This window comes from Limobrevibacterium gyesilva (genome assembly GCF_025989185.1).
Lineage (GTDB): Bacteria > Pseudomonadota > Alphaproteobacteria > Acetobacterales > Acetobacteraceae > Limobrevibacterium > Limobrevibacterium gyesilva.
Window position 1 is genome coordinate 1 of the sequence record NZ_JAPDNT010000023.1, and the last position, 56088, is coordinate 56088.

Genomic DNA, 56088 nt, shown 5'->3' on the forward strand with positions numbered 1-56088 from the left:
GGCTTCGACGACCAGCTCCGCCCCTTCCAGCGCCGCCGCCACCGTCGGGCAGCGCGTGACCGCCGCGGCCAGGCGTTCGCTGGTCCAGGACGCATCGACCTCGCCGGCGTCGCGCAGCGTGGCCCAGGCCGAGCACGCCGCCCTGCTCGCCGCGCCGGATGCGATCGCCGCCCGCCACGCCCAGGCGCTGGACGCGCTGGAAACCACCGAGGCGACGCATCGCCGCGCCGCCGAGGCCCTGCAACAGGCCGAGAGCGAAGCTAGCTCTGCCGACCATGCTGCCCGCGCCATCGAGTCCACGCTGGCCGCCGCGCGCGAGCGGGCCGTGCGCCTGGAAGGCGAGCTGACGCAGGCCGACCAGGCCTGGGGAACCGTGGCCGAGCGCATCCTGGAGCGCCTGGGCGCCGATCCCGCCTTGCCCGACCCGCCCGCCGGCCACGGCCCGGAGCTGGAGGAGAAGGCGCGCCGGCGCATGGAGCGGCTGCAGCGCGAGCGCGAGGAGATGGGCCCGGTGAACCTGCGCGCCGAGGTGGAAGCCGAGGAGATCGGCAAGCAGATCGACACCATCGTGCGCGAGCGCGAGGAATTGACCACCGCCATCGCCAAGCTGCGCGGCTCCATCGGCAACCTCAACCGCGAGGGCCGCGAGCGGCTGGCGGCGGTGTTCGAGCAGGTGGACAAGCACTTCCAGGCGCTGTTCGCGCGCATGTTCGGCGGCGGGCGGGCGCATCTGGCACTGGTGGGCTCGGACGATCCGCTGCAGGCGGGGCTGGAGATCTATGCGCAGCCGCCAGGCAAGAAGCTCGCCACCCTGTCGCTGCTGTCGGGCGGCGAGCAGGCGCTGACCGCGCTGTCGCTGATCTTCGCGGTGTTCCGCTGCAACCCGGCGCCGGTCTGCGTGCTGGACGAGGTGGACGCGCCGCTGGACGACGCCAACGTGGACCGTTTCTGCACGCTGCTGGAAGACATGGTGCGCGAGACCGGCACCCGCTTCCTGGTGGTGACGCATCATCACCTGACCATGGCTCGGATGGACCGGCTGTACGGGGTGACGATGCAGGAACGCGGCGTGTCGCGGCTGCTGTCCGTGGATCTGCAACGCGCGGCCGAGATGGTGGACGCGCCGCGCATGGCGGCGGAGTAGCGCGGCACCGGGCGGGCGGTTCCGTCCTGCCCCGCGGCATCGCTCGCCAACGCCGGGTCCGGGCGCGACCTCCCTTTCCCGAAACTTTGCACGGGACCGTGGCACGTGCGGCTTGTCTTGGCGGGTGCGCGGGATCACGGTAACCCGCATGCAGATCGTCGCGGTCGAGACGTTTGCCTTCCGGCGCCTGATGGACGGGCGGCACTTCAACCCCTCGACACGCTGGCACGAGCGGCGGGCGCCGCTGGTACGCATCACCACGCGTGACGGGCTGCGCGGGCTGGGCGAAGGCTGGTGCGAGCAGGAGGCGATCGAGGCATTCCATGCCCAGATACGGCAGGCCGCGCCGCTGCTGCTGGGTGCCGATGCCCGCGAGACCGACGATATCTGGCAGTCGCTGCGCGCGCTCCCGGCGGACCCGCCGTGGGCGGGGGCGGCCGCGGCAGCCGCGGTGGACATGGCGCTGTGGGACCTGCGGGCGCAGCGCGAGGAAGCGCCGCTGTTTCGCCTGCTGTGCGCCAACCAGGGGCGGGGCAACCATGCCCGTGCCAGCTACGTGCCCGTCTATGCCAGCGGCGGGCTGTATGCCGACGGCAAGACCGAAGAGCACCTGGCCGCGGAGATGCGCGGCTATGCCGAGCGCGGCTTCACGGCGATGAAGATGAAGATCGGGGCGCTGTCGCTGGAGGCCGACATGGCGCGCGTCGCCGCCGTGCGCAACGCGCTGGGCGACGACGCCACGATCATCGTGGACGCGCTCGGGCGGCTCGATCGCGACTGCGCGCCGGCCTGGGCGCGGCGGCTCGCCGCGCTGGGCGTGCGGCACATCCAGACGCCCTTACCCGCCACTGACGTCGAGGGTTTGGCGGCGCTGAACCAAGCCGGCCCGTTGCGGGTGATCGCCGGCGAGGCCGCATTCCGCCCCACGGTGTTCCAGGCGCTGGCCGGCGCGGTGGACTGGCTGCAGTTCAACCCCGGCCTGACCGGCATCGCCGGCGCCCTGTGCCTGCCGCAGGGCCCGCATCTGTCGCCGCAATGCCATGCCACCGCCGTGCTGCAGGCGGCTTGCCTGCACATCGGTGCGGGCTGCGGCGCCGTCGCCTGCGAGTTCCATATGTTCCACAACCACATGCACGACATCCTGCCGGCCCCCATGCGGCAGGTCACGGGTGGGTGCATCGCGCTGGACGACCGGCCGGGGCTGGGCATCGACGCCGAACTGCTGGACAGCCAGCCGGGGATCAGCCGGGTCTGGTCCGCTTCCGTCTGAGACGAGACGGCATGGCCGGTGTCAGGCCGTGACGCCGGGGTAGCGGATGGCAAGGATCTCGACCTCCTCCAGCCCCGCGGGGGTCTGCATCTTCACCACGTCGCCGACCCGCCCGCGCAGCAGGGCCCGCGCGATCGGCGAATGCAGGCTGACCTCGCCGCGCCGTATGTCGGCCTCGTCCACGCCCAGGATCGTGACCGTGCGTTCCTCGTCGCGCTCGTTGGCATAGGTGACGGTGGCGCCGAAGAACACCTGCCCGCGGTTGGTCTGGCGGGCGGGATCGACCACCTCGGCGTTCTCCAGCCGCTTGCCCAGGAAGCGCGCGCGGCGGTCGATCTCGCGCAGGCGCTTCTTGCCGTAGATGTAATCGCCGTTCTCCGAGCGGTCGCCGTTCCCCGCGGCCCAGGAGACGATCTCGACCACTTTCGGGCGTTCCACCCGCATCAGTTCGTGCAGTTCCGCACGCAGGCGCGCATGGCCCGTGGGGGTCATGTAGTTCTTCGTGCCGGGCGGCAGCGCCGGGGCGGCGTCATCGTCGTCGAGATCGGTTGCCATGGCGCAGATATAAGGCGAACCTCGGGGCCGTGCAGCCCGCCCGCCGGGCAGGACGGCATGGATCCTGATGGCGCGGTGCGAAGGTACACAATGTTCACGTTCTTCGAGAATCTGCTGCGCCCCACGGAGATCTCGCCCGAGGCGCCGCCGCCGGCGCTGGACGAGAAGCGCGGCCTGCTGCGGTTCTACTGGCATTTCGCCCGCCAGGTGCGCGGCCTGATCGTGGCCCTGTTCGCCGCCGGACTCGCGGTAGCCCTGCTGGATGCCACGATCCCGGTATTCATCGGGCACGTTGTCACGCTGGTTTCGACGCATCGGCCGGAGACGCTGCTGGCCGAGCAATGGAAGCAGCTTCTGGGCATGGCGGCCCTGCTGCTGGTCGCCCGCCCGGCGGCGCTGCTGCTGCAGAACCTGATCACCAACCAGGCCATCGCCGCCGGCATGACCAACATGGTGCGCTGGCAGAGCCACTGGCACGTGGTGCGGCAGAGCTGGACGTTCTTCCAGAACGACTTCGCCGGGCGCATCGCCAACCGGGTGATGCAGACCGGCCCGTCGCTGCGGGAGAGCATCGTCAGCGGCACCAATGCCGTGTGGTACATCCTGGTCTACGGCACCAGCGCGGTGACGCTGCTGGCCCACGTGGACTGGCGGCTCGCGGCGCCGATGCTGTGCTGGTTCTGCGCCTATGGCGGCATGCTGCGCTTCTTCGTGCCGCGCCTGCGCGACCGCTCGCGCGCCATGTCGAACGTGCGCTCGGCGCTGACCGGGCGGATCGTGGACAGCTACACCAACATCCTGACGGTGAAGCTGTTCGCCCGCGCCCGCGACGAGGACGATTTCGTGCGCGAGACGGTGGAGGAACACACCGACGCCTTCCGCGACCAGCTGCGCCTGAGCACGCGCTTCGTGCTGACGCTCACGCTGATGAATGCGAGCCTGCTGGTCGGCACCGGCGCCATGTCGATCTGGCTGTGGACGGCGGGGCATATCGAGGTCGGCGCCGTCGCCATGGCGCTGCCGCTGGCTTGGCAGATCGCCAACATGGCCGGCTGGGTGGCGCAGAATATCACCGCGATCTTCGAGAACGTGGGCGTGGTGCAGGAAGGCATGCGCTCCATCGCCGTGCCGCGGCAGATGCCGGACGCGCCCGGCGCCGCCAAGTTGCAGGTGACGCAGGGCGGCATCACCTTCCAGCATGTGCGCTTCGGCTACGGCACCGCGCGCGGGGTGCTGCACGACCTGTCGCTGGACATCCGGCCGGGCGAGCGGGTGGGGCTGGTCGGGCATTCCGGCGCCGGCAAGTCGACGCTGGTGAACCTGCTGCTGCATTTCCATGCGCCCGAATCCGGCCGCATCCTGATCGACGGACAGGACATCGCCACCGTCACGCAGGAGAGCCTGCGCACGCAGATCGCCATGGTGACGCAGGACACCTCGCTGCTGCACCGTTCGATCCGCGACAACATCCGCTATGGCCGCCCGTGGGCCAGTGAGGCGGAGATCGTCGCCGCCGCCCGCCAGGCCGAGGCGCTGGACTTCATCGAGACGCTGGAAGACTGGGACGGCCGGCGCGGGTTCGACGCGCATGTGGGCGAGCGCGGCGTGAAGCTGTCGGGGGGCCAGCGCCAGCGTATCGCCATCGCCCGCGTGATCCTGAAGGACGCGCCCATTCTGGTGCTGGACGAAGCCACCTCTGCGCTCGACTCGGAAGTGGAGGCGGCGATCCAGTCGCAGCTGGAGACGCTGATGCGCGGGCGCACGGTGATCGCCATCGCCCATCGCCTGTCCACCATCGCGCGCATGGACCGGCTGGTGGTGCTGGACCACGGCCGCATCGCCGAACACGGCGACCACGCTGCCCTGCTGGCGGCCGGCGGGCCGTACGCGCGCATGTGGCTGCGGCAGTCCGGCGGGTTTGCGCAGGCGGCGCAGTAATATCGGCGGCTCTACCCCGCGGCCCTGCCGCCGGCGCGGGGCACCGCATTGACGAGCCAGCATCCGGCGGACGCCACGACCAGCCCCGCGACGGCGAGCGGACTCAGCCGCTCGCCCAGCAGCCCCCACGCAAGCAAAGCCGCCGTGCCGGGAACGAGATAGAAGTTCGCGGTCGTGCGTGCGGCGGTGCCGCGGGCAAGCATGGCGAAGTAGAGCCCCATCCCGCCCATGGAAACCATGACGGTGTTCCAAGCAATGGACGCAATGGCGCCGCCCGTCCAGTCGGCGCGCGGCGCCTCCAGCAGCCACGCCCCAAGGGCCGCGACGACCGAAGCGGACAGGAACTGCGCCGTGGCGCTGGGCAGCAGCGGCACGCCACGGCAGAACCGCCCGAAATAGAGCGTCCCCGCGACCAGGCCGATCACCCCGACAAAGGCCAGCACGAGCCCCTGGAACCGGGTGGCGCTTTCCAGCGCCGCCTGCCCCACCACCAGACCGACACCCGCCAGGCCCAGAGCCAGCCCCAGCCATTGGCCCGTGCGCAGCCGCTCGCGCAGAAGCACCAGGCCGAAGGCTGCCGTCAGCAGCGGGGTCAGGGATTGCACGAGCGCGATCTGGGCAGCCGGCGCCATCAACAGGCCGACATGCGGCGCCATCAGCCCGACGGCATTCAGCAGCGCCCCGGCAACCGCGCAATGCAGCCCTTGCCGTCCGGCAATCGGTTGCCAGGACCGGCGCAGCACCAGCATCAGCGCCACCAACGCGATTGCGCATGCCGCCAGCCGGATGGCGACGAACAGCAGCGGCGAGAGATACCGCAAGCCGGTCTTGGCGGCGATGAAGGACGAGCTCCAGAGCAGGACGAAGATCAGTGGCGCGAGCCGGGCCAGCATCGCCACTCCTCTCTGAAGGCGTACTCCTCCTGGCCTGCTTCCCGGACGGAGAGAGCCCTGCCCGTGCCTATCGTCCCTGGAACGACGGCGGCCGCTTCTCCAGGAACGCGGACACCGCTTCCAGGTGGTCTTCGGTGTTGTGGCAGATGCCCTGCATGACCGCGCAGAGCTCCAGGTATTCCGGCATCTCCATCTTCTGCGCCGCCTTCAGCAGCCGCTTGGTCAGGCGCACGGAGCGGGGCGGCTTGGCGGCGAAGGTGGCGGCCAGTTCGCGGGCGCGGGGGATCAGCGTGTCCGGCTCGGTCAGTTCCAGGAAGATGCCGACGGAAAGCGCCTCGCCCGCGTCCAGGATGCGGCCGGAGAAGGTCATCTCCGCCGCCCGCTGGTAGCCCACCAGGCGTTGCAGCAGCCAGCCGCCGCCGTCGCCGGGGATGATGCCCAGGTTCACGAAGGTCTCGCCCACCTTGGCCTCGGTCGAGCCCAGGCGGATGTCGCACATGCAGGCGAGGTCGAAGCCGGCGCCGACGGCGGGGCCGTTCACCGCGGCGATGGCCGGCACTTCCAGCCGGTGCATTGCCAGGGCCATCCGCTGGATGCCCTGGCGGTAGCGGTTCTGCACCGTGTAGACGTCGCCAGCGAAGCTGCCCTGCTCGCGGTTGAGCATGTGCTTGACGTTGCCGCCGGCCGAGAACGACGAGCCTTCCCCGGTGATGATGAGGGCCGACACCCCCTCCTCCCGGTTGATCCAGTCCGCCACCTCGACGATCTCGGCCGCCAGCTTCGTGCCCGTCAGCTCGTTGCGCACGTCGTGGCGGCCGAGCGTCAGCGTGGCGACCCGGCCTTCCAGATCGAGGCGCGAATCGATCAGCTCCGGTGGCGGTTGCGGCATGCCCTGTCCTCCCCCGTTCAGAGGGAGGCTACCGCGTCGTCCACCGCGTCGCCCAGCCGTTCCACGATGGCGTCGATATCGGCCGCGGTGGCGATATAGGGCGGCGCGATGCAGATATGGTCGCCGTGCTTGCCGTCGATGGTGCCGCCCATCGGGTAGATGGCGAGCCCCCGGTCGAACGCCGCCTGCTTGATCCGTTCGTTGAGCTTCAGCGCGGGGTCGAACGTGGCCTTGGTGGCGCGGTCGGTGACCAGCTCGATCGCCTGGAACAGCCCGCGGCCGCGGATGTCGCCGACATGGCGGTGGTTGCCGAGACGCTCGGTCAGGCCGGCGGCCAGGCGCTCGCCCATGGCGCGCACATTGGCGACCAGGTTGTCCTCGCGGATCACCTTCTGCACCGCCAGCGCCGCCGCGCAGGCGACGGGATGCGCCTGGTAGGTGTGGCCGTGCATGAAGCTGCCGGAGCCGGCGCGGAAGGCGTCGATGATGCGCTTGCCGATCAGGATGCCGCCGATCGGCTGGTAGCCGCCGCCCAGGCCCTTGGCGACGATCTGGATGTCCGGGGTGATGCCTTCCTGCTCCCAGGCATGCAGCGTGCCGGTGCGGCCCATGCCGCACATCACCTCGTCCAGGATCATCAATGCGCCGTGGCGGTCGCAGATCTCGCGCATCTTCTTGAAATAGCCGGGAAGTGCCGTCACGCAGCCGGTGGTGGCGCCGACCACTGGCTCGGCGCAGAAGGCGATGACGTTCTGCGGGCCGAGGCGCTGGAACTCGGCCTCCAGCTCGTCGGCTAGGCGCTGGACGTATTGCTCGTCGGTTTCGTCGTCGCGCTGGAAGCGGTAGGCGAAGCAGGGGCTTACCAGGCTGAACGCCTCCGACAGGATCGGCGCGTACGGGGCGCGGCGCATCATGTTGCCGCCGGCCGACAGCGCGCCCAGCGTGTTGCCGTGATAGCCCTGCCGCCGGGCGATGTAGCGGGTGCGCTGGGGCTGGCCGATCTCCAGGAAATACTGCCGCGCCAGCTTGATCGCGGCCTCCATCCCCTCGGAGCCGGAGGAGCAGAAATAGGCGTGGCTCAGCCCGCCCGGCTCGTCGCCCAGCAGCACATCGGCCAGTTCCTCGGCCGCTTCGTTGGTGAACAGGGCGGTATGGACATACGCAACCTTGGAGAGCTGCTCGGCGATGGCCGCGTTGACCCGCGCATTGCCATGCCCCAGGCACGCCACGGCGGCGCCGCCGGAGCCGTCGATGATCTTCTCGCCATCGGCGGTGTGCAGATAGATTCCCTCTCCGCGCACGGCCAGCATGGGGTCGGCGAACAGGGTGCGGTGGAGAACGCGGCTCATGATATGGAATCCTCGTGCGAACGGACGGCGGCGGACTGGTTGGACAGCAGGCGCATCACCGGCCATTCGTTCCATGGATTTCCGCAGCCCGCAACGCATGTTTCCCGCCGGATCAGGGCATCGCGCCACCCGGCTTGCAACGCGGCATGGCGATGCTGCCTTGCAACACGCCAGCACGCGGCAAGATCGTTGCTGCAGTGCGGCTGAACCATTCTTGACACACCCGCAACCCAACGCTAGCAAGCCCACGCCTTCCGGCAAGGGAACTTGCCAAAGGACGAACGAATGAGCGGAGAACGGGGCGGCGGCAAAGGGTCCTTCGAGGACCGCCTTGCTTCTGCCCGGCGCAAGCAGGGCCTGGATGCCCCGCCGCCGGGGCCGGAGAAGTCCGGCAGCGGCGGCGACCTGTCCCCGATGGGGGTGGGCTTGCGGGTGGGTGTGGAGATGGTGTCCGCACTGGTGGTGGCCGTGGCCATCGGCTGGTGGCTGGATAAGTGGCTGCACACCAAGCCGTTTCTGCTCGCGCTGTTCGTGCTGCTGGGGGGCGCGGCCGGGATTGCGAATGTTTGGCGCCTGATGGCGCCGAAACGCCCCCCGGACGGACCATAGGATACCGCATGGGGCGCGAGCGGCGCGACCCAAACAGACGAAGGACGATGCCGTGGCGGCCGGAGGACATACGATCGACGCTCTCGGGCAGTTCGAGCTCGCCACCGTTTTCGGGCCGGTCGGCGCGTCCGTCCGGTTCTCGCAATCCAACCTGATGATGGTGGTCGCGGCCGCCCTGATCCTGGCGCTGCTGTATTTCGGCATGCGGGCGAAGGCGGTGGTGCCGGGCCGCCTGCAGTCCATGGCCGAGCTGTGCTACGACGGCATCTACTCGATGTGCGTCGACCAGATCGGCCACGAGGGCAAGCGGTTCTTCCCGTTCATCTTCACCCTGTTCTTCTTCATCCTGCTGGGCAACCTGCTGGGCTTGGTGCCGTTCTCGTTCACCTTCACCAGCCACATCGCGGTGACGTTCGCGATGGCCGTGATGGTGATCGTGCTGGTGACGGTGGTGGCGCTGCGCATCCACGGCCTGCAGTTCTTCACCTATTTCTTCCCCGCCGGCGCGCCGAAGCTGCTGGCGCCGCTGATCATCCCGGTGGAGATGATCTCCTACCTCTCCCGCCCGGTCAGCCTCAGCATCCGTCTGTTCGCCAATATGGTGGCCGGCCACGTGATGTTCGAAGTGTTCGCCTCGTTCATCGTGATGATGGCGGGTGCCGGCGTGCTGGGCGCGATCGGCGCCATCGGGCCGCTGGCGCTGAACGTGGTCCTCGTGGGTTTCGAACTGCTGGTGGCCGTGCTGCAGGCCTACGTGTTCGCGATCCTCACCTGCATCTACCTGCACGACGCCGTCCATCTGCACTAGGCGCGGCAGTCCCCTCCACCAACCGGAAACACTAAAGGAATACACATATGGAAGTCGCCGCCGCAAAGGCTCTCGGAGCCGGTATCGCCGTGATCGCGCTTGCCGGCGTCGGCATCGGCATCGGCAACATCTTCTCGGCGCTGGTGAACAGCGTGGCCCGCAACCCGTCGGCCCGCGACCAGGTGTTCGGCCTCGGCATCCTGGGCTTCGCGCTGACGGAAGCGGTGGCGCTGTTCGCCCTGCTGATCGCCTTCCTGATCCTGTTCACCTGATACGGAGGGCGCGGACGTGCGTCCGGTCGCAGCTCTGTTCGGGGTGGGTTCCATGCTGCTGTCTTCCACGGCGTTCGCCGAGGAAGCGAAGAAGGGCATGCCCCAGCTCGACGCCACCAATCCGCTGATCCTCAGCCAGGTCGTCTGGCTGGCGATCATCTTCTTGGCGCTGTACCTGCTGCTGTCCCGCTGGGCGCTGCCGCAGGTGGCCGAGGTGCTGGAAGCCCGGGCTGCGACCATCGGCCGCGACCTCGATGCCGCCCGCGCGGCCAAGGCCGCGGCGGACGAAGCCGTGGCCGAGCTGACCAAGGCCACCCGCACGGCCCAGGCCGGCGCCCAGGCCGAGATCGCGGGCGCGGTTGCTGCCGCGAAAGACGCGGCCGCGGCCCAGTCCGCCCAGCTGAACGCCAAGCTCGACGCCCAGCTGGATGCCGCCGAGCGGCAGATCGCCGGGGCCCGCACCGCGGCCCTCGGCGCGCTGCGCCAGGTGGCGACGGACACGGCGTCGGTCGTGGTCAGCCGCCTGACCGGCATCGCGCCGGACGTCCACGCGGTCGATTCGGCCGTCGGTGCGGCGCTGGCCGCACGCGGCGTTGCCGCCGGCCACGCCTGAGGAGGGCGCCATGCACGGAGAGAACTTCTTCGAGGATCCGCGCTCCTGGGTCGCCATTGCCGTCGTCATCTTCGTCGTGCTGTTCGGCAAGAAGATCTGGGCGGCGCTGGCGGCCATCCTGGACAAGCGGGCCGACACCATCCGCGGCGAACTGGCCGAGGCCCAGCGCCTTCGCCAGGAAGCCGAGGCCATGCTGAAGGACGCCAAGGCCCGCCGCGAAAGCGCGCTGGCCGAGGCCCAGAAGCTGCTGGAAGGCGCCAAGGTCGAGGCGGCGCGTCTCGCCGCCGCCGCTGCCGCGGACGCCCAGGCTTCGGCCGCCCGCCGCGAGCGGATGGCCGTGGACCGCATCGCCGCCGCCGAGAAGGCCGCGGTGGACGAGGTGCGCATGACCGCCGCCGAGATCGCGACCTCGGCGGCCGAGCGGGTGATCCGCGATGGCCTGACCGCGGACGCCAATACCGGCCTGGTCGATCGTGCCATCGCCGGCCTGCCGGTTGCGCTGGCGCCGAAGCAGCGCGCTGCCTGACGCCGGGGCTGCAGATTTTCGAAGATCCTGGAAAGGGCGGCCAATGGCCGCCCTTTCTGTTTGTGCCGCACCGCTTTCGCGGGCCTGCATCCATGTGGCATGCTTGCGATCACGTCGCCACACGGACCGGACCTGCGATGTCCACCCCCACCCGACTCGAGGCGATCAAGGCCGACATCACCACGCTCGCGGTGGACGCCATCGTGAATGCCGCCAACAGCACGCTGCTCGGCGGCGGCGGCGTCGATGGCGCCATTCATCGCGCCGCGGGGCCGGAGCTGTTGCGCGAATGCCGGACGCTCGGCGGCTGCCCCACCGGGCAGGCCAGGATCACCGCCGGCTACCGCCTGCCGGCCCGCCATGTGATCCACACCGTGGGCCCGGTCTGGCAAGGTGGCGCCCACGGCGAGGCCGCGCTGCTGCGGTCCTGTTACGCCAACAGCCTGCTTCTGGCCGACGCAAACGGCGTGAAGACGATCGCCTTCCCTGCCATCAGCTGCGGCATCTATGGCTATCCGCTGGAGCAGGCCGTGCCGATCGCGGTCGGCGAGGCCGCGGCCTTCCTGCGCGGGGGATCGTCGATCGAACGGGTGATCTTCGCCTGCTTCGGCGAGCCCATGCACGCGGCGTATCTTCGCGCGATCGCAGCACAGGCGGCGTAGTGCCGGATCATACCAGCGGCCATGAAGAATGACCGCTGGTACGAGTCGTTGTTTTGCGCGCCGCCGCCCACCAAGCCCGCGACAGGCACGCGCTTGCGTGCCGCAAGCGGATCGGCGCGCGATACCAACGGCCCTTGACGATGGAAGGGTCATCGTCAAGGGCCGTTGGTATCACTTACCCTGACCGGACCATACCAGCGGCCCTGTTGGACGACCGCCCTCGACCCACGGCGGACCACGGTTGCACCCCAAAGCGGCGCTTCCCGGGTAGAGGCGGCCCACTGCTCGCCGGAAGGCCCTACAGATCCTTGAGCGCCAATTCCACGGCGGCCTCGGCATGGATGGCCGTGGTGTCATAGAGCGGCACGGCGCTGTCCTCAGGCTGGACCAGCAGCATGATCTCGGTGCAGCCCAGGATCACCGCCTCTGCCCCACGTTCCGCCAGACGCGCGATCACCTGCCGGTAGGCTTGGCGCGACGCGGGTTCGACGCGGCCCTGCACCAGCTCGTCATAGATGACCCGGTGGACGGTGGCGCGGTCCTCCTCCTCGGGCACCAGAACCTCCAGCCCGTGCCGTTCCACAAGCCGACCTTTGTAGAAGTCCTGCTCCATGGTGAAAGCCGTTCCCAGCAGGCCAACGCGCCGCATCCCAGCAGCCCGGAGGCGCTCGGCCGTCGGATCTGCGATGTGCAGCAAGGGCATACGGATGGCCGCCTGCACCTGATCGGCCATGCGGTGCATGGTGTTGGTGCAGATCAGCAGGAAATCGGCCCCGCCGCGCTCCAGTCGTTGTGCGGCTTCGATCATCAGCGCCGTGGCATCGTCCCAGCGCCCGGCATGCTGTAGCGCCTCGATCTCGGCGAAATCGAAGGACCACATCAGACAGCGCGCAGAGCTTAGGCCGCCCAGGCGGTCCCGCACGCTCTCATTGATGATGCGGTAGTATTCCGCCGAACTTTCCCAGCTCATTCCTCCGAGCAAGCCAATGACCTTCTGCGACACCAAGGCTCCTCCCTGCAACGGTGAGGCATGAAGGCCTATGCGCGATCGCTAAGCAAGGTCCCCTGTCCATCCGAAGCGGTCATTGGACAGGGCCGCCAGTATCACTGGCCCTGATACGAAAACGGCCCGGAAAGCCTGCGCCTTCCGGGCCGTCATCGCAGCTGAAGCTGTTACTTCACGTTGACGTAGCGGTACGGGAAGTAGTTGTCGGGCATCTGGGCCAGGTCGACATTGGCCTTCGACGCCCAGACGATGACCTGCTGGTGCAGCGGGATGTAGGCCACGTCCTTCTGCATGATCTTGATGGTGTCGTCGATCATGGCGTTGCGCTTGGCCTGGTCCGTCTCGACGCTGATCTTGTCGATCAACGCATCGATCGTCGGGTTGGAGTAGCGGCCGTCGTTGACCTCGCCGCGCTGTCCGTTGGGCGAACCGACCAGGGCGTACAGGGCGTTGTGCGCATCGTAGGTCGCAGGCGTCCAGCCCAGCATGTAGAAGCTGGTGTTGTTCTTCGGCGGGTTGATCTCGCCGAAATGCTTGGACTTGGTCTGGGCGTTCAGGTCCACCTTCATGCCGATGCGCGCCATCATGGAGACGACGGCGGTGCAGATCGCCTCGTCGTTCACGTAGCGGTCGTTCGGGCAGTCCAGCGTGATCCGGAAGCCATTGGGGTAGCCGGCTTCGGCCAGCAGCTGCTTGGCGCGGGCCAGGTCCACCGCCGGGCGCTTGTCGAGGGCGGCGTTGTAGCCGTTGATGCCCGGGCCCCACATCTCCCAGGTCGGGTGCGCCTGGCCGCGCATGATGCGCGCGGCGATGGCGGGCTCGTCGATCGCCAGCGCGAAGGCCTCGCGCACGCGCACGTCCTTCAGCGGGTTCTTGCCCTTCACGTCGGACTTCAGCAGCTCGTCGCGAGACTGGTCCATGCCCAGGAAGACCGTGCGCAGCTCGTTGGTCTGCCACAGCTTCAGGCCGGGGGTCTTGGCCAGCCGGTCCATGTCCTGCGGCGGCACGGTGTAGATCATGTCGAGCTCGCCCGACAGCAGGCCGGCCACGCGCGTGGCGGCCGAGCCGATCACGCTGAACTCGACGCGGTCGAGGTTGTGCAGCGGCTTGTCCCACCAGTCCGGATTGCGCTCGACCACGGTGCGGCGGTCGGGTTCGCGCAGGACCAGGCGGAAGGGGCCGGTTCCCATCGCGTTGCGGACCGCGAAGTTCTCTTCCTTCGACGCCTCGATCTGCACCGGCACGGTGGCGTTGTGCGCCTCGCACCAAGCCTTCGACATGATGAAGAAATTGGTCAGTTCCTGCAGCAGGATCGGGTCCGGCAGCTTCGTTTCGATGTCGATCGTATGGGCATCGACCTTGCGGATCTCTTTCACCGGGCCCATCGGCGCGCGCATCAGCGAGCTGGGCGCCAGGATGCGGCCGAACGAGAACACCACGTCATCGGCGGTGAACGGCGTGCCGTCCTGGAACTTCACGCCGTCGCGCAGCTTGAAGCGCCATACGGTCGGGCTGGTCTGCTCCCAGCTTACCGCCAGGGCCGGCTCCAGCTTCAGGTCGCGGTTCCAGCGGACCAGCGGCTCGTAGATATTGGAGAGGAACGAGAGCTGGACGGTTTCCTGGCGCGTATACGGGTCCATGGCGCCGACGTCGCCATCGTTCGCCCAGCGGAGAGTGGCGGCGTTTGCGGTCGCCTGCCCTGCGACCAGCGCGACGAGCACCCCGGCCATCGGAAGAAGTCGCAACATCAATCCAGATCCTTCATTTGCGAAAAGGCGCGCAACGATAAGCTTCTTCCCGGTCAGCGCAAGACGCGCGCCGCCCCGGAACGAGGCTTTTTGCAACACCGTCGCAACAATCCGGGACCGCATCCGGCGCCTGCGTCTCCCGCCCCGCCGGGCGGGAGAACCTCAGCCGCCGCGCTCGTTGTTTTCAGGGGCCTGCTTGCCCCTCCGTCCGCCGCAAGATGTGGCGAACGGAAGGGGGCAAGATACTAGCGCCGCCACCAGCCGCGCTTGGGTTGCGCGTCCGGCAGCGTGTCCTGGCCGATGACGATCGGCTTGATCGCCGGAGCCGCCGGCAGCTCCGGCGCCACGGGTGCGGCCGGTTCCGGTGCGGCCGGTTCCGGTGCGGACTCCATGACCGGCACCGGAGCCACGACCGGCGCCGGCACGAGCTCGGGTGCCGCCACGGGCTCGGGTGCCGCCGCGGGCTCGGGTGCCGCCACAGATTCAGGCACGGCGAGGGGCGCCGCATCGGCTGCCGGGGCCGGCGCTTCGGCGCTGGCTTCCACCACCGGCTCGACATCCGCGGGCGCCGTGGCGTTCACGGGCACCGGCGGAATCTCCAGCGCTGCCGCCACGGGCTCGGCCGGTGCCGGTGCCTCCACGACGGCCGGCCGGGCCGGCGCCTCGACCGCCTGCTCGATCATGTCGAAGATGTCGTAGGTGTGGCCGCCGAACGGATCGGCTGGCGTAGGGCCGGTATAGACGGGGGCCGCCGGGATCTCCTCCTCCAGCAACGCCGCCTCGCCCGGTGCATCGCGGCGCCGACGGCGGCCGCCGCGGCGGCCGCGGCGACGGGCTCGCGGCAAGCCGTTCTCGTCGAGATCGGCCGCATCGAGGCTCGGCTGCTCGGCCAGCGCCAGGTCGGCGACGCTTTCGGCCTCGGCTGCGACGTCGGCGGCCGCGCCGGGATCGGCGCCGGCGATTTCGGGCACGGTCGCTGCTTCAGCCCCGGCCGCCGTCTCCATCTCGGCCACTCCCTCGGCCTCGGCCTCGGCTTCGGACTCGGTCGCGCGCTCGCCATCAGCCGCCGCGCCCTCGGCGCCGGTGCCGTCGCGCCGCCCGCCGCGCCGGCGGCGGCGGCGGCGGCGGCGATGCTCGCTCTCCTCCGCGGCTGCCTGCGCCTCGGCCGATCCGGTTGCCGCGTCCTCGGCCGGAGTCTCGTCGGCGGCTTCGATGATGTCCTCGTCCTCGGTCTCGTCGGATATCTCCAGCGCCGGGGCGGCCGGCGCCACCGGTGCGGCGATCGCGCGCTCGGCTTCCGGCACCTGTGGGCGCACCCGGTCGATGCGGATCTGCGGCGGCACCAGGCTGTCGTCGGCGGCGAAATGCACGCGCATGGCATCGCGCGCCTCGATCTCGGCCAGCCGGTCGCGCTTGTTGTTCAGGATGTACATGGCGACCGCGTTGGCCGCGTGCACCGTGATCAGCGCGGCGCGGCCCTTCGCGCCCTCCTCCTCGATGGCGCGCAGCACATGGATCGCGCTGCTCTCGACGCTGCGCACGTGGCCCAGGCCGCCGCAATGCGGGCAGACGACGAAATTGGTCTCGGCGAGGCTCGGGCGCAGCCGCTGGCGGCTCATTTCCAGCAGGCCGAAATGGCTGATATGGCCGACCTGGATGCGCGCGCGGTCGTTCTTCAGCGCCTCCTTCAGCCGGCGCTCGACCATGGCGTTGTGCTTCTTCGACTCCATGTCGATGAAGTCGATGACGATCAGCCCGGCAAGGTCGCGCAGCCGCAACTGGCGGGCCGCCTCGTCGGCCGCTTCCAGGTTGGTGCGCAGCGCCGTCTCCTCGATGCCGCGCTCGCGGGTGGAGCGGCCGGAGTTGACGTCGATCGCCACCAGCGCCTCGGTCTGGTTGATCACCAGATAGCCGCCGGAACGAAGCTGCACGGTCGGCGACATCATCGCTTCGAGCTGGGCCTCGACGCCCATCTTGCTGAACAGCGGCTGGCGTTCGTCGCGCCACAGCTGCACCTTCTTGGCGTGGCTGGGCATCAGCATGCGCATGAAGTCGTGCGCCGCCTTCCACCCCGCCTCGCCGTCCACCAGGATCTCGTCCACATCGCGCGAGTACACGTCGCGGATGGCGCGCTTGATCAGGCTGGCTTCCTCGTAGATCAGCGCCGGCGCCACCGAGCGCAGCGTGTGCTCGCGGATGTCGTCCCACAGCCGCATCAGGTATTCGCAGTCACGCTTGATCTCGGGCTTCGGCCGGTTGGCGCCGGCGGTGCGCACGATCAGGCCCATGCCCTGCGGGATATCCAGCTCCGCCGTGATCTCCTTCAGCCGGCGGCGGTCGGCCGCCGAGGTGATCTTGCGCGAGATGCCGCCGCCGCGCGGCGAGTTCGGCATCAGCACGCAGTAGCGGCCGGCGAGCGAGATATAGGTGGTCAGGGCCGCGCCCTTGGTGCCGCGCTCCTCTTTCACCACCTGGACCAGCATGATCTGGCGGCGGCGGATCACTTCCTGGATGCGGTAGTTGCGCAGGAAGCGGGCGCTGCGGCGGGCGCGGGCCTCTTCGGCGCTGTTGCCCTCGAACACGTCGCTGTCGCCGCCGATGATCTCGGGCGGCGGCACGTCGGCGCGCGGGATGTCGAGGTCGGATTCACCCTCGGGCGCGGTCTCCATGGCCGGCTGCTCGCCGTCGCCGGCGGGCGGCGCCAGATCGAGCTCGCCGTGGTTGACGGCGCCGAAGGCGAGTTCGCCGAACTTCACTTCCTGCACGATCGCCGCCGGCTGGGCCGGGGCCTCGCGCGGATCGGCGGCCATGACGTCGGTCACGTCGTCCGCTGCGGCCGGCGCCGCGGTGTCGGCCCCCGTCTCGTCGCCCTCTGCCGCGGCGCGGTCCGCCTCTGCCCGCTCGGGGCGCCGGCGGCGCTGCGGGGCGGCAGGGGCCTCGGCGGCGGCGTCTTCTTCCTCTTCCTCGGCGCGGGCCTCCTCGGCCTGCATCTCCAGCAGGCGCTGCCGGTCCGCGACGGGGATCTGGTAGTAGTCGGGGTGGATCTCGCCGAACGCCAGGAAGCCGTGCCGGCCGCCGCCATACTCCACGAACGCCGCCTGGAGGCTGGGCTCCACGCGCACGACCTTGGCGAGATAGATGTTCCCTTTGAGCTGCTTCTTCGTCGATGTCTCGACGTCGTAATCTTCGAGCCGGTTACCGTCCAGCACCACCACGCGGGTTTCTTCCGCGTGTGTGGCATCGATCAGCATGCGCTTGGTCATTAAGCCTCGAACTCCGGTACGCCGCCGTCCTGCACACCGTATCGGCGCGGCAGGGGCGGCTTGGAAGGCGTGGGGGGAGAGGCTGACCCGATCGCAGGAAATTCAGGGGAGCTGGCACGACAGGCGACATCCGCACAGGCCCCGCCACCGCCCGCAAGCGGGCTTCTGGATCTGGGATCCCGGCGGTGAAAAATGGCTCGGCGGCGGTCATCGGACCCTGTGTCTGCGGTCGGGCGCGCGCCGGTGAAGGAGCGCCGCCCCGGTGGAACTCACTGCCGGCCGCCCTCGGGCGGTTCCCGCCGCCATGCCGCGCGACCGCACTGTGCGGGCCGCAGGACAGACATGACTTGGCCGGCGCGCACTGCGCGCGCGGCGCGGACGACGGCGTGTGTGGGCGGTGGTCGAACCGGCCGGAACGGCGGCGTGCGCCACAACAAGCGGCTCGCCTGGCCCGATTGGCCTGAAACATCTCATCCGCCGGTCTGGCCCGTTGACGGAGCGCACGGCACCGCCCGCGGCACGTCGCCGAGGCAGGATGACCATGAAGCAATCGGGCCCCGACCGCAAGCAGCAGATGCAGCACGGCATGACAGCCGGGCGAGCACGACATGAATCAGCCGTAATCAAGCAGGACGGTGCAGATGTGAATGCGATGTGTTAGAAGATCCCTCATGTTGTGCCGCAAGGATGCCTTGGAGTGATCACCCGCCGCCTGTTGCTGGGCTCGGGCGTCACCGCTACCTTCGTGCTCCCGGCGACGATCGCCGCCGCCGCGCCGCCGCGCTCCTCCTCCAGGACCGCCGCGCGGCCGCCATTACCGCTGGTGCTGCTGGATCCGGGCCATGGCGGCAAGGACCCCGGCGCCATCGGCGTCTCCGGCACGTATGAGAAGCACGTGGCGCTGGCCTCGGCGCAGGAACTGCAGCGCCAGCTCATCGCCAGCGGCCGCTATCGCGTGGAACTGACCCGCACCCGCGACGTGTTCATCCCGCTGCAGGACCGCGTCGGCATCGCCCAGCGCCGCGGCGCCGCGCTGTTCGTGTCCATGCATGCCGATGCGCTGTCCGACCACGGCGTGCGCGGCGCCAGCGTCTACACCCTGGCCGACACCGCCTCGGACGCCCAGACCGCCGCCCTGGCGCGACGCGAGAACGCGGCCGACCGCTTCGGCGGGCCCAGCTTCCGCGATACCCCGCCGGAGGTCGCGCGCATTCTCACCAGCCTGGTGCGCCGGGAGACCCGCACCGGCTCGGCCCGCATGGCCCACAGCGTGGTCGGCGAGCTCGGCCGCGACGTGCCGCTGCTGCAGAACCCCGCGCGCCATGCCGGATTCATGGTGCTGCGCGCCGCCGACATCCCCAGCGTGCTGGTCGAGATGGGCTTCATGTCCAACCGCCAGGACGAGGCGGCGCTGCGCCGGCCCGATCACCGCGCTCGCGTCGCCGCCGCCATGAAACGGGCGGTGGACGCCTATTTCGCCCATGCCGGCCCCGCGCCGGCCGGCCCCTTGCAGCCCGGCGCCGCACGCACGACTGGTTAGTGCACGGCGCTACCGCGCCATCCCCGATTTGGTGTAACTGAACAGCATGACCGAGCCCCTGACTGCGGGCGAGCCACTCGCCCCCCAGCCCGGCCGGCGGCGCGAGGCACCCCAGGCCAAACCGCCAGCCCCCCCGAAGCGCCCCCGCCGGTTCAGCTGGCTGGGGCGGCTGTTCGGCACGTTGCTCGGGCTGATGCTGGTGGCGGGCGCCGGCGGCGGCATCGTGCTGTATGCCGCCTACAAGAAATTCAGCGCCGACCTGCCGGATATCGACGGCCTGCAACATTACCAGCCGCGGGTGATGAGCCGGCTTTATGCCGGCGACTCGCGCCTGCTCGCTGAACTGGCCACCGAGCGGCGCATCTTCGTGCCGTCCAGCGCCATCCCCGACATCGTCAAGCGCGCCTTCATCTCGGCCGAGGACCAGAACTTCTTCATCCATCGCGGCGTGGACCCGATCGCCATCGTCCGCGCCGCAGTGACTGACCTGCAGCAATACGGCCAGGGCCGCCGGCCGGTCGGCGCCTCCACCATCACCCAGCAGGTCGCCAAGAACATGCTGCTGGGCAACGAGGTGTCGCTGGCGCGCAAGGCGCGTGAGGCGATCCTGGCGATCCGCATCGACGAAAGCCTGAGCAAGGACCGCGTCCTCGAACTGTATCTGAACGAGATCTACCTGGGCCTGCAGTCCTATGGCGTGGCCGCCGCGGCGCAGGCCTATTTCAACAAGTCGCTGGACCAGCTGACGCTGCCCGAGGCCGCCTTCCTGGCGGCGCTGCCGAAGGCGCCCAACAACTACAATCCGTTCCGCTTCCCCGACGCCGCCAAGGGGCGCCGCGACTGGGTGATCGACCGCATGGCCGAGGACCGCGCGATCACCGCCGAGCAGGCGGCCGCGGCCAAGGCCACGCCGATCACGCCCTCGCCATTCCGCCGGCCGGAGACGGTGGCCGGCGGCGACTACTTCGCCGAGGAAGTCCGCCGGCAGATGGTCGACCGGTTCGGCGCCGACCAGACCACGCAGGGCGGGCTGGTGGTGCAGACGACGCTGGACCCGGTGCTGCAGGCAGCGGCCGACAAGGCCCTGCACGATGGGCTGATCCGCTACGACCAGCGCCGCGGCGGCTGGCGCGGCGCGGTCGCGCATGTCGATGGCGGCGCCACTTTGCGGCAGACCTGGGCCAACGCCCTGGCGCAGCAGGCCCGCCCGGCCGGGATGCTGCCGGAATGGCGGCTCGCGATCGTGACCGAAACCACCGACGCCGAGGCGAAGCTGGGCTTCGTGGAGCGTCCGTCCGGTGCTGCCGCCGGCCAGCCGCGCGTGCTGCCCATGCTGCTGTCCGACCTCGGCTGGGCCCGGCCGGTACGCGACGGCAAGCCCGGCGCCGCGCCGCGCCGGATCAGCGACGTCGTGCAGGTCGGCGATATCGTCATGGCCGAGCTGGTGGCCGCCACGCCGGCAGTGCCCGGCCGCGCGCCGGCCCGGCCGGAGCGGCTGCTGCTGCGGCAGATTCCGCAGGTCCAGGGCGCGCTGGTGTCGCTCGATCCCGCCACCGGCCGGGTGCTGGCCATGTCCGGCGGCTGGAGCTTCGAGCTCAGCCAGTTCAACCGCGCCACCCAGGCGAACCGGCAGCCCGGCTCCAGCTTCAAGCCCTATGTCTACCTGACCGCGCTGGAACACGGCGTCTCGCCGTCGCAGCGCTTCCTCGACGCGCCGTTCGTCGTCGACCAGGGCGCGGCGGGCAAGTGGCGGCCGGGCAACTACGAGCTCGACTTCAACGGGCCGATGCCGTTGCGCGTGGCGCTGGAGAAGTCGCGCAATCTCGTGACCATCCGCGTCGCCGACCGCATCGGGATGGAGGCGGTGGCGCAGACCGCGATCGGCTTCCACGTGGTCGACAACATGCCGCGCGTGCTGCCGGCCGCGCTGGGCGCCGTCGAGACCACCGTGCTGCGGCAGGCCGCCGGCTATGCCGGCTTCGCCGCCGGCGGCAAGGAGGTCACGCCGACCCTGATCGACAGCGTGCAGGACCGCGACGGCAAGGTGATCTGGCGCGCGTCCGGGCCCGGCACGCCGCTGGACTGCACCGGCTGCAACGACCCCGCCCAGCCGCCGCAGCTCACCGACACGCGCAAGCAGGTGGTCGATCCCGACAGCACCTTCCAGCTGGTGACGATGATGCAGGGCGTGGTGCAGCGCGGCACCGGTGTTGCCGCCGGGGCCGGCCTGAACCGCGCCATCGCCGGCAAGACCGGCACCAGCCAGGACTTCAATGACTCCTGGTTCGTGGGCTTCACCCCGGATCTCGTCACCGCCGTCTGGGTCGGCTTCGACACCCCGACCTCGCTCGGCAACAACGAGACGGGTTCCAGCAATGGCGCCCCGATCTGGCACGACTTCATGGCCGTGGCGCTGAAGACCCGCCCCAACCTGAAATTCATCCCGCCGCCGGGCGTCACCATGGCCAGCTGGGACACCGGTTGGGGGACCGTGACCGACGCGTTCAAGCCCGACCAGACACCCGGCGCCTCCGGCCCGATCGGCAGTGGCGGGGGCGGCGCGGCGGGTCCGGCGGCCGCGTCCGACGGCGCCCCGCCGGAGGCCGCCGGGGTCGACAGCGGCCTGGGCGGGCTGTATTGAGCGCACCCCTTTTTCGTCGCCCACACTCATTCGAAGCACGGGACCATGTCCGCTGAATCCGACGCCCTCAACGAGCAGATCAAGCAGTCCGTCGCACTGCTGAGGAGGCATCTTTGACTGGGATGCCGCGATTGCCCGCCTCGACGAACTGAACCACCGCGCCGAGGACCCCGCCCTCTGGAACGATGCCGCCGCCGCCCAGGTGCTGATGCGCGAGCGCAACCGGCTGGCCGCCCAGATCGAGGGCGTGCGCAAGCTGGAAGGCGACGTTGCCGACACGCTCGAACTGATCGAAATGGCCGAGGCCGAGGGCGACGCAGCCATGGTGGCCGACGGCATGGCGGCGCTGCGCGCGCTGGCCGAGGAAGCCAAGCGCCGCGAGATCGAAAGCCTGCTGTCCGGCGAGGCCGACGGCAATGACTGCTATGTCGAGATCAACGCCGGCGCCGGCGGGACCGAGGCGCAGGACTGGGCCGAGATGCTGATGCGCATGTATGTCCGCTGGGCCGAGAAGCACGGCTACAAGGCGCAGCTGCTGGAACAGAGCGAAGGCGAGCAGGCCGGCATCAAGTCCGCGACCCTTCAGATCAGCGGCCCCAACGCCTATGGCTGGCTGAAGACCGAGGCCGGCGTGCACCGCCTGGTGCGCATCAGCCCGTTCGACGCCGCCGCCCGCCGCCAGACCAGCTTCGCCAGCGTCTGGGTCTATCCGGTGGTGGACGACAACATCGAGATCGAGATCAACGAGAACGACCTGCGCGTCGACACCTACCGGGCCTCCGGCGCCGGCGGCCAGCACGTGAACAAGACGGAATCGGCGATCCGCCTCACCCATCTCCCCTCGGGCATCGTGGTCGCCTGCCAGACCGACCGCAGCCAGCACCGCAACCGCGCCACCGCCATGGGGATGCTGAAGGCGCGGCTGTACGAGGCCGAGCTGCAGAAGCGCGAAGCCGCCGCCACGGCGCAGGAGAACGCCAAGACCGAGATCGGCTGGGGCCACCAGATCCGCAGCTACGTGCTGGCGCCCTATCAGCTGGTGAAGGACCTGCGCACCAACGTGGAGAAAGGCAACCCGGACGCGGTGCTGGACGGCGACCTCGACGCCTTCATGGCCGCCGCCCTCGCCGCCCGCGTCGGCGCCACCCGCAGCGAGGCTTCGGCCCAGGCCCAGTAGGCCCACGCCCAGCAGGCAATGGCTGAAACGATCCGCGGGCGTTAATCTACGGCCCCATCACGCTGCGGAGGCAGCACGATGCGCGGTGCGGAGACACGCTACGCCAAGAGCGGCGACGTCCACATTGCCTATCAGGTGCTGGGGCGTGGGCCGATCGACATCGTCTTCGTCCAGGGCTTCATCTCGAATCTCGAGGTGCAGTGGGAGGAGCCTGGGCTCGCGCACCTGCTGAACCGGCTGGCCGCGATCGGGCGGCTGATCCTGTTCGACAAGCGCGGCTCCGGGCTCAGCGACCGCGTCGCCGAGATGCCGACGCTGGAGACGCGCATGGACGACGTGCGCGCGGTGCTGGATGCCGCCCGCTCCCGCCAGGCCGTGCTGATCGGGGCGTCCGAGGGCGGGCCGATGGCCATCCTGTTCGCGGCGACCTATCCCGGGCGCACGCGCGCCCTGGTGCTGTACGGCGCCTATGCGCATTTCCTCACCTGGGTGCTGTCGCGCCAACAGGTGGAGGCGTTCGTGGCCGCGGCCGACCGGGACTGGGGCTCGGGCGGCAGCCTGAAGAGCTTCGCGCCGGGCCTGCTGGGCGATGCGCGGTTCCGCGACTGGTGGGCGCGGTTCGAGCGGCTCGGCGCCAGCCCCGCCGCCGCCATGGCGCTGGCCCGCATGAACAGCGAGATCGACGTGCGCCCGGTGCTGCCGGCGGTGCGCGTGCCGACCCTGGTGATCCATCGCCGCAACGACGTGCGCGTGAACATCGCCGCCGGCCGCTACCTCGCCGCGCATATCGCCGGCGCGCGCTATGTCGAGGTGGACGGGAGCGACCATCCGATCTGGGTGGGCGACACCGACAGCGTCGTGGACGAGATCGAGACCTTCCTGACCGGTGCGCGCCCGGCAGCCGCCGTGAACCGGCTGCTGTCCACCGTGCTGGCCATCGACATCGCCGACGCCGCGCGCTGCGTGGCCCATGCCGGCGACCGCCGCTGGCTGGAGACGCTGGGCCGCTTCCGCAGCATCGTCGCGGAGCAGATCGCGCGGTTCCAGGGCCGCGCGCTGGAGCCCGGCCGCGCCGGCGCGCTGGCGATCTTCGACGGCCCGACCCGTGCGGTGCGCTGCGCCATCGCCGTCCGCGACGCCGCCGGCGAGCTGGGGCTGGAAGTGCGCGCCGGCGTGCACACGGGCGAGATCGAGATCGAGGGCGATGCGGTCGGCGGCATCGCCCTGCACGTCGCCGACCGCATCGCCGCCGCCGCGCGCCCGGGCGACGTGCTGGTGTCCGGCACGGTGCGCGACCTGGTGATCGGCGCGCCGCTGCAGTTCTCCGAGCGCGGCGAATGCGCGCTGGAGGGGGTGGTGGACCGCATCCGGCTGCTGGCCGTGATCGACCGGCCGGAGCCCGCGCCCACCGTGCCCGCCGACCATCCGGCGCTGCGGGCGCTGAGCCCGCGCGAGGGCGAGATTCTGGACCTGGTGGCGCGCGGCCTGACCAACCCGGCCATCGCCGACGCGCTGGCGCTCAGTGAGCACACCGTGAAGCGGCATGTCGCCAACATCCTGCTGAAGCTCGACCTGCCGACCCGCTCGGCGGCCGCCGCGTTCCTGGCGACCGCGCTGCGCCGGTGATGGCTCCATCGGGCCATGGCCGGCATGGCCCATATGAGCGAAGCACCGCAGGCTGGCCGTCCCTAACCTCGCGCACAACGCCAGGGGGAGGATGCCATGCCGACAGCCGCACCGGACGAAACCCGTCTCAACGCCTTCGTCGGCCGCATGCTCGACGACATGGGGGCGACGCTGAACGCCTCGCTGGCCCTCGTCGGCGACAGGCTCGGGCTGTATCGCGCCATGGCCGAGGCGGGGCCGGTGACGCCGGCCGAGCTTGCGGCGCGCACCGGCACCGTGGAGCGCATGGTGCGCGAGTGGCTCGCCGCCCAGGCCGCATCGGGCTATGTCGCCTACGACGCGCAGGCCGGCCGCTACACGCTGCCGCCGGAGCAGGCGATGGTGTTCGCCAACGAGGACAGCCCGGTGTTCCTGGCCGGGTTCTTCGACATCGCCGCGGCGGCCTTCCGCGGCGCGGACAAGATCGAGAACGCCTTTCGCAGCGGCCGCGGCGTCGGCTGGCACGAGCAGCACCGCTGCCTGTTCTGCGGCACCGAGCGGTTCTTCCGCACCAGCTACAAGCACCATCTGGTGCAGGAATGGATCCCCGCACTCGACGACGTGGCGGCGAGGCTGGAGCGTGGCGGGCGCGTCGCCGATGTCGGCTGCGGGCATGGCGCCTCGACCATCATCATGGCGCAGGCCTATCCGAATGCGCGATTCACAGGCTTCGACTACCACGCCCCGTCCATCGAGGCGGCGCGTGCGGCCGCACAGGAGGCGGGCGTGGCCGACCGCGTGAGCTTCGAGGTCGCGGCGGCCAAACAGTTCCCGGGCACGGGCTACGACCTTGTGGCGTTCTTCGACTGCCTGCATGACATGGGCGATCCCGTCGGCGCGGCGGAGCACGTGAAATCGGCGCTGGCGCCCGACGGCACCTGGATGATCGTCGAGCCGATGGCCGGCGACCGGCTGACCGACAACTTCAATCCGGTGGGCCGGATCTACTACGCGGCCTCGACCATGATCTGCACGCCGGCCTCGATGTCCCAGGAGGTCGGGCTCGGGCTCGGCGCCCAGGCGGGGCCGGCACGGCTGCGGGATGTGGTGACGCAGGCGGGCTTCACGCGCTTCCGCCAGGCCACGGCGACGCCGTTCAACATGGTGCTGGAGGCGCGGATCTGAGACCGGCGGAATCGCGCGCCGGGTCGGTGGGGCAGAACAAAGACTCATCAGCGGTCATCCCTCCTGTCCGGTATGGGTGGCATCGGTCCCGCCGCGCTTTATAAGGAGGAGATAGGGGTCGGATTCCGGCGAGCCTGCCGTGCGGCCTTCCGCTTCATGCCTGGCGTCGAACGCAGGGAGGCCAGGGCACGATGCAGGATCACCCCAGGATGACCGTCGCCGAATGGGGGTTGCTCCTGCTGCTTTCGCTGCTGTGGGGCGGCTCGTTCTTCTTCTCGAAGATTGCCGTGCAGGAGGTGCCGCCGTTCAGCGTGGTGCTGGCCCGCGTCGGCATCGCCGCCGCGGCGTTGGGTCTCTATCTGCGGGTGCGCCGGCTGTCCGTGCCGCGGTCGCTGTCCGCCTGGGGCGCGTTCGCCGGGATGGGCGCGCTCAACAATCTGATCCCGTTCAGCCTGATCTTCTGGGGCCAGACGGCCATCGCCAGCGGGCTGGCGTCCATCCTCAATGCCACGACACCGGTCTTCTCCATCCTGGTCGCCCACTTCCTCACGACTGACGAGAAACTTTCCGCGAACAAGATGGCCGGGATCGTGCTGGGCATCGCAGGTGTGATCGCGCTCGTCGGCGCGGACGCACTGACCGGCTCCGGCCGCTCGTTGCTGGCCATGCTGGCGTGCCTCGGCGCGGCGCTGTCCTACGGGTTTGCCAACGTGTTCGGGCGCCGGTTCCGGCGCATGGGCGTCGCGCCGGCGGTGGGCGCCTTCGGGCAGATCACCGCCACGGCGATCATGATGACGCCGATCGCCCTGGTCTTCGACACGCCCTGGCGTCTTCCCCCGCCCAGCGCGCCGGTATGGGCCGCGCTGGTGGGCCTGGCGCTGCTGTCGACGGCCCTGGCCTACGTCATCTTCTTTCGCATTCTCGCGCGCGCCGGTGCCACCAACATCTCTCTCGTGACACTCCTGGTGCCGGTCAGCGCGATCCTGCTGGGCAGCGTCGTCCTCGGCGAGCGTCTGTCGGCCGTTCAGCTCGCAGGCATGGCGCTCATCGGCCTCGGACTCGTCACCATTGACGGGCGCGTATGGAATGCCGGCCGGCTTGCGGGTGCGCCGCCTCGCAGCCGTTAGCTGTCGCGGCCATGGAGGCTGTCCCTGTTTGACGCGCCGATGGGCGGCGTTCCGCTCCCGGTGCATCATTTCACCAGCGGGCAGCCCCCCTCGGCCAGCGGGCGGAAGGCCTGGTCGGCGGGGATGGTCTGCACGAGCTGGTACGCGTCATAGGGAGACGTGCTCTCGCTCGGCGCCTTCACCCGGAACAGGAACATCGGGTGCAGGACCCGCCCGTCGGCGCGGATCTCCGTGCTGGCGAACAGCCTGTCCTGCAGCTTCGTGCGCTTCATTGCCTCGACCGCCCTGACGCCATCCAGCGTGCGGTTGTCGCGCACGCTGCGCAGGTAGTGCAGGGCGGCGGCGTAGACGCTGGCCTGGTCCTCGGTCGGCATGCGGCCGTTGAAGCGGGCGGCGAAGCGGCGGCTCCAGGCGCGGGTGTCGTCGTTCAGGTCCCAGTAGAACGCGGTGGTCAGCAGCAGCCCTTGCGCCGCCTGCAAGCCGAGCGCGTGGATGTCGGGGATCTTCATGAACAGCGCGCCGATCTGCGCGCCGCTCCTGCCGACGCCGAACTCGGCTGCCTGCTTGACGGCGTTGACCGCGTCCGCCCCGGTGTTGGCAAGCATGATGACCTTGGCGCCGGAGGCCTGCGCCTGCAGCAGCGGCGCCGAGAAATCGGTGGTGCCCAGCGGGATGCTCACCTCGCCCAGCACCGTGCCGCCACCGGCCAGCAGCGGCGCGGTGGCGTCGCGCACCAGCGTGTGGCCGAGCGCGTAGTCGACGGTGATGAAATACCAGGAGTCGAGCCTGGCACTCAGCATGGCCCGCGCGATGCTGTTGCCCTGCGCCCAGGTATCGGTTTCCCACTGCACCGTGGTCGGCGCGCAGGCCTTGCCCGTGAGGTCGGAGGTGGCGGAGCTCGACGCCAGCGCCACACGGTTCTTCTCCTTCATCACGTTGGCCACCGCCAGCGCCACGCCGGAATTGGGCAGGTCGGCGATGGCGGCGACCCCCTCCTGGTCCACCCAGGCGCGGGCGATGGCGACGCCGACATCGGGCTTGTTCAGGTGGTCGCCCACCAGGATCTCCACCTTCAGCCCGTTGCTTTCGGGGGCGAAATCCTCGGCGGCCATGCGCGCGGCCAGCGCCGAGCCGGGGCCGGTGGCATCGGCGAACGGGCCGGACATGTCGGTCAGCACGCCGATCCTGACGGTGTCGTTGGGAAACTGCGCGCGCGCGGCGGGCGGCGCCAGCGCCAGGACCGCGGCCAGCAGGGCCAAGGCGGGACGAATCATCCGAAACCTCCCTGTTGCGGCTGCCGTTCGCGGCAGTCCGGATCGTTCCCGATCCCATCCCCGTAACGACGTCGCCGCGGTTCAGTACGTCAGGAACATCCGCTCGATCTCCACCGGGTCGCGCGTCTTCGTCAGCGCCAACGCCAGCAGCAGCCGCGCCTTCTGCGGCGTCAGGTTGTCGGTGATCAGGAACCCGGCCTCGCGCAGGCGTTTGCCCTTGTGCGTGCGGCCGCTGCCGGCGCGCGTGCACTGCATCACCACCACACCCTGCGCCGCCGCTTCCTGCAATGCGGCGAAATCGCCGGGTGTCGCCATGCCCGGCGCGAAGCCGGCGGAGATGATCCCTTGCGCGCCGGCCGCCAGGAAGGCGCGCACCGCGGTCCCGTCCGCGCCCGCATAGGCGTAGGCAATATCGACGCGCGGCAACGCGTCCAGCCCGCGTATGTCGAATTCGGTGTCCGGCGCCACCGCGCGGATGGGCCGGCGATAGAAGGCGATGGCGTCGCCGTCGGCGTGGCCGAGCACGCCGAAATCCGCGGTGCGGAATGTCTGCAGGCGCAGCGTGGCGGTTTTCGTCACGTCGCGCGCGGCGTGGATCTCGTCGTTCAGCAGCACCAGCACGCCCATGCCGCGCGCGCCCGGGCTCGCTGCCGTGCGCACGGCGTTCAGCAGGTTCATCCCGGCATCGCTGGACAGCGCGCTGGCCGGGCGCTGGCTGCCGACCAGCACGATGGGCACCGCCACCTTCGCCGTCAGGTTCAGGAAATACGCCGTCTCCTCCAGCGTGGCGGTGCCGTGGCCGATGACGATGCCCGCGAGATCGGGATGCTCGGCCACCAGCGCCTCGCAGCGCGCGTTCAGCGCCTTCCAGTCAGCGAAATCGATGTTCGGGCTGGGCACGGCGCTGTGGCGCACCGGAACCACGTCGGCCACCATGCCCAGCTCGGGATAGCGCGCCACCAGCGCGTCGGCCTGCAGGATCACGCCGCTGGCGCCGTAATCCTGCAGCTCCAGCGACGTGGCACCCATCGAGGCGATGGTGCCGCCGGTGCCGATGAACGCGACTTTCGGCAGTGTCATGCCGTCACCATCGGCGCTTCGCCAACCACCGCCGGCGGGCGCAGCGTGTGCCAGCTTGTGTCGCGCTGATACGCATCGGCCAGTTTCAGCACGCGCGCCTCGGCGAACGGGCGCCCGGCGAGCTGCAGGCCGATCGGCAGGCCGTTCGGGTCGAAGCCGCAAGGCTGGCTGGTGGTGGGCAGGCCAAGATAGTTGAACGGCCGCGTGTTCACCGACACCGCCATGAATTTCTGCTCGGTGCCCGGCGGGCCGTGGTCGATGTCGGTCTCGGCCAGCGTCGGCAGGCAGGTCGGGATGGTGGGCGAGGCCAGCACGTCGCACTGCCCGAACACGTCGCGCGCGAACCGCTTCAGGATCGGCCCGCGCTGCGCCAGCGCCTCGACGTAATAGGCGCCGGGCACGGCGTAGCCGGCATACAGCCGCGCCGAAAGATGCACCGCATAGTCCTGCGGCCGCTCGCGCATCCAGCGCGCGTGGATTGCCGCCGCCTCGACGCGCGAGAGCACGCCGACATAGGCGGTGATCGCGTCCATCAGCGGCAGTTCGAGCCGCACGATGGTCGCCCCGCGCGCGGCCAGGACGGACAGCGCCGCCTCGAACGCCACCAGCACCGGCGCGTCGGCGAGGGTGACGAGCGCATTGGTGGGCACGCCGACACGCAGCCCGCGCAGGTCGCCGTCCAGCGCCGCCTCGTAATCCGCCACCGGCTCCCGGGCGCTGGTGGGGTCGCGCGGATCATGCCCGGCGATCACCGAGAGGATGCGCGCGCAGTCCCGCGCGCTGCGCGCCAGCGGCCCCACATTGTCCGCCGAGAACGACAGCGGCATCACCCCGTAGCGCGACACCCGCGTCTGCGTCGGCTTGATGCCCGTCACCCCGCAGGCCGAAGCCGGCAACCGGATCGAGCCGCCGGTGTCCGAGCCCAGCGACGCATAGGTGGCCGCGCACGCGACCGCCGCCCCCGAGCCCGAGGACGAGCCGCCGGTGATGTAGGGCAGGCTCCAGGGATTATGGCAGTCGCCGAACGCGCGGTTGTGGCCGGTGGGATTCTGCGCGAACTCCGCCATGTTCAGGCCGGCGAAGGAATAGGCGCCGGCCGCCGCCAGCCGCTCGATCACGGTGCAGGTGACGGTGGGCACGAAGTCGCGGCGGATCGCCGAGCCGCAGGTGCAGGGCCGGCCGGCCTGGTAGTACATGTCCTTGTGCGCCAGCGGCACGCCGTGCAGGCGGCCCAGCCTGGCGCCGGCCTGCACCGCCTTGTCGGCGGCAGCGGCGGCTTCGTGCGCGGCCTCGCGGTCCACCCAGATGGTGGCGTTGATCTGCGGGTTCACCGCATCGAGCCGGGCCAGGCACGCCGCCAGCAGTTCGGCCGAGGTCGCCTCGCGCCGCGCCACCGCGTCGGCGGCCTCCACCAGCGAAAGATCGGCGAGCGTGCTCATTCCTTCGTCTCCTGCAACGCCGCCTCGAAACTCGACGGCTCGTCCTCGAAGCGCATCTGGTCGCGCGCCGCCTCGAAGGCGCGGATGGTGTTGGCGAGGTCGGCGGCCATGCGCCGTGCGGCGTCGTTCGGGGGCGTGATGCCGTGCCAGGCGGCGATCATCGTTTCGGTGGTGGCAAGGAAATCCATCGCTGCGGCCTTCTGCTGGGGCGTTGAGAGCAGGCGTCGTATCGGGCGGTCAGGCGACCGCCAGTTCGTAGCGCACCGGGGTGTTGTGCCAGCCTTCCGCATGGCGGCGCCAATACAGGTCCTTCAGCCGGCGCGACAGCGGCCCCGGCCGGTCGTTGCCGAGGATGCGCGTGCCGACGCGCGAGACCGGCATCACGCCGCCCGCGGTGGTGGCGGCAAACACTTCGTCCGCATCCTCCAGCAGCGCGCGCGGGATCGGCGCGATCGCCGCCTCGATGCCTTCCTGGGCGCACAGCTCCAGCACCGATCTGCGGGTGATGCCGCCCAGGCTGCCGCGGTCCGGCGTCAGCACGCGGCCGTCCTTGACGACGAAGACGTTGAAGCCCGGGCCTTCGGTGACGAAGCCCTGCGCGTCGCACAGGATCGCGGTGTCGAAGCCGTGGTCGTGGGCTTCCAGCAAGCCGCTGGTCAGGTCGCCCCACATGTAGTTCTTCACCGTGGGATCGAACGACGCATCCGGCACGCGCGGCACCGAGGCGATCCACAGATGCGCGCCACGCTCCTGCACGTCCTTCGGGATCACGTCGACCCAGGGCACGGCATAGGCGATGAAATGGTTGTCGCAATCGGCCGGGCGGCGCGAGCCGCCGATGCGCGGCCGCCCGCGCAGGGCCACCATCGCCACATAGGCGTCGCGCAGGCCCGCCAGCGCCACGCAGCGATGCAGGGTCTCCGCCATCGCCTCCCGCCCCTCCGGCGGCGCCAGCCGGCGCTTCTCCATGGAGCGGGCGAAGCGGTCCAGGTGGTCGTCCAGCCGGAAGAAGCCGCCCTGGAACACGTGCACCACGTCATAGGTGCAGTCGGACCGGGTGAAGCCCCAGTCCAGCACCGAGATGGTGGCCTGTCCGATCGGCACGAAACGGCCCTGCACATAGGCAGCGCCTGCAGCGAATTCGTTCATGCGGCTTGTCCCCCTTGTTCTCGGTCGGTTGCAGTACCGTTCGCCGCGCGATGCCTGCGGCGGAACGCGCCCGGCCGCTCGCCGGTCTCGCGGGCGAAGAAGCGGGTGAAATAGGCGGGATCGGCGAAGCCGAGATCATAGGCGATCTCGGCCACCGTCAAACCAGTGTAGATCAGGCTGCGTTGCGCTTCGAGCACCAGCCGGTCATGGATCACCTGCTGCCCCGTGCGGCCGGCGTGGCGCCGGCAGATCGCATCCAGCCGGCCGCGCGTCACCGCGATTCCGGCGGCGATGCCGGCGACGCCGTGGCAGCTGCGGAAGCTCTGCTCCACGGCGGCGCGGAAGCGTTGCCACAGCTCCGCCCCCGCCGGCACCGTCGCCTCCGCCGGCGGCGCCAGCCGCGCCACCTCGACCATCAGCAACTGCACCCGGGCGGCCACCGCCGTCGCCATGCCCGGCGCGCCGAATTGCAGCTCGCGCGCCAGCCGCTCGAACAGCCCGGCCAGCGCGGACGCCGCCGCGTGCCCGGGTGCCAGCGCCAGCACCCGCGGCGTGTCCAGGCTGCGGGCCACCGCGGCCTCGGCGTTGCGGGCCAGCGCCGCGACATAATCGGCCGCGAGCGTCAGCACATGGCCTTCGCTGCCGGGCTGCCAGGTGAAGGCATGCACCAGCGGCGCCGGCACCACGATCAGGGCCGGTCCCTCGAACCGCGCGCGCACCCGGTCCAGCCGGGCCTCGCCGCCGCCCTCGCCCACCCACAGCAGCTGCTGCAGCCCCTCGTGCCGATGCGGCGCGATCTCCCAGCCATGCAGCGCCGAGCGCGAGCTCAGCGTCTCGACATGCACGAACCCGGGGGCGGCGCGGCGGGCGTGCTCGCCGTACAGGACATAGTGCGGCACCGGCCGGCGCTGCGGGCCAGCGGCAGGAGGGGGCGCTGCCATGCGGGGAGGATGGGCGAGGCGTCCGGCGGCTGCAACCGGCCGGGCGCGATCGTTGCGACCGGCCCGACCGCACTTGGGTCTTCCCCCGGTTCGGCGCATGATCCAAAAGCGACGCAGACGTCTGGAGCAGCTTCCTTGGTCGACAAGCAGAGCTATCGCGAGGCAATGGCCCGGCTCGGCGCCGCGGTAAACGTGATCACCAGCGACGGGCCTGGCGGGCGGCGCGGGTTCACCGCCTCCGCGGTGTGCAGCGTCACCGACGACCCGCCGACGCTGCTGGTCTGCCTGAACCGCAACAGCGATTCCAATGCGGCGCTGAAGGAGAACCGCGTGCTGTGCGTGAACACGCTGGCCGCGTCGCAGGAGCATCTGTCGCCGATCTTCGCGGGCATGACCGAACACGACGTGGAGGGGCGGTTCTCGGCGGCAAACTGGACCACGCTGACGACCGGCGCGCCGGTGCTGCATGGCGCCGTGGTATCGTTCGACTGCCGCATCGTGCAGGTGACGGAAGTCGGCACCCACAGCGTGTTCTTCTGCGAAGTCGAAGCGATCCAGCACGGCCCGGCCCATGAAGGCCTGATCTATTTCGGCCGCGGCTACCACCCGGTGCGGGTGGCCTAGCATTGAGGCCACGGGCCTTCGGCCACCATCGCCGCGTCTGAAGACTGCCGGCGCCGCCTTTCCAATCCGAAACCGTCCAGGCCGCGCCAGATCGACAGGTCCCAGGCGGGCGGCAAGGCTTTGTTCACATTTCTCCGCAAAATCTGAGCGTCGTCACGTTTTTTGAGACTGACGCCCTCATTCTTGGACGCCGCGCCACGGCGGCGGGGAATCGTGCTCGTGCGCTCATCATGGCCCTACGCCAAGCTTGGCCTGCTGCGGAACGACCTCGATCGCGGCAACACATGGCCGTTCGACGACGACGACAACGTGGACCGGGCAACGGCGCCCATCGGCCCGCCGGAACTGGTGGGCTACGACCTGCTCGCGGCCGGCCTGGCGGGGCCCCTGCCCGGCTTCGCGGTCCCTCCCCCGCCGCCCGGCGTCGTGCCCAGGCACGGCAACGCGGCCGCCGTCACGCCGCCGGTCAATCCGGTCAATGACGTCGCCGACCGCGCCATGCTCGCCGACGTCGCGCGCAGCCAGTTCGGCGTGACCGGCGCGGGCGTGCGGATCGGCATCCTGTCGGACAGCTTCGACGTGCGTGGCGGATACGCGACCGACGTCGCCAGCGGCGCCCTGCCGGCCGGCGTCACCATCCTGCAGGAAGGCCCGGCCACCGGCAGCGACGAGGGGCGGGCCATGGCGCAGCTGATCCACCAGATCGCCCCGGACGCACAGATCGACTTCTACACCGCGTTCCGCGGCGAGCTCGATTTTGCCAATGGCATCATCGCGCTCGCCAATGCCGGCTGCCAGATCATCGTCGACGACGTCACCTAATCTCAGCGAGCCGTTCTTCCAGACCGGCGGTGCCGTGCAGGCGGCGGTGTCGCAGGTCGTCGCCGGCGGCATCAGCTATTTCACCTCGGCCAGCAACGAGGGCAGCACCTTCTACCAGCACGGCTTCCAGGGCATCCGCACCACCCTGCCGGGCCTGTCCGGCAATTATCTCGCCAATAATTTCGCAACCGCAGCCAAGCCCTCGCCGTTCGAGAGCCTCACCATCGCCAAGGGCGCCACCGCCACCATCGACCTGCAATGGGACGACCCCTTCGCCAGCATCGGCAGCGGCCATGAAGCGGCCAGCAGCCTTGGCATGGTCCTCTACGACAGCAACGGGAAGATCGTCGCCTACATGATGAAGAACGACGTGGGCGGCAATCCGAACCAGATCATGCAGTTCACCAACACCACGGCGTCCACCAGCTTCCGGCTGGCGATTGTCACCAATGGCGGCGGCACCACCCCGAACCTGTTCAAGTTCATCGTCTACGGCCAGGGCACCGCCATCAACGACCCCGCTGCCGGCAAAGGCTCCGGCAGCGTCATCGGCCATGAGCTCGTCGCCGGCGCCAACACCGTCGGCGCCGTCGCCGCCAGCGCCACCCCGGTGTTCGGCGGCAACAACCACGTCGAGAGCTTCTCCTCGGCCGGACCGGGCATGATCCTGTTCGATGCCGACGGCAACCGGATGATCGAGCCGGCGCGCCCTGGCAAGGTGGAATTCATGGCACCCGACGGGGTCGCGACCAGTGTTTTCAGCCAGTTCTACGGCACCTCGGCAGCCGCTCCGGATGCCGCCGCTGTGGCGGCGCTGATGCTGCAGCAGAACCCGTCCCTCACGCCCGGGCAGATCACCGCCATGCTCGCCCGGTCCGCGGTCGCGGCCACCGGCCCGGCCGGCGCCACCGGCGCCGGACTGATCCAGGCGACCACGGCGGTGCAGCTCGCCGCCGCCGCGCCGCGCGCCACGCCGGCGACGTCCGTGCTGCTGTCGTATGCGGCCCCGGAGGCGAATTCCTGGGCCCAGGCCGCGGCCGCGCAAGTCAACCCGGTCGGCGCCGCCATCGCCGCGGTGCTGGGCGAGCCGGGCGCGCTGGCCGACTTCACCGCGTTCATCGACCCGGCCGATGCCGTCGTCATGCCAGGCGCGGACGGGCCCGGCGCTGGCACCGACAGCTTCGCGATGCTGAACAACGGCAACCAGATGGTCGTGCCGATCTATCAGGACTGGGGCCGGGCCTGAACGGCGGTGCTTGCGCCCCACGCTGGATCATCGGCCGCAGCCGCGCCACAATCGCCGCCCCGTTCCGGAGGCAGTCCATGACCATCGACCCGAAGCTCGCGTCCCTGCGTGCCCGCTTCGCCAACGGCCGCAGCGACAATGTGGAGAATCCCGATTTCAAGAAGGCCATCTCGCTGGTCTTCAAGGACGACGGACGGCGCAAGCTGCCCTATTCCGGCGTGCCGACCCTGCTGGACGCCCCCTATCGGCCGGATGCCCCGGACCGCGCGGATTTCGGCGGGCTCGCGGTGGCGCTGATCGGCGTGCCCATGGACCTCGGCGTCACCAACCGCAGCGGCTCCCGCCTCGGCCCGCGCGCGGTGCGCAACGTGGAGCGCATCGGTCCCTACAACCACGCACTGCGCATCGCCCCGCTGGCGGAATGCAGCGCCGCCGATGTCGGCGACGTGCCGTTCCGCAGCCGCTACAGCCTGCCCGACAGCATCGAGGACATTGCCGCCTTCTACACCCGCGTGCAGGCGGCCGGCGTGAAGCCGATCAGCATCGGCGGCGACCACTCCATCACCTATCCCATCCTGCAGGCGCTGGGCCGCGATCGTCCGGTGGGCCTGGTGCATATCGACGCCCACTGCGACACCAGCGGCGAGCTGGAAGGCAGCCGCTTCCACCATGGCGGGCCGTTCCGCCAGGCGGTGCTGGACGGCGTGCTGGACCCCGAGCGCACCATCCAGATCGGCATCCGCGGCTCGGCCGAGATGCTGTACGAGTTCTCCTACGTCTCCGGCATGACGGTGATCCACGCCGAGGAGGTGGACGCCATGGGCATCGACGCCGTCATCGCCAAGGCGCGCGCCGTGATCGGCGACGGGCCGTTCTACCTGTCCTTCGACGTGGACGGCATCGACCCCGCCTTCACGCCGGGCACCGGCACGCCGGAGGTGGGCGGGCTGACGCCGCGCGAGGCCCAGCGCATCCTGCGCGGCCTCGTCGGGCTCGACATCATCGGCGGCGACGTGGTGGAAGTGGCGCCGCAATACGACGCCACCACCAACACCGCCCAGGTGGGTGCGGCGATGGCCTTCGAGATCCTGTCGCTGCTCGCCCTCGCCGAACGATGAGCGCCGCGGCGCTTCCGGCCGAACCGGTCTACCTGCCGTTCGAGCCGGGGCCCTACCGCATGGCCATGGGCCTGGTCGCGCGCGACCCGGCCGAATTGATCGAGCTCGACGAACGCTACAGCGACGAGATGGCGCAGCGGCGCGCCTTGCTGGACACGCGCCGGGAGGACGTGTTCGCGGTCACCCCGGGCTCGGAGGCGGCGCGTGCCGAGGTGCTGGAGCGGCTGGCCGAACTGCTGCCGCAGCGCTTCCCCGCCTGGTTCGCGCGCGACGGCCACCACCTCGACAACCGCCTGACCGGCGAGCGCTGGAACCTGCGCGATCCCGGCTATGACCCGCTGGAAGTGGCGGGACGGCTGGTGCAGGAGGATCTGTGCCTGCTGCGCCCCGAGCCCGACGGCCCGGTGCTGACCGCCGCCGTGCTGTGCTTCCCCAGCCGCTGGCGCCTGCACGAGAAGATCGGCCGCCCGCTCGCCGCCGTGCACGGCACGGTGCCGTTCTACGCCGAGCGCCTGGCCCGCCCGGTGGACCGGCTCATGGGCCAGCTGAAGCCGGGCAAGCTGGTCGAGCGCCTGAACTGGTCGATGAGCGACGATCCCACCCTGTTCCAGCCCGGCGGCAAATGGCGGCGCGAGGCCAACATTGCGATCACGCCCGAGAACGCCGGTGACGCGCTGGTGCTGCGGGTGGAACGCCAGACATTGAGCAGCCTGCCGGCCAGCGGCGGCGTGCTGTTCACCATCCGCGTCCACGTCTATCCGCTGGCGACAATCGCCGCGCGCCCCGACATCGCCGCCCGCCTCGCGGACGCCGTGCGCGCGTTGCCGGAGCCGATGCAGCACTACAAGAGCCTGATCCCGTTCCGCGACGCCGTGCTCACCTATCTCGACCGGCGCGGCCCGGCATCCCGCCCGTTCGCGGACGCCTGAACGCGATCGACTGCCAGCGGACATGCGCGCCCCGTTGCGGGGACGTGTCGGCGGGCGTATGAATCGATTGTTTCCGGCTGCGAGAACACCGAAGGACGTGTCTCCGGCGCGCCGCATCCGTGCGATGTCACTGATCGCGATGTTGAAGCGATGGGGGAAGAATGCGCATGTTGATGGCGACCAGCATGATTGTTGTCGGCGGGTTGCTGTCGTGATCGCCCGCGCAGTGTTCCGCAAGCGCGGCCTGGAGCAGGCGGATCTGCCTGCCTGCCCCCGCGCATGAGCGAGGTCCGGCTCAAGCGGGCCTACGACTCTCCCGCCGCGGCAGACGGAACGCGCATCCTGGTGGATCGCCTGTGGCCGCGCGGCGTGAAGCAGAGCGATGCGAAGATCGCCCTCTGGCTCAAGGATGTCGGCCCAAGCACCGAATTGCGGCGCTGGTTCGCGCACGACCCGGCGAAATGGCCCGAGTTCCAGAAGCGCTACGCGGCCGAGCTCGCGCATAATCCGGCGATGGACGCCCTGCGCGCCGAGGTTCGCCAGCACGGGCAGGTGACACTGATATTCGGGGCCAGGGATACCGAGCACAACAACGCGGTGGTGCTGCGCGACATCCTTGCGCGGCCCCCGGTGGCGAGTCGGTAAGCGGCAGCGCGCCGGCCGCGAACGTGGCGTGACCGCCCTCCGGCGCGGCGTTCGGGCGGTGGCGATGCTGGGCGGAACGCGACGGATCCTGGATGCGGGGGGTGCATGCGCATACTGGTGCTGGGCGGCGGCGTGGTCGGCGTCACCACGGCCTATCAGTTGCTGCAGGACGGGCACGACGTCGCGCTGCTGGAGCGCCACCCGGATGTCGCCCAGGAAACCAGCTGGGGCAATGCCGGCATGATCGCGCCGGGCCATTCCTTCGTCTGGTCATCGCCCAGGGCGCCCTGGATCCTGCTGAAATCGTTGTTCCTGAAGAACCAGGCGCTGCGGTTCCGCCCGTCTGCCGATCCGCGCCTGTGGAGCTGGTCGCTCAGGTTCCTCGCCGAATGCACCGCGGCCAAGGCGCGCGCGAATACGTTGCGCAAGCATCGGATCGCGGCCTATTCCCAACGCGTGCTGCACGAGGTGCTGGCGGCGGAGCACCTGGACTATGACCGCAACGCGCGCGGCATCGTCTATTTCTACCGCGATCCCGCCGCGCTGGAGGCCGGTGTCGCGCATATGCAACTGCTGGCCGAGGACGGTCAGGAAATCCGTGTCCTCGACCGTGCGCAATTGCTGCAGATCGAACCGTCGCTGGCTGGCGCCGGCGACAGGATCGCGGGCGGGATCTACTGCCCGACCGACGAAACCGGCGACTGCAACAAGTTCACCACGGGGCTGGCGGCGGTCTGTCGCGGGCGCGGCGCCGAATGGCACACCGGCACCACGATCACGGATATCGAAGCCGCGGGCGACATCGTCACCGGCGTGCACACCGACCACGGCACCTTCAAGGCCGACGCCTATGTCATGGCGCTCGGCTGCCAGAGTCCGCAGCTGGCGCGCCGGATCGGCGTCGCCCTGCCGGTCTACCCGATCAAGGGCTATTCGCTGACGATTCCGATCGGCAACCACAAGGCGCCGCCGACGGTGGGGGCGGTCGACGAGCACAACCTGGTGGCGATCTCGCGTTTCGGCGATCGCGTGCGCGTGACCGCGACGGCCGAGTTCGCGGGGTACGACACGACGCACAAGCCCGCCGATTTCGCATTCATGAAAGGCGTGGTACAGGAATTGTATCCCGATGGCGCCGACTATGAGCGCGCGGAAATGTGGGCGGGGCTGCGGCCGATGACGCCGGACAACCTGCCCATCGTCGGCCGCAAGCGGCACCGCAACCTGTATTACAATACCGGCCACGGCCATATCGGCTGGACGATGTCGCATGGCTCCGCGCGCCTGGCGGCGGACGTGATCGCCGGGCGCACGCCCGCCATTCCCGTCGACGGCCTGGCGTGAAGGAGGCACCGCATGGGCAGCGAAGCTGCCGCACCCGGCATGGTCGATCTCGGCGTGCTGGCGTGCCGGCTGGATGAGGGAATCGCCCGCCGCGCCGCGATCGGGCTGCTGGTTCTGGCGACCGACCAGACGATGGAATACGAATTCCGCCATCTGGTGCGCCAGGACGGCGTGGCGCTCTATCACAGCCGGCTGTGGAACGACGCTGCCATCACCCCCGCGACATTGCGCTCCATGCGCGAGCGCATCGCACCGGCAACCGAACTGATCCTGCCGGGCTGCCGGCTCGATGTCGTGGCATTCGGCTGCACCTCGGCCAGCATGGAGCTCGGCGAGGAAGAGATCTTCCGCCAGATCCGCAAGGCGCGGCCTGAGGTCGCCTGCACCACCCCGGTCACCGCCGCCTTTGCCGCCTTCGAGGCCCTTGGCGCCCGCCGCATCGGCGTCCTCACGCCCTACTCGGCGGAGGTCAACGCGGGCGTGCGGGCCTATCTGACACGGCGCGGCGCCAGCGTCGCGGCATTCGCCACGTTCGACAGGCAGGACGATCTTGAGGCCGCACGGATCGCCCCGGACTCGATCGCGGCCGGCATCAGGCAGCTTGCCGAAAGCACGCCGCTCGACGCCGTGTTCGTCTCTTGCACCAGCTTGCGGCTGACCGGGATCGTGGCGGATGTGGAGGCCCGGATCGGCATCCCCGTCACCTCCTCGGATCATGCACTGGCCTGGCACTGCCTGCGGCTGGCCGGCGTCACCGACACGGTTCCCGGCGCCGGCCGGCTGTTCACGCGCTGAGGGGCCCTATCCCAGATACGCGCGGCGCACGCGCTCGTCGTCCAGCAATTCCCGCCCGGCGCCGCTCAGCACGATGCGGCCGCTTTCCAGCACATAGCCATGATCGGCGATGCCGAGCGCCGCCGGCGCGTTCTGCTCGACCAGCAGGATCGTCACGCCCTGTGCGTTGATCGTCCGGATGGTCTCGAACACCTGCTCGACCAGCATCGGTGCAAGCCCCATGCTCGGTTCGTCCATCAGCAGCAGGCGGGGGCGGGCCATCAGCGCCCGCGCGGTGGCGAGCATCTGCTGTTCGCCGCCCGACAGCGTGCCGGCGACCTGCTTCAGCCGCTCGCGCAAACGCGGGAACAGCCGCATCATCCGGTCGCGGTCCTCGGCGACGGCGTGGCGGTCGCGGCGGGTGAATGCGCCCATTTCCAGGTTCTCCGCCACCGTCAGCCGGCCGAAGATGCGCCGGCCTTCCGGCACCTGCACCAGGCCGGTCGCGGCGATGTCGTGCGCGCCGAGACCCGCGAGATCGCGACCGTCGAAACGGATCGTGCCCTGGCGCGGATGCAGCAGACCGCTGACGGCGCGCAGCGTGGTGGACTTTCCCGCGCCGTTGCCGCCGACGAGGGTGACGATCTGCCGCTGTTCCACCGCAAGCGAGATGCCTTTCAGCGCCTCGATCTTGTCGTAGAAGACGTGGATTGCGTCGATCTCCAGCAGGGCCATGGCGCGTCAGACCACCCCGGCGCCGGCGGCCGGCCGCGTGGCTGCGGTGCCGAGATAGGCCTCGATCACCGCCGGGTCCTGTTGCACGTCCTGCGGCGGTCCCTCGGAAATCTTGACGCCATGGTCCAGCACCGTGACCCGGTCGGACATCACCATCACCACGCGCATCTGGTGCTCGATCAGCAGGATGGTGATGGCGAAATGCGCGCGGACCCTCTCGATGAACGCCATCATGTCAGTGGTTTCGTGCGGGTTCATCCCCGCGGTCGGCTCGTCGAGCAGCAGCAGCCTGGGTTTTGTCGCGAGCGCGCGGCCGATTTCCAGCCGGCGCTGCTCGCCATAGGCGAGGTTGCGCGCCAGCATGTCGCCGCGCCCGCGCAGGCCGACGAAGTGCAGCAGCCGCAAGGCTTCCTCGTGCGCCGCGCGCTCATCGCGAACGGTGTGCGGCGTGTGCAGCACCGCGCCCCACCAGGTCGAGCGCAGATGCAGGTGCATCCCGACCAGAAGGTTCTCCAGCGCGGTGATGTTGCGGAACAGCCGGATGTTCTGGTAGGTGCGGCTGATCCCTGCCTTCGCCACGCGATCGGGCGTCAACCCATCGACCCGTGCGCCGGCGAACCAGACCTCGCCCGAGCTGGGGGTCAGGTTCTGGGTGATGCAGTTGAACACCGTGGTCTTGCCCGCACCGTTGGGGCCGATCACGCTGTGGATGCTGTGCTCGGTCACGGCGAGATCGAGGTCGGACAGGGCGACGAGCCCACCGAACCGCATCGTCAGGTGCTGGCAGCGCAGTATCGGCTGGTCGGCCATCGCGACGCCCTAGCGCGGTTGCACGGGCAGCGGATCGCTGCCGGCGTCCAGCGCCAGAGTCTCGTCGCGGGCGTGCAACTCGCGCTGGCGCACGTCGGACGGCCACAGGCCTTCCGGCCGCAGCCGCATCATCACGATCAGCACCGCGCCATAGAACAGATAGCGGTACTCGCCGAACTCGCGCAGCAGCTCCGGCAGGCCGATCAGCGCGACCGCGCCGAGCACGACGCCGGGCAGGCTGCCCATGCCGCCGACGATGATCAGCGCGAGCACGTTGATGGAAATCAGCAACTGGAAGCTCGACGGATAGACCGAGGTGAGCATGGTGGCGAAGATCGAGCCGGCAAGGCCGGCGAAGGCGGCGCCCAGCCCGTAGGCGAGCAGCTTGCACTGGATCAGGTTGATGCCAAGGGCCTGGGCCACGTCCTCGTCATCGCGCAGCGCCATCCAGGCACGGCCGAGGCGCGAATTCTCCAGCCGCCAGGCCACGAAGGCGGCGACGCCGGCGGCGGCCAATGTCACGTAGAACAGCGCGACCGGGCTGCCGAGCACATACGGGCCGATGCGGGGCTTCGGGATTTCAAGGATACCCTGTGCGCCGCCGAGCAAGGGTGCTGCGAAGTCGGACTGCACGATCACGCGGACGATCTCGCCAAGGCCCAAGGTGGCGACGGCAAGATAATCGCCGCGCACGCCGAGCACGGGCAGGCCGAACAGCACGCCGACGAGGATCGACAGCAGCACGGCGACCGGCATGGCAAGCCAGTACGAGAGATGCAGCAGAGCATGCGCGCTTTCCGTGGTGAGCAGCGCCGTGGTGTAGGCGCCGACCGCAAAGAACGCGACGAAGCCGAGATCGAGCAGCCCGGCCAGGCCGATCTCGAGATTGAGGCCCATGCCCATCAGGATATACAGCCCGACCAGCATCAGCACCTGGCCGATATAGGACCCCGCGAAGGCCGGCAGCACCGCCAGCACGAGCAGCGCGATTCCGGCGCGCATCATGCGGGCGCGGCGCGGGTCGCGGGGCGGAGCGTGCGCGGGGCGGCGGCGCCGCCGCAGGCCCACGGCCTCGCCCAGCAGCGCGGTCACGGCGAAGATCGTGATCGCACCTGCGGGGTTGAGACCCTCCCAACTGTACAGAAACGCGCGGACATCGTTCACGACGCCTTCGTATTGCTGCAGCATCAGCTGGATCAGTTCCTGGAACACGCCGGCGACCACCACCGCCGTGGCCCCCGGCAGCACGGCACGGATAACGGCGCGCGGGCTCTGCTGAAGCGCCGCACCAAGCAGTCCCGCGCCGGCGCCTCCGGCGATCAGCAAAGCGATGCCGGTGGCGGGGCCGAGCCCCAGCGTCAGCATCGCCAGAAGGTCGGGCGACAGCGCGATGAAGATGGCGCGCAGGGACACCAGATCGATCAGCACGGCCAGCGCGGCCAGAGGCGCGGCGGCCACCGCGCCCGCGAGCAGGCCGAGCATGATCCGTGCGCCGGCGGCCGTGCCGGCGTTGGCCGCCGCCATCGCCCCGGCCCCGGCGGCGATGGCCAGCAGCGTGGCCTCGCCGAGACTGAGCGTGCCGACGACGATCCAGCGCTGGTGCAGCATCAGTACCACGCCGACCACCGTGAGATGCACCGCGCCCGCGCCGAATGCGAGCCCGGTCAGCACCGCACGGCGCAGGATGGGATGGATGGGTGCCGCGAGCCCGGGCGGCGTATGGACGCCGCTCATGCGCGCTTCTTCGCCATGCGTTCGCCCAGGATGCCCTGCGGACGGAAGATCAGCACCATGATCAGCAGGGTGAACGCGATCAGGTCACGCAGCTGGTAGGGCGCGGGAATGCCGATCCCGTCCAGGAACAGCGACGGGCCGACGGACTCCACCAGGCCGAGGAAGAAGCCGCCGAGCATCGCGCCAGGGATGCTGCCGATGCCGCCCAGCACCGCGGCGCCGAACGCCTTGATGCCCGGGGTGAAGCCCATGAAGAAATAGACCTGCTTGTAGACGAACGCGTAGAACACGCCAGCAATCCCGGCCATCACGCCGCCCAGCGTGAAGGTGAACACGACCACCTTGTTGACGTCGATGCCCATCAGCGCCGCGGCCTCGCCGTCCTCGGCCACCGCGCGCATCGCCTTGCCCATGCGCGTGCGCTGGACAACGAGGTACAGCACCAGCATGAACAGCAAGGCCAGACCGATCACCAGGACATCGATGCCGGGGACATTGAACCCGATCACGTTGAAGCTGGCGCGCTGCCACTCGGGCGACGGATAGGATTTGACGGCGGAACCGAACGCGCCGCGGAATGTCTGCTCCAGGAAGAACGACACGCCGATGGCGCAGATCAGCGGCGCCAGCCCGACGACGCGCCGAAACGGCCGGTAGGCGATCCGTTCGGTGAGCAAGGCGATGGTGGTGGAAGTGGCGATCGCCACAACCAGGATCGCCACCATTCCCGGCACCGGATGGTTCTGCAGAAAGCCCGAACGATCCAGCGGCGCGGCGACGAAATAGCCGGCGAAGGCGCCGGTCATGACGATGTCGCCATGCGCGAAGTTGATCAGCCGCAGCACGCCGTAGACCATCGTATAGCCGAGTGCGATCTGGGCGTAGATGCTGCCGATGGTCAGGCCGAACATCACGAAATCGAACCACTGCGCGGCGGTGTAGCGTCCCTTGATCAGCGTTCCGATGGTGCCGACGACGACCACGAGCACCACCCCGATGCGCATGCCCCAGAGGGCGACATCGACGGCGCCCATGCGGGCCATGGCGGAACGCCATGACCCGCGGGCACCGGATGCGGCCGCACTCACATGTGGCCCGTTCACTTACGGCCAGATCTTCTTCGGGTTCTGGCCAATACCGAACGTCTTCGGATCAGCCGACGTGAACTCCAGCACCGACGGCTTGAACTGCGAGCACTCGCCATACGCATCGCAGGCGATCGGCCCGCTGATGCCCTCGAACTTGATGGAGAACACGGCGTCGCGGAACGCCTTCTTGCCGATATAGAGATTGCCGGCGTCGTCGGTCTTGCCGACCTTCTCGATCGCCTTGATGGCCAGCATGGCGCCGTCATAGGCATTGGCGTGGTAGCCGGAGATCGGCGCCTCGCCATAGGCTCTCTTGTACTCGTCGACGAAATGCGGATAGCCTTTGCCCATCGCGTCCGGCGACAGGTCGGGATAGCCGATGCGGAAGCCGACGACGGCGGGGCCGGCGGCTTCGATGAAGTCGGCCGACAGCAGCGACCCGCCGCCCATCAGCGCGGTCCGCTCCAGGCCAGGCGTCTCTTTCGCCTGCCGCAGGATCTGTGCCGCCGCGGCGGTGAACACCGGGAAGTAGATCAGATCCGGCTTCTCGCTGGCGATGCGGGTCAGCAGCGGATGCATGTCGACATCGGTGGGTGCGACCGCTTCCTGGGACAGCACGGTGCCGCCGAGTTTGCGGAAGTTGTCGGCCATCACCTGCTGCAGCTGCTGCGCATAGGGGCTGCCGTCGTGGATCGTGACGACCGTCCTGGCCTTCATGACGTTGGCAATGAAGGTCGCGTCGGCCTTGCCCTGCTCGCTGTCACTGAACACGGTGCGCGCGAAGCCGGCATATTCCGGCTTGCGGCCGGGCGCGGTCAGGGCCGGGGCGGTGCAGGCGGTGCAGATCTCCACGATGCCGGCCTGCCACAGGATCGGCGCGCCCGGCGTCGCCACGGAAGAGCAGGCCGGGCCAAGCACCACCGCCGTCTGCGGATTGGCCGCGAGCTTGGTCGCCGCGGTCTGCCCGCCCTCGGCGTTGCACTGGTCGTCCTCGGCGTTGAGCTTCAGCGGATGGCCGAGCACCTGGCCGCCGGCATCCTTGAAGGCGATCTCCACGCCACGCCGCTCATCCAGGCCAAGCGCGGTATCGGGGCCGGACAGCACCCAGGTCCCTCCGATCTGGATCGGAGCCCCCTTGGGGATGCGGATCACCCCGATGTCGTCGGTCACAGGACCGACCGTCTGTGCCGCCATGGCCGAAGTTGCCCCCGCCAGCAGCGCCGCCGCGGCAAGCATCCCCGCCAGACCGCTGCGGGTTCTGTTCAGAATCGTCCTCAACTTCCCCTCCCGATCATTGCAGAAATGAACTAAGAGATTCTGGGATGTCGGACGCCCAACCGGCGAGGCGGATCGTGATCGAGGCAGCGTTGATTTCGGGCACGCGCCCAGCATCCGAGTTCGCAAAGGGACGGCCGCGTCTCGGCCGCCGGCAACGACCGTTGACTGCCTCCACAATCGTTTGCCGGGCGATTGTGGATCCGGCGGCCTGTCTGCCAAGCCGCGGCACAAGGGAGGCGCCGGGCCGCGAGTTTCGCGTCAATCCAGGCCCTTCGCAAGAGAATTGGCAATGGATCCCGCCGTCCGGGCTGGTGCGGATCGTCAGCCCTCGCTTGATAATGCTCGAACAAGCGCGCGTGCGTTCACGGCGTGGCTGCGCGTCACAAGCGCCTGTTTTTGTCGAACCGTTCGGCGGTAGCGGCGGGCGGATTTGAACCGCCACCAAGGGACTATGATCCCCTGTTCCTTTCTCCAATTATCTTATTGAATGGGTTATATCATTGGGAAACCTTTGTGCATCCGGATCCCCGCCTGGGCGCACCTTAGGCACAGATCGGCGATTGGTGCCGACCGAAAGGATCGGGTGCGGTCCATCTTCGGGTCCCCCAGGCATATGACCGGCCCCTCCCCGTTTCTTGTCGCCCGCGTTGCCTCAAATGTGTCATGCTGCATTGCAGCAGTGAGCGCGGGTGACAGCAGTGGAAGCGGTGAAACCGCATGGCATCACGGAAGACGGGCGGCCGCGCGTGGCGGTTGTACGTCCCTGCGACCGTCATCCCGGCGAATGGGTTGTCAGCCCAGCCGATCACGCGCGGCCCGGTCGGACCGGGCGGTTCTCCGGAGCGAACGCGCTTGCCAAGGCTTTGACCTTCGCGCACGAGGAATATGGTGCCGTGCGTTGGTGTCGTAACTGACGGCGCAAGCCTCGCGCCCAATGTTCACGTTATGAGGTGAGCCTCGCGGCCATTCGTTCGGCCGCTGCCTTTGCCGAGGTCACGTCCTCCTCGGTTCCCGATGCAACCAGCGCCTGCGGATGCTTTCCTGCCTGCCGGTTGTCGATCACCAGAAATCGCACGAAGCCTTCTGCCGCAGGCCGATGGATGATAAGGCGGAATCCTGCCCTCTCGGCCGAGATCATGCCGGTCGGCTCGGACTGCCAGCGTTGTTGTAAGCCCATTAAGTCCCCCTTGTTGCCGCCTTCGGCCCACCGTCTCGATGGCGTGCCAAGGCGCAGCGCTGACGATATGGCGTTATTTTTCACAATGTTTCATACAGTTTCAATCGGCCTTGGGATCACAGATACGTCATGATTGAACTGTCACATTGCGCGTCTCTACACGCTCTGTAACCAATATATCGATCGCGCCAGCTCGTTTTTGTCTCTGTTCCCGTTTTCCGATTCGTTTTGGGACTTCGTTATTGATTCTTTACCTCCAAAGACTCAGGACTTTCAGTTGATCGTTCGGCATGGCCGGACGCCGGATCGACGTTTTGCCCCGCATTCCAGCTTCCGGCCACGCTGAGCGCAGGCGGGTCACGACGGCTGTATGTCGGCAGGCGCATCCGCTACGTCCAGCGCACGCGACCGTTGTTAATCCGCTTGGGACGCGCGATGCTGACGTGTCGTCGGAAGAAGAATTTGGGGAATCAAACTCAAATATCGGAGGACGCAAAAATGCCGAAGTTCCTGATCAAGGCAAGCTACACCACCGAGGGAATGAAGGGCCTCAAGAAGGACAAGGCGTCAGGCCGTGAAAAGGCCGTGGCAAGCGCCTGCGAGGCGCTCGGCGGCAAGCTTGATGCCCTGTACTATGCGCTAGGGGATGATGACGCGTTCGCCGTCGTCGATTTGCCGAGCCGCGTGCATGTCGCGTCGCTCGGCGTCGCGGTTTGCGCAAGCGGGATGGCCAGCACGCGCACCGTGCCGCTGCTAACGGTCGCGGAAATGGACAAGGCACTCGGCGAGGACGCGAAGTACCGTCCGCCCGGCAGCTAGGCCGCACCAGCCCGGCTGCGCGGATGCACAGCCGGGTGAGCGTCCATTTCGGAAGTCATGAAGCATGGGTGCAAATCGTCGCCTCGTCACGCCAGTCTTTGCTTCCTGTGAAGCTCGCCCCTCTGGCAGGGCGCAGAGATTGGTCTTGATCGTCAGCCATGACCGCGACATCATCTGGCCGATGAGAACAAATCAAGAACCATGCAGGCGATCCCGCCTTCTCCCTTGCCGGCTGATTCCGGGACGAGCCCAGTTCGAGGTGGACGCATGCCGCATTCGCTGATCGACCATTTTCGAGCCATGGCCCGGAACAACGCCTGGTCAAATTCAAGGTTGCTGGAAGCCTGCGGCCATCTCACGCCGGACGAGTTCGCAGCCAGGCGGGTGAGCTTCTTTCCCTCGCTCGTGGAGACCCTCAACCATATCCTCGTTGTTGATCGCTACTATTTGGCTGATCTGACGGGCACCGGGCGCGTGATCCTTGCGGATGAGGTGCCATACCCATCGGTGGCCGATCTCGCCCAGGCCCAAGCTGAGACCGACAGGGAACTGATCGCTTTCTGCAACGTACTGGATGACGCCGACCTTGAGCGTGTGGTCACCATCGACCGCAAGGACGGGGTTGAGAATCACGAAACGGTGGCTGCAATCCTCGCCCATGTTTTCGTCCACCAAATCCACCATCGCGGTCAGGCCCACGCCATGCTGGCCGGAACTCCGGTCGCGCCGCCGCAATTGGATGAATTCTTCCTCGCCTCGGATGCGCCTCGTCGCGACGCCGAGCTACAGCGTCTCGGAATCGCGGAACCCGCTCAGCACGAACGTCGACCGGAGCAGCGCTGAATGACGACTGTGCTGCAGCCGACGTGATCCAGGAATATGCGGCTGGTCGGTAAGCAGGCTCTTGAGCTGGAGTTTCTAAAGGGGCCCTGCGAAAGATACCCCGGCTGAAGAGCGGGCCTCCATCTGCGATCTGTAGAAGCACAGACCTGATCTGACAGTCTCGATCCGGCGGACACCCGCCACTCCGGCATCGGCTATCTGTCGCCGATCGCCTACGAACACAAAAATGCTATGGAGAGCGAAACGATCCAGGCTGTAAGCTGTCCACCGAACCGGGGCAACTCCAGTGATCGGCTCGGATATCACCACCTTCGGCCTCGGCGATCGTGGTGGTGCGCAATGGAAGGAGGAACCGCCATGGCCCAAGACAGCCCCGGAGAGCTTCTGCGCAAGTGGTTCGAGGTCGTTTGGAATGATGGTCGCACCGACCTGATAGACCAGCTTATGTCGCCGGATCACGTCTCAAACGCGTTGACGGAAACCGGCGCAGCCTCCACCGGCCCCGCTGGGTTCAAACCCTTCTACGACAGGCTCCGAGGCGCGATCCCTGACCTCAAATTTGCCGTTCATGAGGTCATCGAGAGCGGAGAGACTGCCGCAGCCCGCTGGACGGCAACAGGCACTCATCGAGGCGATCATCTCGGCACCAAGGCAACCGGCAACCGGATCACGATGCCCGGCATGACCTTCCTGCGAACTGCAAACGGCAAGATGGCAGAATCATGGAATCAGTGGGATCGGCTTGCGCTGGCGGTCGGGACGGGAGCCGTGGCGCCGATCAAATGAACCGTAGCCGAATGCCATAGGACACCATCGGACGACCGACCCGCCCGCGGGCATGGCCGCCCCAGCCCGAACCCGCCGAACCCGATACCGGCGCTCAGGTCGTAGCGCGCTTCTGTGCTTTCGCCTTGATCCACCAGCGGACGGGCTTCGGTTCCGGTTCAGGCGATTTCGAACGCGTTTTCCCATTCGACACGTTCGACATCCAGCTCTCCTTCTCGGCGGCGGCCGGTCCTCCTGCCACCGCCTTCACCGGGGCCTTGGCAGGGCGCACAACAGCCTTGATCTCGCGAAGGCGCTGCTGGGCTGGCTCTCGATCTGCGTCGCCCCCTTGAAGCACCTTCTCGGCCTTCACGCGCGCATCACGCTCGGCGGCCAATGCGAACTCGACTGCCCGCCTATCGCTTTCCGCTCGATGGGCTGCGTCGCGAGCTTCATCGCGCGCCAGCACCGCGTGGCCGAGCTTGGTCCGAAGGTCGTGAATGGCCGCCTGCGCCTCTTGCAGAGATCGCTCAGCGCGCTCACGGGCCTCCCGCTCAGCCTTGAGCGCCGCCTCGGCAACCTCAACCCGGTTCGCGGGGGATGCCGCCGCAGCGATTCGCAACGAGCCGACATTGTCACCATGTTCCCGTCGGCCGTGAACCACGACAACAGGAACCTCTCCGTCCCGGACGAAACGGCGCCTTTGACGATCCAGTGTCTGAGACCGGGAATCGTGCACAGGAGGCCGCGGACTCGAGGCTTCGTGCTCGAGACCGAGTGCACGGCGCATTCCTGCCTCAGTCGAGCCATCGTCAGAAATGCCGTTGGGAAGGCCAGACTCAGAACGTAAAGGCATTCATATGTCCCAATGATTGTTGGGTATGAGCCCAACTCGCGCTGCTGCTTCCAAATACTCGGTTGAACCGCGAGTCGTGGAGACCATTTTACTAAGGTGCGACCAATGTGATTACAAGGTTCAGATGATCCGCCCCCTTCTTCGGTATATTCAAACGAACTGGTCTGGATGAAACAGCGCAATCTCGTGCTTGTCGCATCCAAGCCGAACATGAGCGGTGTTATCGTCAATCAGGATGGTCAGTCCGTGCTGCGCGCAGACCGCTCCTTTCCAACCGAGATAACTGCGTTCGGCTTCGGTCATTGGCCCGACATACAGGCCCGCCTCACGCCACCGGAAGATGCGTTCGAATGCCTCATAGGTTTCATCCGGGATGTTGAGAATTGCATCGAAGCACGCGGGTTCCGGAGCGGCGGCATAAGCTGCCAGATCATGCCACACGCCATGCTGCATGCCGTGCGACCGAAACGTCACAATCACGTGGCGGATATGCCGATGGCTGCGGATGAACGCGTGCAAAAGCGGGGAGGATCGATGGCCGATCAGGGTGTCATCGAAGTCCCACGCGATGGCACGATGCCGACGCAACTCCGTGAAGGACATGCTCAACCTGTTCTATGACCCAGTGGACCGCGCCAAGATCTACTCGACGAATCCTGTGGAGCGGTTGAACGGCGAACGCAAACGTCGCAGCGAGGTGGTCGGCATCTTTCCGAACGAGGCCGCCGTTCTCCGACCGATCGGCGCCTTGCTGTTGGAGCAGAACGACGCGTGGGCCGTGCAGCGCGCCCGCTACATGACCCTGGAAACGATCACGCCCCTGAGTGACGTCAGTGACTTGTGGGCTCGCTTTCGGCGTCTGCCCCGTTCCGAGATGGTAGCGGCGGGCGGATTTGAACCACCGACCAAGGGATTATGATTCCCCTGGACGATTTGCCAGCTTCATTCGTAATTTCAGTATATTATGCGCAAGAACAAAAGGTAAATTTTCCGCTGGGGCTGCACTGGGGATGCACTGTCCAGTGGTCATGTTCGGCATTCGCCCCTCGTGGTAAGCTTTTTTGAAATGTACGCAGCGGGAAAAACCCGCAGCCCGCTCCCCAATGTTGCGTCACACCAGGAAGCGTCAGGAGCCGGCCCGCCAGCAGGTTGCCTCCCAGGTCGCCGCATCCATCTTCGGGCGGGTTCCCACGATTGCCACCGGCCCCTCATATCGCCAACGCACGCGGTGGGCCTGCACCGCCGCTTCCAACTCCTCGTCGGACAACACGGCCTCGACGATGAGAACGCGCGCCTCAGGGTTCATCGTCGTCTTCCTCTCCAATCGTCGCAGCCGCACATCCGCTCTCCGGATCACCGTCAGCCACCCCCATCAGGATCACCAAGCGCCTGCTCAAGAACCAGAATCCGGTCCTCGATCTGCCGTAAATCCGATAGTCGGACCTTCGTCTCGATCAATCTAGCGACGGCCTGGGCCTCCTCGATCGTGATCGCGCCTGAGCAGACCTGTTTGATCAACGCCGTCATCGCGGCATCAGGCGTCCCGGGGCCGGAGAGGTCAGGCAGAGAGACACGAACAGGACGCCCCCGCGGCGGCAGCCACGTCCGGTCCAACACCAGCTTGATCGCGGCCACGTTCCCGCGGCTCGCAAGCACGAGCGCCTGCTTGACCAGGCGCTCCGAATACTCGGCGCCGAGATCATCCAGCATGCGCAGAACCTTTGACCGCGTCCCCGGCCGCTTCCCAGCCGGATTGCCCGACACGCCCTTCGTGAACGGGCGCCCTCGCTGCTTCCGCGCTGCATTTTCAGCAGCGGTTCGGTTGTCAGAACCGGAGCGGCTGGGGTGACCGTTGATCATTTCGACCCGCCTCGGAACAGCCTGCAAACCATCGGATCTTCCTGTCTGTCAGAAAGCTCTCAAGGCCTGGAACATAACGGGAATATCTAGTGCCAACCAGCATTTTCCAGTAGGCTGGCCGCCTCACTGGGGCGTCTATCGCGGGTGACACCCGCGGGCGGATAACTTCGTCTGCCTACCTTATGCGCGCCAGCCGCCGGCCGCGGCTGGCTCAGAGGTTCCGCAGACTACGTTGGAAGCGGGCGCTGGCCTGCGCGAGGGATGAGCGCATTCCGCGTTGTTGGCACCGGCCACCAAAGAGGTGACAAGTGCCCGCATCACCGGCGGGCAGACCCCGTTTCCCAGCAAGCGGATCCGGTCGCGGCGAGTACCGTGGGAGAGACGGAAACTCTCGTCGAAGCCCATGGCGCGGCGCAGCTCAGGCACTTGCAGCATGCGAAGCGTCGGCCCCGACTCGGTCCACTCCAGGAGGCCGAAGCGGTCAAGCGTGGTGATGGTGCGCAGCGGACGGTCCAGGGGCTGCCAGCCGCCCGCGCCGTCGGTGCCATAATAGACGATCAGGAACGGCACGCCGTCGCCAAGCGCCGCGATGCCCCGCCGCGCGCGCGCGATCGTGCCAGGCGCACGATTCGGGAGGAACAGGGGTTTTGCCGCCCAGGTGCCGGGCGGATCAAGGATGTCTCGCGCTGTGCGCAGCGGCGCATGCACGCGACCGGACAGATCCGGCGGGAGGCGGTCACGGTCGCACGCCAGGAACAAGCGTCGACGCGACTGCGGGACGCCGAAGTCGGCGGCATCAAGCACCTGCTCCCGTACGTGGTATCGCTGGCGAAGCGCGGCAAGCAACTCCCCGTAACGGTGCCAGCGGCGAAGGCTGACGACATTCTCGATCACCACCCAGCGCGGTTGAAGTCTCCGGACGAAGTCGAGAACGTAGAGCGACGTGTTGCGGCTCTCCTCGTCACGTTCGCGGGCACCGCGGGCACAGGTGTGGTTGGTGCATTCCGGGGAGGCAAGCAGGAGATCAACGGTGCCGATCCCGCGGACTGCCCGAGGACCTGAACCCGGCTGCAGCATGGCATGGACCGCGCGGGCGTCCGGAAAATTGTCGCCATAAGTGAGCGCCGCCAGTCCAGCGGCGTCGACGCCGGCCACGACGGTTGCACCCGCTGCCTGGGCCCCCCAGCTGCTCCCGCCGCCACCGCAGAACAGATCAAGCGTGCGGATCGTCACCGTGATGGAATCCTGGGGGACGCCTTCGCAAGCGTCGCGCAAATGCGATCCAGGCAGGCTTTCGGCGACTTGTCTATCTGATGTTCCCACAACCTCACGACATGCCACCCCATTGACCGCAAACGACGACGATTTTGGTCATCCCGGCGCCGATTCGCCGCAATCTTCGCCTCCCAGGCCTCGGAAAGCTTGTCCCGCCAGAGGGCGAATCGCCAGCCGTGCCAGAAATCGCCATCCACAAGCACCGCGACTCTCTCCTCGGGAAACACGAAATCAGGCCGTCCTGGAAGCCCGCGGACGTGACGTTCGCAGTGCAATCCGGCATCGGCAAGCAGCGCAGCAATCGTTCTTTCCGGGCCGGTATGCTGACCGCGGATGCGCGCCATGACAGCGCTCCGCTTCTCCGGCGACATGATGTCGCCGCGGTGCCTGCGTCCCGGCGTTCCATCGGCATTGTCTGACGCAGCAGTGACGTTCACCGCTGTTTGCAGCTTGGCGTCCCGCCGCAGGGTTCCTTGATCGCCGGAACGTCCGCGCCTCTGGTAAGATTTTTCTTTCATGCAACGGAAACTACGGTAGTAGACTGACTGCGAATCGGCACAATGAACTCCTGACCCAGCATAGCGCAGTGTACGACGTCGTCGAGCTTCCTCCGGTTGCGCCAATGCTCATGCAGTCTCTGCGCGCTGTCGGCTATACAACTTCCGCGGCGCTCGCCGATCTGGTTGACAACAGCGTCGCCGCGGGCGCGCATGACATCGCGATCGATTTTTCGACCTCACCCGATCTGATCGTCTCCATCGTGGACGACGGAACGGGCATGAGCCCAGACGAACTGGTCGCAGCCATGCGCTTCGGAAGCCGTGATCCTCGCGATCCCCGCGCCGACGGCGACCTGGGCCGGTTCGGCCTAGGGATGAAAACGGCGTCGCTGTCGCAATGCCGTCGGGTGTCCGTGGTTTCGCTGAAGGACCGGCAATTCGCCTGCGCCGCCTGGGATCTGGACGAATGCGAGCGCCGGGACGGCTGGTGGCTGCTCCGCCCTGAAGCCAGTGAGATGCCGGGAACCGTCATCGAGATGCTGCGGCAGCGAGGTCACGGAACGGCGGTGATCTGGCAGCAGCTCGACAGGCTTGGAGATTTGTCGGGCGCCGCGAGCGCCGCGTCCCTCGAAGCTGTGATGGAAGCCGCCGCGGATCACCTGGCGCTGGTCTTCCACCGTTTCCTTGCGGGCGAGATCGCCGGTTCGTTCGACATCCGGGTCAACAACCGCCCACTGCCCAGGATCGACCCTTTTCTGCAGGGCCATGTGAAAGGGCAGGCGCTGCATCCCGAGAGCTTTCCGGTCGACGGTCATACGGTCAAGGTGTCCCCTTTCGTGCTTCCCTTCCCGTCCCGGCTCAAGAGCGAGGAGTTGCAGCGCGCCGGCGGGCGCGAGCAGATTAAGACCGGACACGGCTTCTACGTGTATCGTGGTGGAAGGCTCGTCGTGCCCGGCGGCTGGTTCCGGATCGTCCCCTCCGACGAGCTGATCCGGCTTGCACGCGTTCGGGTCGATGTGCCGGTGGAACTGGACCACCTCTGGAAGGTCGACATCCGGAAGACCGTTGCCGAGCCGCCGCAAGCCCTGCGACAGCATCTCAAGCGAATCGTTGGCGACGTGACGCTGCGCAGCCGCAGGGTCTACACGCATCGAGGAACACAACAGGAGCAGGCGGACCGGATCCAGATCTGGACACGTCACGACCTTCGTGACGGCGCGGCGGCATGGCGCATCAACAGGGATCATCCGGCGGTGGCGGCGCTGATCGCGATCACCGGACCTGGCGACGGCATCGAGCGCGTGCTGCATCTCATAGAGGAATGCCTGCCGCTTCACGATATCCACCTGCACATGAGCAACGACCTGCCTGTCCAGGAGGGCGCGAGCATGACCGACGATGAGCTTCAGGCCCTAGCGCTCCGACTTGCTGATGCATTCCGGGGCACACCAGGGATGCTGGATCAGCTTATCGAACGGCTTCCGTCCATGGAGCCCTTCAACCGTGACCCGGTGCAGGCACGACTTATAGCGGAGCACCTCAGGACATGACGTCTCTGGCACCCGAGGCACTGGCGAACGCCTGCGCCATGATGCTGCGCCTCGATCCACCTCCCTCGGAGGGCGAGATCGACGAGACGCTTGTCCCGATCGCGGCAGCCTACCAGTGCCCGCCGGACGTGATTGCCGCAACACGGCAGATACTGCATGCGCGTTTCTCGATCCGGATGGACCTCGGACAGACACTGACGTCCGAGGAGGAGCATGCCCCCTGGCTAAGTGCGCGCAGAGGTTCTATCGATCCGTTCTACTGGCGGCGCTACTTCCAGTATCTCGTCCGCCGAGGCTGGCCGCCCCTGGTAGCCGGACGCCTCGACCAGACGACTGATGAGATCCTCGACCTGCTCGGAAACCCGGCGGAGACACGGCGCTGGCGGCGCCGTGGACTGGTAATGGGCGACGTGCAGTCCGGGAAGACCGCGTCATATGCTGCGCTGATCTGCAAGGCTGCGGACGCCGGATACCGGATGATCATTCTGCTCACCGGCACGCTCGAGAACGTCAGGCGACAGACCCAGGAGCGGCTCGACGAAGCATTCATCGGCTTCGACAGCCGCAACTGGCTGGTGGTTAAGCAATCACGA

Annotated in this window: 54 protein-coding genes and 1 pseudogene (1 of these 55 only partly in view); 30 read left to right on the forward strand and 25 right to left on the reverse strand. The window is 68.5% G+C overall.

The window, feature by feature from the left end:
- Positions 1 to 1144: pseudogene (locus tag OL599_RS19225) on the forward strand (chromosome segregation protein SMC); the annotation flags it as partial.
- A 148-nt stretch (positions 1145 to 1292) separates the two neighbouring features.
- Complete coding sequence (locus OL599_RS19230) at positions 1293 to 2414, forward strand: mandelate racemase/muconate lactonizing enzyme family protein (protein ID WP_264715524.1); 1122 nt, start codon at positions 1293 to 1295, stop codon at positions 2412 to 2414.
- A 21-nt stretch (positions 2415 to 2435) separates the two neighbouring features.
- Here the strand turns inward: OL599_RS19230 and greB are convergent, their stop codons facing one another.
- Positions 2436 to 2969 (reverse strand): transcription elongation factor GreB, encoded by a 534-nt coding sequence (gene greB, locus OL599_RS19235; RefSeq protein WP_264715526.1) that lies wholly within the window; start codon positions 2967 to 2969, stop codon positions 2436 to 2438.
- Positions 2970 to 3059: 90 nt separating this feature from the next.
- On the opposite strand from greB, the gene OL599_RS19240 reads away from it, so the two are divergent.
- Entirely contained in the window at positions 3060 to 4907 is a 1848-nt protein-coding gene (locus OL599_RS19240) for an ABC transporter ATP-binding protein (RefSeq protein ID WP_264715528.1), read from the forward strand.
- Between the two features lie 11 nt (positions 4908 to 4918).
- Here the strand turns inward: OL599_RS19240 and OL599_RS19245 are convergent, their stop codons facing one another.
- The 3 genes from OL599_RS19245 to OL599_RS19255 all read right to left on the reverse strand — a co-directional run bounded on the left by OL599_RS19245 (position 4919) and on the right by OL599_RS19255 (position 8038).
- Entirely contained in the window at positions 4919 to 5800 is an 882-nt protein-coding gene (locus OL599_RS19245; protein ID WP_264715529.1) for a DMT family transporter, read from the reverse strand.
- A 67-nt stretch (positions 5801 to 5867) separates the two neighbouring features.
- Positions 5868 to 6689, reverse strand: a complete 822-nt coding sequence (locus OL599_RS19250; RefSeq protein WP_264715530.1) for an enoyl-CoA hydratase-related protein — start codon at positions 6687 to 6689, stop codon at positions 5868 to 5870.
- 17 nt (positions 6690 to 6706) lie between these two features.
- Positions 6707 to 8038, reverse strand: a complete 1332-nt coding sequence (locus OL599_RS19255; protein WP_264715531.1) for an aspartate aminotransferase family protein — start codon at positions 8036 to 8038, stop codon at positions 6707 to 6709.
- A gap of 285 nt (positions 8039 to 8323) precedes the next feature.
- Here OL599_RS19255 and OL599_RS19260 point away from each other — a divergent pair, with 285 nt between their 5' ends.
- From OL599_RS19260 to OL599_RS19285, 6 genes are all read left to right on the forward strand, one after another.
- Positions 8324 to 8647, forward strand: a complete 324-nt coding sequence (locus OL599_RS19260) for an AtpZ/AtpI family protein (protein WP_264715532.1) — start codon at positions 8324 to 8326, stop codon at positions 8645 to 8647.
- A gap of 52 nt (positions 8648 to 8699) precedes the next feature.
- A complete protein-coding gene (locus OL599_RS19265; RefSeq protein ID WP_264715533.1) occupies positions 8700 to 9455 on the forward strand; it encodes a F0F1 ATP synthase subunit A in 756 nt (251 codons plus the stop codon).
- Between the two features lie 47 nt (positions 9456 to 9502).
- Positions 9503 to 9727, forward strand: a complete 225-nt coding sequence (locus OL599_RS19270; RefSeq protein ID WP_264715534.1) for an ATP synthase subunit C family protein — start codon at positions 9503 to 9505, stop codon at positions 9725 to 9727.
- A gap of 52 nt (positions 9728 to 9779) precedes the next feature.
- A complete protein-coding gene (locus tag OL599_RS19275; RefSeq protein WP_264715535.1) occupies positions 9780 to 10340 on the forward strand; it encodes a F0F1 ATP synthase subunit B family protein in 561 nt (186 codons plus the stop codon).
- A 10-nt stretch (positions 10341 to 10350) separates the two neighbouring features.
- Positions 10351 to 10866 (forward strand): F0F1 ATP synthase subunit B family protein, encoded by a 516-nt coding sequence (locus OL599_RS19280; RefSeq protein ID WP_264715536.1) that lies wholly within the window; start codon positions 10351 to 10353, stop codon positions 10864 to 10866.
- A 137-nt stretch (positions 10867 to 11003) separates the two neighbouring features.
- Positions 11004 to 11528: an O-acetyl-ADP-ribose deacetylase gene (locus tag OL599_RS19285; protein WP_264715538.1), complete on the forward strand. Its 525-nt coding sequence runs from the start codon at positions 11004 to 11006 to the stop codon at positions 11526 to 11528.
- A 298-nt stretch (positions 11529 to 11826) separates the two neighbouring features.
- Here the strand turns inward: OL599_RS19285 and OL599_RS19290 are convergent, their stop codons facing one another.
- The 3 genes from OL599_RS19290 to OL599_RS19300 all read right to left on the reverse strand — a co-directional run bounded on the left by OL599_RS19290 (position 11827) and on the right by OL599_RS19300 (position 17545).
- Positions 11827 to 12531, reverse strand: a complete 705-nt coding sequence (locus tag OL599_RS19290) for an aspartate/glutamate racemase family protein (RefSeq protein WP_264715539.1) — start codon at positions 12529 to 12531, stop codon at positions 11827 to 11829.
- A gap of 170 nt (positions 12532 to 12701) precedes the next feature.
- Positions 12702 to 14264 (reverse strand): ABC transporter substrate-binding protein, encoded by a 1563-nt coding sequence (locus tag OL599_RS19295; RefSeq protein ID WP_264715540.1) that lies wholly within the window; start codon positions 14262 to 14264, stop codon positions 12702 to 12704.
- 263 nt (positions 14265 to 14527) lie between these two features.
- The gene (locus tag OL599_RS19300; RefSeq protein ID WP_264715541.1) at positions 14528 to 17545 is read right to left on the reverse strand and encodes an Rne/Rng family ribonuclease; all 3018 of its coding nucleotides are present in this window, start codon (positions 17543 to 17545) and stop codon (positions 14528 to 14530) included.
- 745 nt (positions 17546 to 18290) lie between these two features.
- Between OL599_RS19300 and OL599_RS19305 the strand changes: the two genes are divergently transcribed.
- The 6 genes from OL599_RS19305 to OL599_RS19330 all read left to right on the forward strand — a co-directional run bounded on the left by OL599_RS19305 (position 18291) and on the right by OL599_RS19330 (position 26820).
- Complete coding sequence (locus OL599_RS19305) at positions 18291 to 19085, forward strand: N-acetylmuramoyl-L-alanine amidase family protein (protein WP_408886961.1); 795 nt, start codon at positions 18291 to 18293, stop codon at positions 19083 to 19085.
- Between the two features lie 46 nt (positions 19086 to 19131).
- Positions 19132 to 21726: a penicillin-binding protein 1A gene (locus tag OL599_RS19310; protein WP_264715542.1), complete on the forward strand. Its 2595-nt coding sequence runs from the start codon at positions 19132 to 19134 to the stop codon at positions 21724 to 21726.
- 45 nt (positions 21727 to 21771) lie between these two features.
- Positions 21772 to 22903 (forward strand): peptide chain release factor 2 gene (prfB, locus tag OL599_RS19315; RefSeq protein WP_264715543.1). Its coding sequence is split into 2 segments (ribosomal slippage): positions 21772 to 21840 and positions 21842 to 22903, totalling 1131 coding nucleotides; the frame shifts between segments, so codons are not numbered across the junction.
- Positions 22904 to 22981: 78 nt separating this feature from the next.
- Positions 22982 to 24529: an alpha/beta fold hydrolase gene (locus OL599_RS19320; RefSeq protein WP_264715544.1), complete on the forward strand. Its 1548-nt coding sequence runs from the start codon at positions 22982 to 22984 to the stop codon at positions 24527 to 24529.
- Between the two features lie 96 nt (positions 24530 to 24625).
- On the forward strand, positions 24626 to 25693 hold the full coding sequence (locus tag OL599_RS19325; RefSeq protein WP_264715545.1) for a class I SAM-dependent methyltransferase: 1068 nt from the start codon (positions 24626 to 24628) through the stop codon (positions 25691 to 25693).
- A gap of 209 nt (positions 25694 to 25902) precedes the next feature.
- On the forward strand, positions 25903 to 26820 hold the full coding sequence (locus OL599_RS19330; RefSeq protein ID WP_264715546.1) for a DMT family transporter: 918 nt from the start codon (positions 25903 to 25905) through the stop codon (positions 26818 to 26820).
- A gap of 65 nt (positions 26821 to 26885) precedes the next feature.
- Here OL599_RS19330 and OL599_RS19335 read toward each other — a convergent pair whose 3' ends face one another.
- The 6 genes from OL599_RS19335 to OL599_RS19360 form a co-directional block, all read right to left on the reverse strand.
- The gene (locus OL599_RS19335; RefSeq protein WP_264715547.1) at positions 26886 to 28094 is read right to left on the reverse strand and encodes an ABC transporter substrate-binding protein; all 1209 of its coding nucleotides are present in this window, start codon (positions 28092 to 28094) and stop codon (positions 26886 to 26888) included.
- 81 nt (positions 28095 to 28175) lie between these two features.
- Positions 28176 to 29174, reverse strand: a complete 999-nt coding sequence (locus tag OL599_RS19340; protein WP_264715548.1) for an asparaginase — start codon at positions 29172 to 29174, stop codon at positions 28176 to 28178.
- Positions 29171 to 30613, reverse strand: coding sequence for an amidase (locus OL599_RS19345; RefSeq protein WP_264715549.1), 1443 nt, complete (start codon positions 30611 to 30613; stop codon positions 29171 to 29173). The genes OL599_RS19340 and OL599_RS19345 overlap by 4 nt, the downstream gene beginning before the upstream one ends.
- Positions 30610 to 30801 (reverse strand): hypothetical protein, encoded by a 192-nt coding sequence (locus OL599_RS19350; protein WP_264715550.1) that lies wholly within the window; start codon positions 30799 to 30801, stop codon positions 30610 to 30612. The genes OL599_RS19345 and OL599_RS19350 overlap by 4 nt, the downstream gene beginning before the upstream one ends.
- Before the next feature lie 49 nt (positions 30802 to 30850).
- Complete coding sequence (locus tag OL599_RS19355) at positions 30851 to 31762, reverse strand: aminotransferase class IV (RefSeq protein WP_264715551.1); 912 nt, start codon at positions 31760 to 31762, stop codon at positions 30851 to 30853.
- Positions 31759 to 32703, reverse strand: coding sequence for a helix-turn-helix domain-containing protein (locus tag OL599_RS19360; protein WP_264715552.1), 945 nt, complete (start codon positions 32701 to 32703; stop codon positions 31759 to 31761). Before OL599_RS19360 ends, OL599_RS19355 begins: the two co-directional genes overlap by 4 nt.
- A gap of 165 nt (positions 32704 to 32868) precedes the next feature.
- On the opposite strand from OL599_RS19360, the gene OL599_RS19365 reads away from it, so the two are divergent.
- The 9 genes from OL599_RS19365 (at position 32869) to OL599_RS19405 (ending at position 40226) form a co-directional block, all read left to right on the forward strand.
- Entirely contained in the window at positions 32869 to 33327 is a 459-nt protein-coding gene (locus OL599_RS19365) for a flavin reductase (protein ID WP_264715591.1), read from the forward strand.
- Positions 33328 to 33546: 219 nt separating this feature from the next.
- A complete protein-coding gene (locus OL599_RS19370) occupies positions 33547 to 34149 on the forward strand; it encodes a S8/S53 family peptidase (protein WP_264715553.1) in 603 nt (200 codons plus the stop codon).
- Positions 34112 to 35395, forward strand: coding sequence for a S8 family serine peptidase (locus OL599_RS19375; protein ID WP_264715554.1), 1284 nt, complete (start codon positions 34112 to 34114; stop codon positions 35393 to 35395). Before OL599_RS19370 ends, OL599_RS19375 begins: the two co-directional genes overlap by 38 nt.
- A 77-nt stretch (positions 35396 to 35472) precedes the next feature.
- Positions 35473 to 36513 (forward strand): agmatinase, encoded by a 1041-nt coding sequence (speB, locus tag OL599_RS19380; RefSeq protein ID WP_264715555.1) that lies wholly within the window; start codon positions 35473 to 35475, stop codon positions 36511 to 36513.
- Complete coding sequence (locus tag OL599_RS19385; protein ID WP_264715556.1) at positions 36510 to 37442, forward strand: heme-dependent oxidative N-demethylase family protein; 933 nt, start codon at positions 36510 to 36512, stop codon at positions 37440 to 37442. The genes speB and OL599_RS19385 overlap by 4 nt, the downstream gene beginning before the upstream one ends.
- 124 nt (positions 37443 to 37566) lie before the next feature.
- A complete protein-coding gene (locus tag OL599_RS19390) occupies positions 37567 to 37725 on the forward strand; it encodes a hypothetical protein (RefSeq protein WP_264715557.1) in 159 nt (52 codons plus the stop codon).
- Positions 37722 to 38087 carry a DUF488 domain-containing protein gene (locus tag OL599_RS19395; RefSeq protein WP_264715558.1) on the forward strand — a complete coding sequence of 122 codons (366 nt, stop codon included), beginning with the start codon at positions 37722 to 37724 and terminating at the stop codon, positions 38085 to 38087. The genes OL599_RS19390 and OL599_RS19395 overlap by 4 nt, the downstream gene beginning before the upstream one ends.
- A gap of 105 nt (positions 38088 to 38192) precedes the next feature.
- Positions 38193 to 39431, forward strand: a complete 1239-nt coding sequence (locus OL599_RS19400) for a D-amino acid dehydrogenase (RefSeq protein ID WP_264715560.1) — start codon at positions 38193 to 38195, stop codon at positions 39429 to 39431.
- A gap of 12 nt (positions 39432 to 39443) precedes the next feature.
- Positions 39444 to 40226, forward strand: a complete 783-nt coding sequence (locus OL599_RS19405) for a maleate cis-trans isomerase family protein (protein ID WP_264715562.1) — start codon at positions 39444 to 39446, stop codon at positions 40224 to 40226.
- 6 nt (positions 40227 to 40232) lie between these two features.
- Here OL599_RS19405 and OL599_RS19410 read toward each other — a convergent pair whose 3' ends face one another.
- The 6 genes from OL599_RS19410 to OL599_RS19435 form a co-directional block, all read right to left on the reverse strand.
- Entirely contained in the window at positions 40233 to 40940 is a 708-nt protein-coding gene (locus tag OL599_RS19410) for an ABC transporter ATP-binding protein (protein ID WP_264715564.1), read from the reverse strand.
- Between the two features lie 6 nt (positions 40941 to 40946).
- Positions 40947 to 41750 (reverse strand): ABC transporter ATP-binding protein, encoded by an 804-nt coding sequence (locus OL599_RS19415; RefSeq protein WP_264715565.1) that lies wholly within the window; start codon positions 41748 to 41750, stop codon positions 40947 to 40949.
- A gap of 9 nt (positions 41751 to 41759) precedes the next feature.
- Complete coding sequence (locus tag OL599_RS19420) at positions 41760 to 43484, reverse strand: branched-chain amino acid ABC transporter permease (RefSeq protein WP_264715566.1); 1725 nt, start codon at positions 43482 to 43484, stop codon at positions 41760 to 41762.
- Positions 43481 to 44527 (reverse strand): branched-chain amino acid ABC transporter permease, encoded by a 1047-nt coding sequence (locus tag OL599_RS19425; RefSeq protein ID WP_264715567.1) that lies wholly within the window; start codon positions 44525 to 44527, stop codon positions 43481 to 43483. The genes OL599_RS19420 and OL599_RS19425 overlap by 4 nt, the downstream gene beginning before the upstream one ends.
- A gap of 60 nt (positions 44528 to 44587) precedes the next feature.
- Positions 44588 to 45850, reverse strand: a complete 1263-nt coding sequence (locus OL599_RS19430) for a branched-chain amino acid ABC transporter substrate-binding protein (RefSeq protein ID WP_264715568.1) — start codon at positions 45848 to 45850, stop codon at positions 44588 to 44590.
- Positions 45851 to 46793: 943 nt separating this feature from the next.
- Complete coding sequence (locus OL599_RS19435; protein ID WP_264715569.1) at positions 46794 to 47111, reverse strand: hypothetical protein; 318 nt, start codon at positions 47109 to 47111, stop codon at positions 46794 to 46796.
- 414 nt (positions 47112 to 47525) lie between these two features.
- Between OL599_RS19435 and OL599_RS19440 the strand changes: the two genes are divergently transcribed.
- The 3 genes from OL599_RS19440 to OL599_RS19450 all read left to right on the forward strand — a co-directional run bounded on the left by OL599_RS19440 (position 47526) and on the right by OL599_RS19450 (position 49475).
- Positions 47526 to 47846, forward strand: a complete 321-nt coding sequence (locus OL599_RS19440) for a GYD domain-containing protein (RefSeq protein ID WP_264715570.1) — start codon at positions 47526 to 47528, stop codon at positions 47844 to 47846.
- 267 nt (positions 47847 to 48113) lie between these two features.
- Positions 48114 to 48689, forward strand: a complete 576-nt coding sequence (locus OL599_RS19445) for a DinB family protein (protein ID WP_264715571.1) — start codon at positions 48114 to 48116, stop codon at positions 48687 to 48689.
- Positions 48690 to 49046: 357 nt separating this feature from the next.
- Positions 49047 to 49475, forward strand: a complete 429-nt coding sequence (locus OL599_RS19450; protein ID WP_264715572.1) for an ester cyclase — start codon at positions 49047 to 49049, stop codon at positions 49473 to 49475.
- A gap of 94 nt (positions 49476 to 49569) precedes the next feature.
- Here OL599_RS19450 and OL599_RS19455 read toward each other — a convergent pair whose 3' ends face one another.
- Positions 49570 to 50076 carry a hypothetical protein gene (locus OL599_RS19455; protein WP_264715573.1) on the reverse strand — a complete coding sequence of 169 codons (507 nt, stop codon included), beginning with the start codon at positions 50074 to 50076 and terminating at the stop codon, positions 49570 to 49572.
- A gap of 384 nt (positions 50077 to 50460) precedes the next feature.
- Positions 50461 to 50913, reverse strand: a complete 453-nt coding sequence (locus OL599_RS19460) for a hypothetical protein (RefSeq protein ID WP_264715593.1) — start codon at positions 50911 to 50913, stop codon at positions 50461 to 50463.
- Here OL599_RS19460 and OL599_RS19465 point away from each other — a divergent pair.
- Positions 50816 to 51229 carry a transposase gene (locus OL599_RS19465; RefSeq protein WP_264715574.1) on the forward strand — a complete coding sequence of 138 codons (414 nt, stop codon included), beginning with the start codon at positions 50816 to 50818 and terminating at the stop codon, positions 51227 to 51229. The genes OL599_RS19460 and OL599_RS19465 overlap by 98 nt on opposite strands.
- A gap of 207 nt (positions 51230 to 51436) precedes the next feature.
- Here OL599_RS19465 and OL599_RS19470 read toward each other — a convergent pair whose 3' ends face one another.
- From OL599_RS19470 to OL599_RS19485, 4 genes are all read right to left on the reverse strand, one after another.
- Positions 51437 to 51616 (reverse strand): hypothetical protein, encoded by a 180-nt coding sequence (locus tag OL599_RS19470; RefSeq protein ID WP_264715575.1) that lies wholly within the window; start codon positions 51614 to 51616, stop codon positions 51437 to 51439.
- A gap of 53 nt (positions 51617 to 51669) precedes the next feature.
- Complete coding sequence (locus tag OL599_RS19475; RefSeq protein WP_264715576.1) at positions 51670 to 52170, reverse strand: DUF5681 domain-containing protein; 501 nt, start codon at positions 52168 to 52170, stop codon at positions 51670 to 51672.
- A gap of 180 nt (positions 52171 to 52350) precedes the next feature.
- A complete protein-coding gene (locus OL599_RS19480; protein WP_264715577.1) occupies positions 52351 to 53403 on the reverse strand; it encodes a DNA cytosine methyltransferase in 1053 nt (350 codons plus the stop codon).
- Positions 53400 to 53963 (reverse strand): very short patch repair endonuclease, encoded by a 564-nt coding sequence (locus OL599_RS19485; RefSeq protein WP_264715578.1) that lies wholly within the window; start codon positions 53961 to 53963, stop codon positions 53400 to 53402. Before OL599_RS19485 ends, OL599_RS19480 begins: the two co-directional genes overlap by 4 nt.
- 68 nt (positions 53964 to 54031) lie before the next feature.
- Between OL599_RS19485 and OL599_RS19490 the strand changes: the two genes are divergently transcribed.
- Both OL599_RS19490 and OL599_RS19495 read left to right on the forward strand, forming a co-directional pair.
- A complete protein-coding gene (locus tag OL599_RS19490) occupies positions 54032 to 55495 on the forward strand; it encodes an ATP-binding protein (RefSeq protein WP_264715579.1) in 1464 nt (487 codons plus the stop codon).
- Positions 55492 to 56088, forward strand: the 5' portion of a protein-coding gene (locus OL599_RS19495) for a Z1 domain-containing protein (RefSeq protein ID WP_264715580.1). The gene runs 2208 nt beyond the window's last position; the window shows 597 of its 2805 coding nt (coding positions 1–597); its start codon is at positions 55492 to 55494; its stop codon lies beyond the right edge, outside the window. The genes OL599_RS19490 and OL599_RS19495 overlap by 4 nt, the downstream gene beginning before the upstream one ends.

What these genes read in the sequence shown, in the direction of transcription:
- OL599_RS19415 (WP_264715565.1), bottom strand. Translation starts at nt 41,750, where the DNA reads ATGGCCGACCAGCCGATACTGCGCTGCCAGCACCTGACGATGCGGTTC.
- OL599_RS19325 (WP_264715545.1), top strand. Translation starts at nt 24,626, where the DNA reads ATGCCGACAGCCGCACCGGACGAAACCCGTCTCAACGCCTTCGTCGGC.
- OL599_RS19390 (WP_264715557.1), top strand. Translation starts at nt 37,567, where the DNA reads ATGTCACTGATCGCGATGTTGAAGCGATGGGGGAAGAATGCGCATGTT.
- OL599_RS19440 (WP_264715570.1), top strand. Translation starts at nt 47,526, where the DNA reads ATGCCGAAGTTCCTGATCAAGGCAAGCTACACCACCGAGGGAATGAAG.
- OL599_RS19320 (WP_264715544.1), top strand. Translation starts at nt 22,982, where the DNA reads ATGCGCGGTGCGGAGACACGCTACGCCAAGAGCGGCGACGTCCACATT.
- OL599_RS19295 (WP_264715540.1), bottom strand. Translation starts at nt 14,264, where the DNA reads ATGGCCGGGGTGCTCGTCGCGCTGGTCGCAGGGCAGGCGACCGCAAAC.
- OL599_RS19355 (WP_264715551.1), bottom strand. Translation starts at nt 31,762, where the DNA reads ATGAACGAATTCGCTGCAGGCGCTGCCTATGTGCAGGGCCGTTTCGTG.
- greB (WP_264715526.1), bottom strand. Translation starts at nt 2,969, where the DNA reads ATGGCAACCGATCTCGACGACGATGACGCCGCCCCGGCGCTGCCGCCC.
- OL599_RS19345 (WP_264715549.1), bottom strand. Translation starts at nt 30,613, where the DNA reads ATGAGCACGCTCGCCGATCTTTCGCTGGTGGAGGCCGCCGACGCGGTG.
- OL599_RS19250 (WP_264715530.1), bottom strand. Translation starts at nt 6,689, where the DNA reads ATGCCGCAACCGCCACCGGAGCTGATCGATTCGCGCCTCGATCTGGAA.
- OL599_RS19475 (WP_264715576.1), bottom strand. Translation starts at nt 52,170, where the DNA reads ATGATCAACGGTCACCCCAGCCGCTCCGGTTCTGACAACCGAACCGCT.
- OL599_RS19300 (WP_264715541.1), bottom strand. Translation starts at nt 17,545, where the DNA reads ATGACCAAGCGCATGCTGATCGATGCCACACACGCGGAAGAAACCCGC.
- OL599_RS19350 (WP_264715550.1), bottom strand. Translation starts at nt 30,801, where the DNA reads ATGGATTTCCTTGCCACCACCGAAACGATGATCGCCGCCTGGCACGGC.
- speB (WP_264715555.1), top strand. Translation starts at nt 35,473, where the DNA reads ATGACCATCGACCCGAAGCTCGCGTCCCTGCGTGCCCGCTTCGCCAAC.
- OL599_RS19255 (WP_264715531.1), bottom strand. Translation starts at nt 8,038, where the DNA reads ATGAGCCGCGTTCTCCACCGCACCCTGTTCGCCGACCCCATGCTGGCC.
- OL599_RS19230 (WP_264715524.1), top strand. Translation starts at nt 1,293, where the DNA reads ATGCAGATCGTCGCGGTCGAGACGTTTGCCTTCCGGCGCCTGATGGAC.
- OL599_RS19240 (WP_264715528.1), top strand. Translation starts at nt 3,060, where the DNA reads ATGTTCACGTTCTTCGAGAATCTGCTGCGCCCCACGGAGATCTCGCCC.
- OL599_RS19245 (WP_264715529.1), bottom strand. Translation starts at nt 5,800, where the DNA reads ATGCTGGCCCGGCTCGCGCCACTGATCTTCGTCCTGCTCTGGAGCTCG.
- OL599_RS19485 (WP_264715578.1), bottom strand. Translation starts at nt 53,963, where the DNA reads ATGAAAGAAAAATCTTACCAGAGGCGCGGACGTTCCGGCGATCAAGGA.
- OL599_RS19330 (WP_264715546.1), top strand. Translation starts at nt 25,903, where the DNA reads ATGACCGTCGCCGAATGGGGGTTGCTCCTGCTGCTTTCGCTGCTGTGG.
- OL599_RS19260 (WP_264715532.1), top strand. Translation starts at nt 8,324, where the DNA reads ATGAGCGGAGAACGGGGCGGCGGCAAAGGGTCCTTCGAGGACCGCCTT.
- OL599_RS19360 (WP_264715552.1), bottom strand. Translation starts at nt 32,703, where the DNA reads ATGGCAGCGCCCCCTCCTGCCGCTGGCCCGCAGCGCCGGCCGGTGCCG.
- OL599_RS19340 (WP_264715548.1), bottom strand. Translation starts at nt 29,174, where the DNA reads ATGACACTGCCGAAAGTCGCGTTCATCGGCACCGGCGGCACCATCGCC.
- OL599_RS19280 (WP_264715536.1), top strand. Translation starts at nt 10,351, where the DNA reads ATGCACGGAGAGAACTTCTTCGAGGATCCGCGCTCCTGGGTCGCCATT.
- OL599_RS19460 (WP_264715593.1), bottom strand. Translation starts at nt 50,913, where the DNA reads ATGTCCTTCACGGAGTTGCGTCGGCATCGTGCCATCGCGTGGGACTTC.
- OL599_RS19470 (WP_264715575.1), bottom strand. Translation starts at nt 51,616, where the DNA reads ATGAACCCTGAGGCGCGCGTTCTCATCGTCGAGGCCGTGTTGTCCGAC.
- OL599_RS19310 (WP_264715542.1), top strand. Translation starts at nt 19,132, where the DNA reads ATGACCGAGCCCCTGACTGCGGGCGAGCCACTCGCCCCCCAGCCCGGC.
- OL599_RS19410 (WP_264715564.1), bottom strand. Translation starts at nt 40,940, where the DNA reads ATGGCCCTGCTGGAGATCGACGCAATCCACGTCTTCTACGACAAGATC.
- OL599_RS19270 (WP_264715534.1), top strand. Translation starts at nt 9,503, where the DNA reads ATGGAAGTCGCCGCCGCAAAGGCTCTCGGAGCCGGTATCGCCGTGATC.
- OL599_RS19385 (WP_264715556.1), top strand. Translation starts at nt 36,510, where the DNA reads ATGAGCGCCGCGGCGCTTCCGGCCGAACCGGTCTACCTGCCGTTCGAG.
- OL599_RS19465 (WP_264715574.1), top strand. Translation starts at nt 50,816, where the DNA reads ATGAACGCGTGCAAAAGCGGGGAGGATCGATGGCCGATCAGGGTGTCA.
- OL599_RS19285 (WP_264715538.1), top strand. Translation starts at nt 11,004, where the DNA reads ATGTCCACCCCCACCCGACTCGAGGCGATCAAGGCCGACATCACCACG.
- OL599_RS19450 (WP_264715572.1), top strand. Translation starts at nt 49,047, where the DNA reads ATGGCCCAAGACAGCCCCGGAGAGCTTCTGCGCAAGTGGTTCGAGGTC.
- OL599_RS19365 (WP_264715591.1), top strand. Translation starts at nt 32,869, where the DNA reads ATGGCCCGGCTCGGCGCCGCGGTAAACGTGATCACCAGCGACGGGCCT.
- OL599_RS19275 (WP_264715535.1), top strand. Translation starts at nt 9,780, where the DNA reads ATGCTGCTGTCTTCCACGGCGTTCGCCGAGGAAGCGAAGAAGGGCATG.
- OL599_RS19445 (WP_264715571.1), top strand. Translation starts at nt 48,114, where the DNA reads ATGCCGCATTCGCTGATCGACCATTTTCGAGCCATGGCCCGGAACAAC.
- OL599_RS19405 (WP_264715562.1), top strand. Translation starts at nt 39,444, where the DNA reads ATGGGCAGCGAAGCTGCCGCACCCGGCATGGTCGATCTCGGCGTGCTG.
- OL599_RS19425 (WP_264715567.1), bottom strand. Translation starts at nt 44,527, where the DNA reads ATGGCCCGCATGGGCGCCGTCGATGTCGCCCTCTGGGGCATGCGCATC.
- OL599_RS19420 (WP_264715566.1), bottom strand. Translation starts at nt 43,484, where the DNA reads ATGAGCGGCGTCCATACGCCGCCCGGGCTCGCGGCACCCATCCATCCC.
- OL599_RS19395 (WP_264715558.1), top strand. Translation starts at nt 37,722, where the DNA reads ATGAGCGAGGTCCGGCTCAAGCGGGCCTACGACTCTCCCGCCGCGGCA.
- OL599_RS19400 (WP_264715560.1), top strand. Translation starts at nt 38,193, where the DNA reads ATGCGCATACTGGTGCTGGGCGGCGGCGTGGTCGGCGTCACCACGGCC.
- OL599_RS19375 (WP_264715554.1), top strand. Translation starts at nt 34,112, where the DNA reads ATGCCGGCTGCCAGATCATCGTCGACGACGTCACCTAATCTCAGCGAG.
- OL599_RS19335 (WP_264715547.1), bottom strand. Translation starts at nt 28,094, where the DNA reads ATGATTCGTCCCGCCTTGGCCCTGCTGGCCGCGGTCCTGGCGCTGGCG.